Origin of the sequence: Arthrobacter sp. 2MCAF15, from assembly GCF_052115605.1 — a bacterium.
Lineage (GTDB): Bacteria > Actinomycetota > Actinomycetes > Actinomycetales > Micrococcaceae > Arthrobacter.
In genome coordinates this window covers 1-57,671 of record NZ_JBFRGZ010000023.1, presented here as the reverse complement: position 1 = coordinate 57,671, position 57,671 = coordinate 1, and the positions used below count along the sequence as shown (strand labels likewise).

The 57,671-nt window shown below is 66.6% G+C and carries 48 protein-coding genes and 2 tRNA genes (1 of these 50 running past the window's edge); 22 read left to right on the top strand and 28 right to left on the bottom strand.

From position 1 onward, the window contains the following. The 3 genes in view from AB4089_RS20380 to AB4089_RS20370 are tightly spaced (at most 5 nt apart) and all read right to left on the bottom strand, a layout consistent with a single transcriptional unit that may run on beyond the window. On the bottom strand, positions 1-507 hold the beginning of the coding sequence (locus tag AB4089_RS20380) for a 1,4-alpha-glucan branching enzyme (protein WP_441411087.1). 3,216 nt of this gene lie to the left of the window's left edge; the window shows 507 of its 3,723 coding nt (coding positions 1-507); it begins with the start codon at positions 505-507; its stop codon lies off the left edge, out of view. 1 nt (position 508) lies between these two features. Next, the gene (gene treS, locus AB4089_RS20375) at positions 509-2,305 is read right to left on the bottom strand and encodes a maltose alpha-D-glucosyltransferase (protein ID WP_441411086.1); all 1,797 of its coding nucleotides are present in this window, start codon (positions 2,303-2,305) and stop codon (positions 509-511) included. A gap of 5 nt (positions 2,306-2,310) precedes the next feature. Then, on the bottom strand, positions 2,311-4,383 hold the full coding sequence (locus AB4089_RS20370) for an alpha-1,4-glucan--maltose-1-phosphate maltosyltransferase (RefSeq protein ID WP_441411085.1): 2,073 nt from the start codon (positions 4,381-4,383) through the stop codon (positions 2,311-2,313). 151 nt (positions 4,384-4,534) lie between these two features. On the opposite strand from AB4089_RS20370, the gene glgP reads away from it, so the two are divergent. Further along, positions 4,535-7,153, top strand: coding sequence for an alpha-glucan family phosphorylase (gene glgP, locus AB4089_RS20365; RefSeq protein WP_441411084.1), 2,619 nt, complete (start codon positions 4,535-4,537; stop codon positions 7,151-7,153). A 45-nt stretch (positions 7,154-7,198) separates the two neighbouring features. Here the strand turns inward: glgP and AB4089_RS20360 are convergent, their stop codons facing one another. Continuing rightward, on the bottom strand, positions 7,199-7,555 hold the full coding sequence (locus AB4089_RS20360; RefSeq protein WP_441411083.1) for a barstar family protein: 357 nt from the start codon (positions 7,553-7,555) through the stop codon (positions 7,199-7,201). Between the two features lie 21 nt (positions 7,556-7,576). Next, entirely contained in the window at positions 7,577-9,691 is a 2,115-nt protein-coding gene (glgX, locus tag AB4089_RS20355) for a glycogen debranching protein GlgX (protein WP_441411082.1), read from the bottom strand. A 115-nt stretch (positions 9,692-9,806) separates the two neighbouring features. On the opposite strand from glgX, the gene AB4089_RS20350 reads away from it, so the two are divergent. After that, positions 9,807-10,610, top strand: coding sequence for a carbon-nitrogen hydrolase family protein (locus tag AB4089_RS20350; protein ID WP_441411081.1), 804 nt, complete (start codon positions 9,807-9,809; stop codon positions 10,608-10,610). Positions 10,611-11,269: 659 nt separating this feature from the next. On the opposite strand, the gene rlmB is transcribed toward AB4089_RS20350, so the two are convergent. The 6 genes from rlmB to AB4089_RS20320 form a co-directional block, all read right to left on the bottom strand. Then, on the bottom strand, positions 11,270-12,271 hold the full coding sequence (gene rlmB / locus AB4089_RS20345; RefSeq protein ID WP_441411080.1) for a 23S rRNA (guanosine(2251)-2'-O)-methyltransferase RlmB: 1,002 nt from the start codon (positions 12,269-12,271) through the stop codon (positions 11,270-11,272). Positions 12,272-12,406: 135 nt separating this feature from the next. Beyond that, positions 12,407-13,870, bottom strand: a complete 1,464-nt coding sequence (gene cysS, locus AB4089_RS20340) for a cysteine--tRNA ligase (protein WP_441411079.1) — start codon at positions 13,868-13,870, stop codon at positions 12,407-12,409. Positions 13,871-13,967: 97 nt separating this feature from the next. After that, positions 13,968-14,327: a hypothetical protein gene (locus tag AB4089_RS20335; protein ID WP_441411078.1), complete on the bottom strand. Its 360-nt coding sequence runs from the start codon at positions 14,325-14,327 to the stop codon at positions 13,968-13,970. 92 nt (positions 14,328-14,419) lie between these two features. Continuing rightward, positions 14,420-14,920: a 2-C-methyl-D-erythritol 2,4-cyclodiphosphate synthase gene (ispF, locus tag AB4089_RS20330; protein WP_441411077.1), complete on the bottom strand. Its 501-nt coding sequence runs from the start codon at positions 14,918-14,920 to the stop codon at positions 14,420-14,422. 2 nt (positions 14,921-14,922) lie between these two features. Then, the gene (gene ispD, locus AB4089_RS20325) at positions 14,923-15,756 is read right to left on the bottom strand and encodes a 2-C-methyl-D-erythritol 4-phosphate cytidylyltransferase (RefSeq protein WP_441411076.1); all 834 of its coding nucleotides are present in this window, start codon (positions 15,754-15,756) and stop codon (positions 14,923-14,925) included. Between the two features lie 199 nt (positions 15,757-15,955). After that, positions 15,956-16,438 (bottom strand): CarD family transcriptional regulator, encoded by a 483-nt coding sequence (locus AB4089_RS20320; protein ID WP_026266570.1) that lies wholly within the window; start codon positions 16,436-16,438, stop codon positions 15,956-15,958. A 350-nt stretch (positions 16,439-16,788) separates the two neighbouring features. Between AB4089_RS20320 and AB4089_RS20315 the strand changes: the two genes are divergently transcribed. Further along, positions 16,789-17,346, top strand: coding sequence for a hypothetical protein (locus tag AB4089_RS20315; protein WP_441411091.1), 558 nt, complete (start codon positions 16,789-16,791; stop codon positions 17,344-17,346). 97 nt (positions 17,347-17,443) lie between these two features. Here the strand turns inward: AB4089_RS20315 and AB4089_RS20310 are convergent, their stop codons facing one another. Both AB4089_RS20310 and AB4089_RS20305 read right to left on the bottom strand, forming a co-directional pair. Next, positions 17,444-18,124 (bottom strand): response regulator transcription factor, encoded by a 681-nt coding sequence (locus AB4089_RS20310; protein ID WP_090583992.1) that lies wholly within the window; start codon positions 18,122-18,124, stop codon positions 17,444-17,446. Beyond that, positions 18,121-19,353 carry a sensor histidine kinase gene (locus tag AB4089_RS20305; RefSeq protein WP_441411090.1) on the bottom strand — a complete coding sequence of 411 codons (1,233 nt, stop codon included), beginning with the start codon at positions 19,351-19,353 and terminating at the stop codon, positions 18,121-18,123. The genes AB4089_RS20310 and AB4089_RS20305 overlap by 4 nt, the downstream gene beginning before the upstream one ends. 206 nt (positions 19,354-19,559) lie before the next feature. Here AB4089_RS20305 and phoU point away from each other — a divergent pair, with 206 nt between their 5' ends. Continuing rightward, complete coding sequence (gene phoU / locus AB4089_RS20300) at positions 19,560-20,222, top strand: phosphate signaling complex protein PhoU (protein ID WP_441411075.1); 663 nt, start codon at positions 19,560-19,562, stop codon at positions 20,220-20,222. 131 nt (positions 20,223-20,353) lie between these two features. Here phoU and AB4089_RS20295 read toward each other — a convergent pair whose 3' ends face one another. Next, positions 20,354-21,100 (bottom strand): phosphoglyceromutase, encoded by a 747-nt coding sequence (locus tag AB4089_RS20295; RefSeq protein WP_441411074.1) that lies wholly within the window; start codon positions 21,098-21,100, stop codon positions 20,354-20,356. Positions 21,101-21,269: 169 nt separating this feature from the next. On the opposite strand from AB4089_RS20295, the gene AB4089_RS20290 reads away from it, so the two are divergent. Further along, positions 21,270-22,118 carry a class I SAM-dependent methyltransferase gene (locus AB4089_RS20290; protein WP_441411073.1) on the top strand — a complete coding sequence of 283 codons (849 nt, stop codon included), beginning with the start codon at positions 21,270-21,272 and terminating at the stop codon, positions 22,116-22,118. Positions 22,119-22,133: 15 nt separating this feature from the next. Here the strand turns inward: AB4089_RS20290 and AB4089_RS20285 are convergent, their stop codons facing one another. Both AB4089_RS20285 and AB4089_RS20280 read right to left on the bottom strand, forming a co-directional pair. Then, a complete protein-coding gene (locus AB4089_RS20285; RefSeq protein WP_441411072.1) occupies positions 22,134-22,487 on the bottom strand; it encodes a DUF2516 family protein in 354 nt (117 codons plus the stop codon). Positions 22,488-22,496: 9 nt separating this feature from the next. After that, positions 22,497-23,681, bottom strand: a complete 1,185-nt coding sequence (locus AB4089_RS20280) for a trans-sulfuration enzyme family protein (protein ID WP_441411071.1) — start codon at positions 23,679-23,681, stop codon at positions 22,497-22,499. Positions 23,682-23,826: 145 nt separating this feature from the next. Here AB4089_RS20280 and tmk point away from each other — a divergent pair, with 145 nt between their 5' ends. From tmk to AB4089_RS20260, 4 genes are all read left to right on the top strand, one after another. Continuing rightward, positions 23,827-24,483, top strand: coding sequence for a dTMP kinase (gene tmk / locus AB4089_RS20275; protein WP_441411089.1), 657 nt, complete (start codon positions 23,827-23,829; stop codon positions 24,481-24,483). Further along, positions 24,480-25,622 (top strand): DNA polymerase III subunit delta', encoded by a 1,143-nt coding sequence (locus AB4089_RS20270; RefSeq protein ID WP_441411070.1) that lies wholly within the window; start codon positions 24,480-24,482, stop codon positions 25,620-25,622. Before tmk ends, AB4089_RS20270 begins: the two co-directional genes overlap by 4 nt. Before the next feature lie 57 nt (positions 25,623-25,679). Then, positions 25,680-27,266 carry an alpha/beta hydrolase gene (locus AB4089_RS20265; RefSeq protein WP_441411069.1) on the top strand — a complete coding sequence of 529 codons (1,587 nt, stop codon included), beginning with the start codon at positions 25,680-25,682 and terminating at the stop codon, positions 27,264-27,266. Between the two features lie 114 nt (positions 27,267-27,380). Beyond that, positions 27,381-27,453: transfer RNA gene (locus AB4089_RS20260), tRNA-Thr, on the top strand. A 318-nt stretch (positions 27,454-27,771) separates the two neighbouring features. On the opposite strand, the gene AB4089_RS20255 is transcribed toward AB4089_RS20260, so the two are convergent. Together AB4089_RS20255 and AB4089_RS20250 are read right to left on the bottom strand one after the other, a co-directional pair. Then, positions 27,772-28,284, bottom strand: a complete 513-nt coding sequence (locus AB4089_RS20255; RefSeq protein WP_441411068.1) for a hypothetical protein — start codon at positions 28,282-28,284, stop codon at positions 27,772-27,774. 67 nt (positions 28,285-28,351) lie between these two features. After that, positions 28,352-29,071, bottom strand: a complete 720-nt coding sequence (locus tag AB4089_RS20250) for an AAA family ATPase (RefSeq protein WP_441411067.1) — start codon at positions 29,069-29,071, stop codon at positions 28,352-28,354. A 336-nt stretch (positions 29,072-29,407) separates the two neighbouring features. On the opposite strand from AB4089_RS20250, the gene AB4089_RS20245 reads away from it, so the two are divergent. From AB4089_RS20245 to AB4089_RS20225, 5 genes are all read left to right on the top strand, one after another. Continuing rightward, complete coding sequence (locus AB4089_RS20245; RefSeq protein ID WP_441411066.1) at positions 29,408-29,761, top strand: hypothetical protein; 354 nt, start codon at positions 29,408-29,410, stop codon at positions 29,759-29,761. A gap of 10 nt (positions 29,762-29,771) precedes the next feature. Continuing rightward, entirely contained in the window at positions 29,772-30,605 is an 834-nt protein-coding gene (locus tag AB4089_RS20240) for a hypothetical protein (RefSeq protein ID WP_441411065.1), read from the top strand. Between the two features lie 45 nt (positions 30,606-30,650). Continuing rightward, complete coding sequence (locus AB4089_RS20235) at positions 30,651-30,956, top strand: hypothetical protein (RefSeq protein ID WP_441411064.1); 306 nt, start codon at positions 30,651-30,653, stop codon at positions 30,954-30,956. A gap of 166 nt (positions 30,957-31,122) precedes the next feature. Further along, complete coding sequence (locus tag AB4089_RS20230) at positions 31,123-31,707, top strand: DUF2199 domain-containing protein (RefSeq protein ID WP_441411063.1); 585 nt, start codon at positions 31,123-31,125, stop codon at positions 31,705-31,707. Between the two features lie 592 nt (positions 31,708-32,299). After that, complete coding sequence (locus tag AB4089_RS20225; protein ID WP_441411062.1) at positions 32,300-33,181, top strand: biosynthetic peptidoglycan transglycosylase; 882 nt, start codon at positions 32,300-32,302, stop codon at positions 33,179-33,181. A 12-nt stretch (positions 33,182-33,193) separates the two neighbouring features. Here AB4089_RS20225 and AB4089_RS20220 read toward each other — a convergent pair whose 3' ends face one another. Further along, positions 33,194-33,490, bottom strand: a complete 297-nt coding sequence (locus AB4089_RS20220) for a hypothetical protein (RefSeq protein WP_441411061.1) — start codon at positions 33,488-33,490, stop codon at positions 33,194-33,196. A 293-nt stretch (positions 33,491-33,783) separates the two neighbouring features. Beyond that, entirely contained in the window at positions 33,784-35,628 is a 1,845-nt protein-coding gene (locus AB4089_RS20215; protein WP_441411060.1) for a hypothetical protein, read from the bottom strand. Positions 35,629-35,847: 219 nt separating this feature from the next. Here AB4089_RS20215 and AB4089_RS20210 point away from each other — a divergent pair, with 219 nt between their 5' ends. Further along, positions 35,848-36,894 carry a hypothetical protein gene (locus AB4089_RS20210; protein ID WP_441411059.1) on the top strand — a complete coding sequence of 349 codons (1,047 nt, stop codon included), beginning with the start codon at positions 35,848-35,850 and terminating at the stop codon, positions 36,892-36,894. A gap of 36 nt (positions 36,895-36,930) precedes the next feature. Continuing rightward, positions 36,931-37,161: a hypothetical protein gene (locus AB4089_RS20205; RefSeq protein ID WP_441411058.1), complete on the top strand. Its 231-nt coding sequence runs from the start codon at positions 36,931-36,933 to the stop codon at positions 37,159-37,161. Positions 37,162-37,393: 232 nt separating this feature from the next. On the opposite strand, the gene AB4089_RS20200 is transcribed toward AB4089_RS20205, so the two are convergent. From AB4089_RS20200 to AB4089_RS20170, 7 genes are all read right to left on the bottom strand, one after another. Continuing rightward, entirely contained in the window at positions 37,394-38,239 is an 846-nt protein-coding gene (locus AB4089_RS20200; protein ID WP_441411057.1) for an aldo/keto reductase, read from the bottom strand. Between the two features lie 166 nt (positions 38,240-38,405). Next, complete coding sequence (locus tag AB4089_RS20195) at positions 38,406-38,873, bottom strand: hypothetical protein (protein ID WP_441411056.1); 468 nt, start codon at positions 38,871-38,873, stop codon at positions 38,406-38,408. Between the two features lie 7 nt (positions 38,874-38,880). Beyond that, the gene (locus AB4089_RS20190) at positions 38,881-39,555 is read right to left on the bottom strand and encodes a bacterial proteasome activator family protein (protein ID WP_441411055.1); all 675 of its coding nucleotides are present in this window, start codon (positions 39,553-39,555) and stop codon (positions 38,881-38,883) included. A 146-nt stretch (positions 39,556-39,701) separates the two neighbouring features. Next, positions 39,702-39,893 carry a YbdD/YjiX family protein gene (locus tag AB4089_RS20185; RefSeq protein ID WP_441411054.1) on the bottom strand — a complete coding sequence of 64 codons (192 nt, stop codon included), beginning with the start codon at positions 39,891-39,893 and terminating at the stop codon, positions 39,702-39,704. Positions 39,894-39,906: 13 nt separating this feature from the next. After that, entirely contained in the window at positions 39,907-42,186 is a 2,280-nt protein-coding gene (locus tag AB4089_RS20180) for a carbon starvation CstA family protein (protein ID WP_441411088.1), read from the bottom strand. Positions 42,187-42,379: 193 nt separating this feature from the next. Beyond that, complete coding sequence (locus AB4089_RS20175) at positions 42,380-42,916, bottom strand: PadR family transcriptional regulator (protein WP_441411053.1); 537 nt, start codon at positions 42,914-42,916, stop codon at positions 42,380-42,382. A 178-nt stretch (positions 42,917-43,094) separates the two neighbouring features. Beyond that, positions 43,095-44,078 carry an NAD(P)H-quinone oxidoreductase gene (locus tag AB4089_RS20170; protein ID WP_441411052.1) on the bottom strand — a complete coding sequence of 328 codons (984 nt, stop codon included), beginning with the start codon at positions 44,076-44,078 and terminating at the stop codon, positions 43,095-43,097. Positions 44,079-44,231: 153 nt separating this feature from the next. Between AB4089_RS20170 and AB4089_RS20165 the strand changes: the two genes are divergently transcribed. The 5 genes from AB4089_RS20165 to AB4089_RS20145 all read left to right on the top strand — a co-directional run bounded on the left by AB4089_RS20165 (position 44,232) and on the right by AB4089_RS20145 (position 52,655). Further along, positions 44,232-44,319, top strand: a tRNA-Ser gene (locus tag AB4089_RS20165). Between the two features lie 188 nt (positions 44,320-44,507). Then, positions 44,508-45,827: a hypothetical protein gene (locus AB4089_RS20160; RefSeq protein WP_441411051.1), complete on the top strand. Its 1,320-nt coding sequence runs from the start codon at positions 44,508-44,510 to the stop codon at positions 45,825-45,827. A 53-nt stretch (positions 45,828-45,880) separates the two neighbouring features. After that, entirely contained in the window at positions 45,881-46,738 is an 858-nt protein-coding gene (locus tag AB4089_RS20155; RefSeq protein ID WP_441411050.1) for a glycosyl hydrolase, read from the top strand. Positions 46,739-46,916: 178 nt separating this feature from the next. Beyond that, a complete protein-coding gene (locus AB4089_RS20150) occupies positions 46,917-47,720 on the top strand; it encodes a VOC family protein (protein WP_441411049.1) in 804 nt (267 codons plus the stop codon). A 372-nt stretch (positions 47,721-48,092) separates the two neighbouring features. Then, positions 48,093-52,655 carry an ExeM/NucH family extracellular endonuclease gene (locus AB4089_RS20145; RefSeq protein WP_441411048.1) on the top strand — a complete coding sequence of 1,521 codons (4,563 nt, stop codon included), beginning with the start codon at positions 48,093-48,095 and terminating at the stop codon, positions 52,653-52,655. A 193-nt stretch (positions 52,656-52,848) separates the two neighbouring features. On the opposite strand, the gene AB4089_RS20140 is transcribed toward AB4089_RS20145, so the two are convergent. Then, positions 52,849-55,092, bottom strand: coding sequence for an FAD/NAD(P)-binding protein (locus AB4089_RS20140; RefSeq protein WP_441411047.1), 2,244 nt, complete (start codon positions 55,090-55,092; stop codon positions 52,849-52,851). 84 nt (positions 55,093-55,176) lie between these two features. Here AB4089_RS20140 and AB4089_RS20135 point away from each other — a divergent pair, with 84 nt between their 5' ends. After that, the gene (locus AB4089_RS20135; RefSeq protein ID WP_441411046.1) at positions 55,177-57,465 is read left to right on the top strand and encodes a prolyl oligopeptidase family serine peptidase; all 2,289 of its coding nucleotides are present in this window, start codon (positions 55,177-55,179) and stop codon (positions 57,463-57,465) included. Positions 57,466-57,671 lie beyond the last annotated feature (206 nt).

Below are 57,671 nucleotides of genomic sequence, written 5' to 3'. Positions count from 1 at the left end.
GTCGACGATTACCGAACTGTTCGACTGCTCGCCGGAGAGCACCTTGACCTTGCCCGTTGCAAACGGCAGGCGGTAGCCAGAGTCCACCAGGTGGCCGGTGGCGTTCCCCGACGGCGTGCTCCCGCCGTGGCGCATGAGCTCCAGCCAGGCGGCGACGAAGGAGGCGTCATGGACGCCGTCGTAGACCCACCGGTGGGCGGCGTCGGCGCGTGTGCCGGGAAGCTCGCCGATCAGCGCCCGCTCCGCCCCGGGCAGGGGCTCCGGGTGGAAACTGAGCGGCACCTGGACGATGTCGGTCCGGCTGCCGCCGGGGGTGGGGTAGGACACCGCGAGCAGCAGCACCTCAAACTCCGCCGCGCCGGGGGCATCCTCGGCGCCGGCCTCGAGGCGCAGCCCGCCCACCGGTTCGAAGGTGAACTCCGCACTCTTGACCGGGAACCACCGCTGGTGCGGAAGCCAGGCGCCGAGCAATCCGCTCAGGGGCGGGGCAAGGGTCGGTCGCGTCATCTCAGCCTTCGATGGACAGGATGGGCATCGCCTGTGTGAACGGGGATGTCGGGTTGGAGGCTGCCGAACGGATCCGCAACCAGAAGAAATCGTGGCTGCCCAGCGTCAGCGTCAGCGTTCCGTCCTCGCCGATCGCAGGGAACGCCTGGCCGCCGAAAACGTCCCGGAGGCCACGGCCGGCGAAGTTCGGCACCCGCAGCGTGGTCGCCACGGGGTGCTGGGAGAGGTTGAAGGCGCACAGGATGGTCTCCGCGTCCGCGCCGGCGGCGTTGCCTTCCGGGAGCTCCCGCAGGTAGGCGAGGACGACGTCGTGGTCGGCTTCCACATGCTTGAACGCGCCAAGTCCGAACGCGGGGTGGTTCTTGCGGACGCTCAGGATCTGCCGGGTCCAGCGCAGCAGCGAGCCCGAATGGGCGGCCTCGGCCTCCACGTTCGCCATGCTGTAGTTGTAGACCAGCGACTGGATCACCGGCAGGTACAACTTGCCGGGATCGGCACTGGAGAACCCGGCGTTCCGGTCCGGGTTCCATTGCATCGGCGTGCGGACAGCGTCCCGGTCCTCAAGCCAAATGTTGTCCCCCATGCCGATCTCGTCCCCGTAATACAGGAACGGGCTGCCCGGCAGGGACAGCAGGAGGGCATTGATGAGCTCGATTTCGGAGCGGGAGTTATCCAGCAACGGCGCCAGCCGGCGTCGGATGCCGATGTTGGCCCGCATGCGCGGATCCGGCGCGTACCAGCCGAGCATCGCGGCGCGTTCGTCGGACGTGACCATTTCCAGCGTCAGCTCGTCGTGGTTGCGCAGGAACGTGCCCCACTGGGCGCCTTCGGGAATGTCCGGGGTGTCCTTCATCGTCTCGATGATGGGCGACGCCTTCTGGTCCCGCAGCGCGTAGTAGAGGCGCGGCATGATCGGGAAGTGGAACGCCATGTGGCACTCCGGTTCCTCCTCGGTGCCGAAGTACTCGACCACCTCGGCGGGCGGCTGGTTGGCCTCGGCAATGATCACGCGGCCCGGGTAGCTTTCATCGACCATCCGGCGCAGCTGGCGGAGGAATTCGTGGGTCTGCGGCAGGTTCTCGCAGTTGGTGCCCTCCTCCTCGAACAGGTACGGAATGGCGTCGGCCCGGAACCCGTCGATGCCCTGGTCCAGCCAGAACCGCACGACGTCGAAGAGCGCGTCGATGACCTTGGGGTTTTCGAAGTTCAGGTCAGGCTGGTGGCTGAAGAACCGGTGCCAGAAGAACTGGCGGCGGATGGGGTCGAAGGTCCAGTTGGACTCCTCCGTGTCCACGAAGATGATGCGGGCGTCTTCGTACTTCTCGTCCGTGTCGCTCCAGACGTAGAAGTCGCCGAAGGGCCCGTCCGGATCCTTGCGGGACTCCTGGAACCACGGGTGCTGATCGGAGGTGTGGTTCAGCGGCAGGTCGATGATCACCCGGACGCCCCGGGCGTGTGCCTCCGCCACGAGTCGCTTGAAGTCGCTGATGGTGCCGAACTCGTCCAGCACGGAGTTGTAATCCGAGATGTCATAGCCGCCGTCGCGCAGCGGTGACTGGAAGAACGGCGGCAGCCAGAGGCAGTCCACCCCCAGCCACTGCAGATAATCCAGTTTCTCGATCAGGCCGTGGAAGTCGCCCGAGCCGTCCCCGTTCCCGTCGGCGAAGCCCCGGACGAGCACCTCATAGAAGACCGCCTTGCGGTACCAGAGGGGATCGTGCTGAAGCCCGGGAGCGTTCAGTTCAAAGCCTCCCCTCGGGCTGAAGTGCTGGCTCGGGTTCTGCGGGCTGAAACTCACTGGCACTACCTCCGGATGCTAAGAATGTGTGCGGGCTCGACGTGCGGGTCCAAGCGGACGTAGTTGTACTCCCCCCATTCCCAACTTTCGCCGGTCAGCAAGTCATCGACCATGAAGCGGCCGTTGTGCGTGAAGTTCTCCGGGTCCAGGTCCAGCGCCGCCAGATCCAGGGACACGGTGCTCTCCCGTGTGCCGTGCGGGTCCACGTTGACGACGATGATCACGGTGTCCTTGCTGCCGTCCGGAAGTATCTTGTGCTTGGAGTACACCACGGTGGAGGGGTCCGAGCTCTGGTGCACCGTCAGGTTCTGCAGATCCCCCAGGGCCGGGTGTGCGCGCCGGATCGCATTGAGCCGGGTCAGGAACGGGGCCAGGGAACGCCCCGACTCGCTCGCCGCATCCCAGTCGCGGGACTTGTACTCAAACTTCTCGTTGTCGATGTATTCCTCGGCGCCGGGCCGCGCCACGTGTTCGTAAAGCTCAAACCCGGCGTACACACCCCAGATCGGGCTGGCCGTCGCGGCCAGGGCGGCCCGGATCTTGAAGGCCGCCGGGCCGCCGAACTGCAGGTATTCGGTGAGGATGTCCGGGGTGTTGACGAAGAAGTTCGGCCGGAAGTAGGCCGAAGATTCGTGGCTGACCTCCTGGAAGTACTCCTCCAGCTCCTCCTTGGTGTTCCGCCAGGTGAAGTACGTATAGGACTGCTGGAAGCCGGCCCGGCCCAGCGCGTGCATCATGGCCGGGCGGGTGAACGCCTCGGCGAGGAAGACGACGTCGGGGTGTTTCTTATTGACCTTGCCGATCAGCCATTCCCAGAACCACACGGGTTTGGTGTGCGGATTGTCCACCCGGAAGACCTTGACGCCGTGGCTGACCCAGAGCAGCACGATCCGGAGAATTTCGTTGGACAGCCCGGCGGGGTCGTTGTCGAAATTCAGCGGGAAAATGTCCTGGTATTTCTTCGGCGGATTCTCCGCGTAGGCAATAGTGCCGTCAACTCGCGTGGTAAACCATTCCGGGTTGCTTTGCACCCACGGGTGGTCCGGCGCGGCCTGCAGGGCAAGGTCCAGGGCGACCTCCAGCCCGAGTTCGCCGGCGCGTGCCACGAAGGCGTCGAAGTCCTCGAAGGTGCCCAGGTCCGGATGGATGGCGTCGTGGCCGCCCTCGTGGGAGCCAATGGCCCACGGCGAGCCGGGATCGTGCGGGCCGGCAATGAGGGTGTTGTTCGGGCCCTTGCGGTGCTGGAGACCGATTGGGTGGATCGGCGGCATGTAGATGATGTCGAAGCCCATGGCGGCGACGGCGTCGAGGCGCTCCGCCGCGGTGCGGAAGGTGCCCGAGGTCCATTCCCCGGTCTCGTGGTTGCGCACGGCGCCTTCGGAGCGCGGAAAGAATTCGTACCAGGAGCCGGCCCCGGCGAGCGTTCGCTCCACCAGCAGCGGGTAGGGCTCGGAAACCGTCACCAGTTCGCGGATGGGCTGGCGTTCGACGACGGCGGCGACGTCGGCGCTGAAGCCTGCGGCGAGCCGCTCTTCGGGTGTCCGGGACGTATCGGAGAGGACGACGACGGCCATCCGCAGCGTCCGGCGGTCACCGGAGGGTCGCGAGGCTTCCTCGGATGCGTCCGCAAGCAGTGCCGCGCCTTCGGCCAGCATGAGCTCGACGTCGATGCCGGCCTCCACCTTGACCTCGGCGTTGTGGTGCCAGGTGCCGTAGCGGTCATGCCAGGCCTCGATGACGAAGGACCAGTTGCCCGTTGCAGGCGGGGTCAGGAGGCCTTCCCAACGGTCCGTGCCCATCCCGCGGGGTCCGCGAGGCGGGGCCAGCCGGACCCGCTGCCGCTCTTTGCCGCGCGGGTCGAGCAGGACAGCGCTGACGCCGAGCTGGTCGTGTCCCTCCCGGAACGCGGTGGCTCCAACGACAATGGTTTGGCCCTCGACGGCTTTGGCGGGGAATTTTCCGCCGTCCACCGAAGGCTGCACGGCGGTGATCGGAAAGCGGCCAAATCGCAGGCCATCCGTGATCAGGGCCTTGGGCTTTTGCTTGGACACGGCGCTGGTTCGCGAGTTATTCGTCACAGGCTCGACGTTATCTACAAAACGGCCAGAATGCTAAGGCCCGCCATGTTTTCCGGAGGTTTGCGGTTCTGGCCGGACTGATATTCGTCATTTACAGGAAAGAATCTTAAAGCGGTTCCGGGGCACCGACTTGTCCGTTAGTGTTTCGCTCGTGAAGGCAATCCGCAGATTTACCGTCAGAACCGTTCTCCCGGAGTCCATCCGGCCGCTGGCCCGGCTCGCCACCAATCTCCGGTGGTCCTGGCACAGGCCCACCCGGGAGCTTTTCGAGTCGCTCAACCCCGGGATCTGGGCGGAGAGCGCCCACGACCCCGTGACGTTCCTGGGCCTGGTAAGCCGGGAAGAGCTGCAGCGCCTCGCGGCGGACCAGGACGTGGTGCAGCGTGTCCACGCCGCAGCCGACGACCTCGACCGGTACCTGGACCAGCCGCGCTGGTACCAGAGCCTCGGCGACGGCGCCCCCTCCTGCATCGCGTACTTCTCACCCGAGTTCGGCATCACCGAAGTGCTGCCCCAGTACTCGGGCGGCCTCGGCATCCTGGCCGGCGACCACCTGAAGGCGGCCTCGGACCTTGGCGTGCCGCTGATCGGCGTCGGCCTCCTGTACCAGGCCGGCTACTTCAAGCAGTCGCTCTCCCGCGACGCCTGGCAGCAGGAAACCTACCCGGTCCTCGACCCGGACGGGCTGCCCCTGACACTCCTGCGCGAAGCCGCCCCGGACGGCAACGGCAAACCGATCCAGATCTCCCTTCCGCTCCCCCAGGGCCGGCGCCTGCTGGCGCACGTGTGGCGGGCCGACGTCGGACGCGTTCCGCTGCTGCTGCTGGACTCCAACGTTCCGGGCAATGACGAAGCAGCCCGCGGCATCACGGACCGCCTGTACGGCGGCGGCGGTGACCACCGCCTGCAGCAGGAACTCCTGCTGGGCATGGGCGGGGTCAAGGCGCTGCGGGAGTTCCAGCGGCTCACGGGGGTCCCCGCGCCGGAGGTCTTCCACACCAACGAAGGACACGCCGGGTTCCTGGGCGTCGAGCGGATCCAGGAGCTGATGTCCGGCGCGGATCCGCTGAGCTGGGACGAGGCGCTGGCCGCCGGCCGGGCGTCGACCGTGTTCACCACCCACACACCGGTCCCCGCGGGCATCGACCGCTTCGAAATTTCCCAGATTCAGCACTTCTTCGAAGCCGGCCTCGCCCCGGACGTCCCGGTGGCGAAAATCCTGGACCTGGGCCGCGAGGACTTCGCGGACGGCAACCCGTTCGTGTTCAACATGGCCGTCATGGGCCTGCGCCTGGCCCAGCGGGCCAACGGTGTGGCCAAACTGCACGGCGTGGTGTCCCGCGGGATGTTCTCCGCCCTCTGGCCGGGATTCGACCATTCCGAAATCCCGATCACCTCCGTCACGAACGGCGTGCACGTCCCCACCTGGGTGGACCCCAGGATCTCGGCGTTGGCGCGGGACCAGTTCGGTGCCGACGCCGAGGCGCAGGGCCGTTGGGACCTGGCCTACAACGTCACCGATGAGGACCTCTGGGCGCTGCGCCGGGAGATGCGCGTGTCCCTGGTGGAGGATGTCCGGCGCCGGCTCCGGGCCGCCTGGAAGAAACGTGGCGCGGCCGACGCGGAGCTGGCGTGGACGGATTCCGTCCTGGACCCGGACATCCTGACCATTGGCTTTGCCCGGCGCGTGCCGACCTACAAGCGGCTGACCCTGATGCTGCGCGATCCCGACCGGCTCAAGGCGCTGCTGCTGCACAAGACGCACCCCATCCAGCTGGTCATCGCCGGGAAGTCGCATCCGGCAGACGACGCCGGCAAGAAGATGATCCAGGACCTGGTCCGGTTCACCGACGACCCCGCCGTGCGGCACCGGATCGCGTTCCTGCCCAACTACGACATCGCCATGGCCCGGACCTTGTTCCCGGGCTGCGATGTGTGGCTGAACAACCCGCTGCGTCCGCTGGAGGCCTGCGGAACGTCCGGCATGAAGGCCGCCCTGAACGGTTCGCTGAACCTTTCGGTCATGGACGGCTGGTGGGACGAGATGTACGACGGCGAGAACGGCTGGGCGATCCCGACCGCCAACAACGACGCCTCCCCGGAAGAGCGCGACGACATCGAGGCGGCGGCACTGTACGAGCTGCTCGAAACACAGGTGGCCCCGCGGTTCTACGGGCTGACCGTGTCCGATGCGGCCGGAGCCGCCGGGCCGTCCCAGCCGGGCCCGCAGAAGGTCCCCACGCACTGGGTCTCCATGATCAAGCACACCATGTCCCACCTTGGCCCGGCCGTCTCGGCGGAACGGATGCTCCGGGACTACGTCAACGTGCTGTACCGGCCCGCCGCTATCGCGGGACGCCACGCCGTGGCGGATAACTACGCCCAGGCCAAGGCCCTGGCGGCGTGGACCTCACGGATCCGGGCCGCGTGGCCGCAGATCCAGGTGGAGCACGTCGACTCTGTGGGGGTCTCCGAGGACCCGCAGATCGGAGACCTGCTGCAGGTCAACGCGTACGTGGCCCTGCGCGAGCTCTCACCGGAGGATGTTTACGTCGAGGTGGCCTATGGCCGGGCCGAGGACACCGACGAGCTGACGGACATCACGGTCGCGGAATTGAAGGCCGCGGAGGACCTCGGCAAGGGCCGGCACCTTTTCAGCGGCACGCTGGTGATTGACCGGTCGGGCTCCTTCGGCTACACCGTGCGGGTGCTGCCGAAGAATGAGGCGCTGGCGTCCAAGGCGGAACTTGGCCTGATCGTCAACGCCTGATCCCATCCTCACCGGCAGCGCCTGACCGGCAGCGCCCGGCCTCGACTAGAGGCAGACGGCGATGACGTCCAGGCTGTTGCCGGCGTAGCCTTCGGCGTCCTGCAGCGTTTCGCAGATGACGCCGAAGGAGCGGTCCGCGCGGAGGGCGGCAGGCACCTGCCAGATGAAGGTGACCGGGGCCTCGCCGTCGTCTGTCACGGCATCGGCGACGTCGTGGAGGGAATCGTGCAGCGCATCGAGGTCCGTACCGTAGTCCTCGGTGGCCTCCAGGAGCTCGCTGAACGTGTCCAGGACTGCCTGTTTGGTCTCAACGGCGGGAACCACCACGGCGCGGCGGCCGGCGTCGTCGATCTGCTCCTTGAGTTCTTCGATGGTCCAGGTCTCTGCCGAGTAAATCTTCATGGGGTCCTTAATCGCGGATAACTAGGTGCGGTAGATATTTATTGTGTTGGCCTGGACGAGGTCCCGCTCGCCGGAGGCGACGCGGGCGCCCTGGCGCCTGTCATGGAGTTCGGAGGTGGTCACGCGAAGCTCGAAGAGCCGGTGCCCGGTGCCGTCCTCGTTGTTCAGTTCCGGCAAGGTGACCTTGACGTCGTCGGCGCCGCCGTTGACCACCACCAGGCCGTCCACGTGCCCGTCGTCGGACCCGAGCAGGAGCTGGATCACCCGGTGGCCGGGGTCGTTCCACGTGTCCGCTGACATGGGCTTGCCATCGACATCGAACCAGTGGAAATACGACTGGTTGTCGCGCGCCGGGTAATCATGCGGCTGGCTGGCCAGGAACTCCTTGCGCAGCCGGATGACACGCTTGGTGGTCCGCAGCATCGCATGGGATTCCGCGGTGCTGGTCCAGTCAATCCAGGTGAGGGCGTTGTCCTGGCAGTAGGCGTTGTTGTTGCCCTGCTGGGTCCGGCAGATCTCGTCCCCTGCGGTGATCATGGGGACGCCTTGGGAAATCATCAGGCAGGCCATCAGGTTCCGCCGGCTTTGGGCGCGCCGGGCAAGGATATCGCCGTCTTCGGTGGGGCCCTCGAAGCCGTGGTTGTAGCTGCGGTTGTCGCCGTGGCCGTCGCGGTTCTGCTCGCCGTTGGCCTCGTTGTGCTTGCGGTCGTAAGCGGTCAGGTCGGCCAGGGTGAAGCCATCGTGGGCCGTGATGAGGTTCAGCGAGGCGAGCCGGGACCGGCCGGATGACTCGAACAGCTGGGCAGAACCGGAGAGGGCGTCCGCGAGGCGCGCCACCGGGCCGCCGCTGCCGCCGCCGTCGATCGCTGCACGGTCGGCGAGCCAGAAGCTGCGGACGGCGTCGCGGAAGTGATCGTTCCAGTCCACCCACCCGGCCGGGAACCGGCCGGTCTGCCAGCCACCGTAGCCCACGTCCCAGGGTTCGGAAATCAGCTTGACGCCGGACAGGACGGGATCGGCGCCCACCGCGACGAGGAAGGGGTGCCGGGGATCGAATTCGTTGGCACTGTTGCGGCACAGCGTGACGGCGAGGTCGAACCGGAAGCCGTCGATGTGGAACTCGCTCACCCAGTAGCGCAGGGAGTCCAGCACCAGCTGCACCACGCGGGGTTCGGCGAAGTTCAGGCTGTTGCCGCAGCCGGTGGTGTCGACGTACTTGCCGTAGCCGTCGTTGCGGTAATACTGCATCTCGCCCAGGCCACGGAAGCTCAGGGTAGGGCCGTCGGTGCCGCCCTCGGCGGTGTGGTTGTACACGACGTCGAGGATGACCTCGAGCCCGGCGGCGTGGAGCAGCTTGACCATGCCCTTGAACTCATCCTGGACCGCGTGGGGGCCGGCGGCCTGTGCGGCCGCGGTGGCGTAACCGGGGTGCGGGGCGAAGAAGGCGGCCGTGTTGTAGCCCCAGTAATTCGTCAGTCCGAGCTGTTGGAGGTGCGGCTCATCGATGTGGAAATGGACGGGCAGGAGCTGGATCGCCGTGACGCCCAGCGAGATCAGGTGCTCGATCACGGCCGGGTGGGCCATGCCTGCATACGTCCCCTGAAGGTCCTCCGGAATGTCCGGGTGCAGCTTGGTCTGGCCCCTGACATGGGCCTCGTAGACGATAGTGTTGCGCCAGGGCACACGGGGATTGCGGTCAAGTCCCCAGTCAAAGTCGTTGCCGACCCGGACACTGGTGATCAGCCCTTCGCGTTCGTCAACGGCCCGCCCATACGGGTCCATCAGCAGCGGCTGCTCCTCGCCGGCGTCGAAATCCGTGGCGGGCATGGACAACGGGAGGGCCTCATGTTCGGGCGAGGCCCGGAAACCGTAGCGCGAGCCGGCGGGAATCCCCTCCACGATGCCGTGGTGAACGCCGTCGCTGAGGTTGGGCAGTGTCTTCGCCTGCCAGGTGCCCCCTGGCGGCTGATACGCGATTTCCAAGGTGGTCACGCCGGGCGCGTAGACAGCCACGTTGGCGAACGCACCCCGAGGATCGTCCACTGCCGGCGAGCCGGTATGCGGAGTGCTGATCCCCAGCGGAAACGCCCGCGAAGCGTCTACGGTGGAAGCGGTATCTATGTAAGACATAACCATTGCTTAAAGCTTAGCCGGGCCGGACTAATGGCCCCCGTTTTCGATTTCATGACGTTTTGCAGTGTACGGACCACCACACTGCATACTGTAATGAAGCGCCGACATGGAGGTAAATGTGCGCGTAGCACTAGCCCAAATCATTACTGGCCGCGATCTGGCTGCGAATCTCGCCCTCGTGGACGACTATGCCCGCCAGGCCAAGGCCGGCGGCGCGGACCTGGTGGTATTCCCGGAGGCCACCATGCGGGCCTTCGGCAATTCGCTGCTGGATATCGCCGAGCCGCTGGACGGTCCGTGGGCTTCCCGGGTGCGCGCCCTCGCCTCGGAACTCGGCATCACGATCGTCGCGGGGATGTTCACACCGGGAACAACCGGCGACGGCGCCAAGGTGCGCAATACCCTGCTGGCCACAGGCCGGGGAGTCGAGGCCAGCTACGACAAGATCCACCTGTTCGACGCCTTCGGTTTCGCCGAGTCGGACACGGTCGACGCCGGCACTTCCCCGGTCACCTTCGAGCTCGACGGCGTGACGTTCGGCCTAGCCACGTGCTACGACGTCCGCTTCCCGGACCTTTTCACGGAAAACGCCGACCGCGGCGCCGACGTCAACATAGTGTGCGCCTCCTGGGGATCGGGCCCCGGCAAGGCCGAACAGTGGAAGCTCCTTGCCCGCGCCCGCGCCCTGGACTCCACCACCCTGGTCCTCGCCTGCGGCCAGGGCGACCCCGCCAGCTTGGGTCACCCGGTCAAGGGTTCCGCCCCCACCGGCGTGGGCCACTCCGTGGTGGTCTCCCCCATGGGCGACATCATCGAAGAGCTCGACGGCGCTCCGGGCCTGCTGTTCGCCGACCTGGACACCGCAGCGGTCAAGGAAGCACGAACCAAGCTCCCGGTCCTGGCCAACCGGCATAAGTTTTAAGCGGCAGCGTTCGGTTCGGTCTAGTCACCTCCACGCGCAACGGGGGCTTTTCGATTCCATTGTGGTCACCACCCGCGGACACCGGCGCCCTGCCGTCGCTTAGACACCTCCCGCCGCCTACTTCGGCCGCAGGCGGCCTCATCCGGCTCTGGTCGGCGATGCGCTCCTCAGCAAGACACCGCCGCCCGCCCGATATTCAGCCCACCCGCTGTTGGACTACTTCAGTAAGACTGACGAAATACAAAAGGCGCGAAAGGCGCGCTGCCACGAACAACGCGGGGATCCTCGCGCCTATTTTGGGGCCTCGGAGGGCCCATCTGACCACGCGTTGCTTGTACTCGTTCTCGCGTTAACGGAAAACGCTCCCCCACGAGTCGTGAGGGAGCGTTTGGCGCTTATCGCAATGGTGACAGAGCCTCATCGCGGGAACCGGAGTTTTGCTAAGGAGCGCATCGCCGACCAGAGACGTTGGAGGCCGCCCGCGGCCGGAAGCGTCGACGGGAGGAAGGGAAGCCCCGAGGGACCCGAACTGAGCTTGCGAAGTTTGGGAAGGGGCTGACCGCTAAGCGACGGCAAAACTTCGGTTTCGGCGAAACTCAAGCCCGACTCCGGTGACCGTAAAACTTCGGTGCCGGCGGAACCCGGCCCGAAGAAGCGGGCTACTTAGCGGAGCGCTGGCGGGAGATTTCGTACAGGGAGATGCCTACGGCCATGGAGGCGTTCAGGGATTCCATGGCGGAGTCGATCGGGATCGAGACGATCTGGTCGCAGTTTTCGCGGACCAGGCGGCTCAGGCCCTTGCCCTCGGAACCTACGACGAGGCACACGGGTTCGGTGGCCAGGGCGAGATCGGGCAGCGAGACGTCGCCGTCGCCGTCGAGCCCCAGGACAAAGATCCCCATGTTCTTGAACGCCTTGAGCGTGTTGTTCAGGTTGGCCGCGCGGGCAACCGGGACGCGGACGGCAGCGCCGGCGCTGGTCTTCCAGGCCGAGGCGGTGACGCCCACGGAGCGACGCTCGGGGACGACGACGCCGTGGCCGCTGAAGGCCGAGACGGAGCGGATGATCGCGCCGAGGTTGCGGGGGTCGGTGATGCCGTCCAGAGCGACGAAGAGCGGGGCGTTGGCCACGTGGCCCTTCTTCCAGGCCGCGAGGGTCTCTTCGGCGAGCTCGAACGCGTCCTGGTATTCGTACGGCGGGATCTGCAGTACGAGTCCCTGGTGGATGGCGTCGTCGGTCATCCGGTCGAGCTCGGGCTTGCCGGTCTCCATCAGCGGGATGCCGCGTTCGGCAGCGAGCTTCAGGGATTCCTTGACGCGGTCGTCCATTTCGATGCGGACGGCTACGTGCAGTGCCTTGGCCGGGATGCCGGCGCGCAGGGCTTCGACCACCGAGTTGCGGCCGGTGACGACCTCTTCGGTGGCGCGGCCCTTGGGGCCGGAGCGGCCGGTGCGGGCTGCCGCGCTGGTGGTGCGGCTTCCGCTGGCGCGCTTGGCCTCGGAGCGCTCAGAGAGCTGCTTGTTCTTGAACGCCTTGTGGTAGGGGCGGTCCTCCGCCTTCGGCGTGGGGCCCTTGCCCTCGAGTGCTTTGCGCCCGTGACCGCCGGTTCCGACGGTGGGGCCCTTCTTCAATTTGACCGAACGACGACCGTTGTTGGCCATGATTTCCACCCCTGCTTGTTACGTGCTTTGTTAATAAGTCTGACCTCCAGTCTACTGACTCGAGTTAAATCGACTATTTCGGGAGGGCCCGCGGCAGAACTCGGGCCGGAAGCACGGGGGCGCATCAGGGCCTGCTCAGCCGCGCTTGAGGCTCCAGCTCGCCCCGTCCGGACCGTCCTCAACGACGACGCCGGCTGCGGCCAGGGTGTCCCGGATTGCGTCGGACGCCGCCCAGTCCTTGGCGGCCCGGGCATGGGCGCGCGCCTCCAGCTGCGCCTCGACCAGAACCCCGAGGGCGGTGTTGGCCTGGTCGTCGGCCGCGGGCGTCGCGGTGGCGTTGAGGCCCAGCACATCGAGCATGGCGTTGACGCTGGCGAGGGCCTGCCCGGCGGCGTCGAGGTCCCCGTCCGTGAGGGCCGTGTTGCCGGCCCGGACCGTCTCGTGAAGGGATGCCAGTGCCTGCGGGACGTTCAGGTCATCGTCCATCGCCGCGGCGAAAGCCTCCGGGACGGCAACCCCCGGGACGGTAGCCTCAAACGAATCCGGTGCTGCGCCGGGGAGGACCCGGCCGGCGCGGCTGAGGAACCCATCGATCCGTTCGACGGCGGCGGCCGCCTCCGGCAGGGACGTCGGTTGGTAGTCCAGGACCGAACGGTACTGCGCCTGGCCGAGGTAGTACCGGACGACCCGCGGCGGGGCGATTTCGAGCATTTCCGCCGGGCTGACGGTGTTGCCGATGGACTTGGACATCTTCTCGCCGGCGTACGTGACCATGCCGTTGTGCATCCAGAAGTTGGCGAACCCGTGGCCTGCCGCCTGGGACTGCGCCATTTCGTTTTCGTGGTGCGGGAAGCGCAGGTCCAGGCCGCCGCCGTGGATGTCGAACTCGGTGCCGAGGTACTTGGTGACCATCGCGGAGCATTCGAGGTGCCAGCCCGGACGGCCGGGGCCCCACGGCGAAGCCCAGCTCGCCGTCGTCGGCTCCCCGTCCTTGTAGCCCTTCCACAGCGCGAAGTCGCGGGGGTCCTTCTTGCCGCGCGGGTCCGCGTCCGGGGCGCCCTGCATGTCGTCGAGCCGCTGGCGCGTCAGGGAGCCGTACTTGGACCAGGAGCGCACGTCGAAGTAGACGTCGCCGGAGTCGTCCAGGGCCGGGTAGGCGTGGCCGCGGTTGATCAGCTGCTGGATGAGGGCGTGCATTTCCGGGATGTGGCCGGTGGCGCGGGGCTCATAGGTGGGGCGGGAGACGCCCAGGGTGTCGTAGGCCTTGAGGAATTCCTGCTCGTACCGGTAGGCCAGGGCCCACCATTCCTCGTTGCGCTGGGCTCCGGGCTCGTCCTCAAAATCGGGGCCGAAGGACGCGGCGGACTTGGCGAGGATCTTGTCGTCGATGTCGGTGACGTTGCGGACCGCCGTCACGCGGAAGCCCCGGTACTGCAGCCAGCGGGTGAGCTGGTCGAACGCGATGGCCGACCGGATGTGGCCGACGTGGGGCATGCCCTGCACGGTGGCTCCGCAGTAGTACAGGCTCACTTGGCCAGGTACGAGGGGGACGAAGTCGCGGACTTCGGCGGATGCAGTGTCGTAAAAGCGCAGGGTCACCGCTCCAGATTAGCCGATGGCGCTCCGCGGCCTGACCGGCGGCTTTGCGGGCAGCCGTCACTCCGGGAGCGGGGCCCCGGATCATCGATCCGGGACGCTACTTGCAGTACTGCCCGATCTTGTTGATCTGCTCCGTGAGCTGGGCCGTCTGTTCGTCCGTCTTGGTCCCGGTGGAGCTGGCCGCAACCTGCTTCATGATCTCGGCCATCTGCTGGATGGGGGCGCCAACTTCCGGCGCCACTTTGTCCGCAACTTCCTGGTAGTGCTGGCCGATCTGCGCGGCCTGCTCCTTCGCGCTCCCGGAGGGCGCGAACGTATCGCCGTTGAGGAACTTGCAGCTTTCGTCGACGCTCAACTTTGGCGTGGCGCTGGTTGCCTGGGGCGTCGTCGTCGAGCCGGCGCATCCGCTCAGCATGGTCCCTGCCACGAGTACGACGGCGGTCAGCAGCTTCTTCACGGCGGGTCTCCTGGCTGTTCGGAACGGGATGTCACGGTGGGGTCTTGCCCCTCCAGCCTAGGCGACCGGAGCGGGCAGAGTTCAACCGGCGGTTAGCCGGCCGGGTAGACGAGCGCCGTTGCCACCGCCGAGATCCCCTCGCCACGGCCGGTGAACCCGAGTCCGTCGCTCGTGGTGGCCGTGACGCTGACCGGCGCCGCAGCAGCATCGCTGAGGACCCGCTGGGATTCCTCCCGCCGCGGACCGAATTTGGGCCGGTTGGCCACGAACTGCACGGCAATGTTGCCGATTTCAAATCCGTGGGCGCGCACAATCCGGGCGGCCTCGGCCAGGAGGGTGACGCCGGACGCCCCGGCGTATTCGGGCCGGTCAGTGCCGAAGTGGGTGCCGAGGTCCCCGATCCCGCAGGCCGAGAACAGCGCGTCGGCCGCGGCATGCGCCACCGGGTCGCCGTCGGAGTGGCCGGACAGTCCCCGTTCCCCTTCCCAGAAGAGTCCGCCGAGCCACAGCGGCTGCTTCTCGCCTTCGGCCGCGTAGGCATGAACATCGATTCCGATCCCGGTCCTGGGGATCAGAGGCGCGTTGGTGGTCATGCTCATCCCTCCACCCAGCGTGCGCCCAGGGGTCCTTCGAGGAGGCCTTCGGCCAGGATCAGGTCCAGGGGCGTGGTGATCTTCAGGGACTGGCTGGCGCCGCGCACGGCGTGGACGGGGACGCCGAGCAGTTCCACGAGCATCGCGTCGTCCGTGACGAGCGCAGCCTGGTCAGCGTCGAACTCCGCGGCGGCCTCGTGGGCTCGTTTGAGGATCGCGAAGGTGAATCCCTGGGGTGTCTGCACGGCACGGAGCCCCTCACGGGGCGCCGTCCCGGTGACCAGCTCGGGGGCCACCGCGACGCCGTCGCCGGTGGTCGGTTCGACGGTCTTGACGGTGTCCACTACCGGGATCACCGGAATCACGGCGGAGGCACCGGCTCCGAGCGCCGCAGCCACCCGGTGGAAAACGGCCTCCGGGGCAAGGGCACGGGCGGCATCGTGGACCAGGACTGCCTCAGTATGGGGCAGGAGCGCGGCCATCGCGGCGCGGACCGAATCGGCGCGGTTCGCACCGCCGTCGACGACGGTCACGACCGGAATCTGCACGCCGTAAGGGGACTCCGCGGTGCGGGCGAGGCCGTCCGCAAGCTCCCGGGTGAAGGCCGCGCACAGCCCCTGCAGATCGGCGTCTCCCGGGGGAATCGCAATGCAGATCTGCTGTGCGATCCCGGCGGCCGCCACGCCGCGCAGGGCGTGCATGAGGATGGTGTCCCCGCCCAGCGGCACTTTTGCTTTGGCCACGCCGTAGCCCAGGCGCTGGCCGGAGCCGGCGGCCACAACAATGACAGCAGTCACCGGACCGGCCGGGGACGAATTCGTCGGTGCAGTATCCATGCGCACAAGACTACGTCCCCGCGCCTCGGAGCATCCCGTTGCGCTATCAGTTGTGGTGGTTTCGGGGCGCACTCAGAGGGGCCACAGGTGAAAACGCAATCGGGTGGCGGATGAAAAAGGGCAAGAAGAAGCCCCGGCGGCCTGAGGCCACCGGGGTTCGATTCTTATTCTGCGCCGGCCTGCTGGGGCCGGCCCTGTGTTAGGAAGCCAGGACCTCGTCGAGAACGCTTGCAGCCTTCTCTTCATCAGTCTTCTCAGCCAGTGCCAGTTCCGAAATCAGGATCTGGCGGGCCTTGGCCAGCATGCGCTTCTCTCCCGCGGAGAGACCCCGGTCGTGATCGCGGCGCCAAAGGTCGCGGACGACCTCTGCTACCTTGATGACGTCACCGGATGCAAGCTTTTCCAGGTTTGCCTTGTATCGACGCGACCAGTTGGTGGGTTCTTCAGTGAACTCGGCCCGCAGCACATCGAACACGTGCTCCAAGCCTTCCTTGCCCACTACGTCCCGAACCCCAACGAGGTCTACGTTTTCTGCTGGAACTTCAATGGTCAGATCACCCTGAGCCACCTTGAGCTTGAGATACATCTTCTCTTCGCCCTTGACAGTGCGCATCTTGATTTCTTCAATTTTGGCTGCACCGTGGTGAGGGTAAACTACTGTCTCGCCGACCTCAAAAACCATGTGGACATTCCCCTTTCCCGCAGACCAGTTTATCACGATTAAGGCATACAACTGGCATCTAAAGGTGCCGGGAACCGCATGAATCCGGGGAAAATGGCCTCAATCCACCCCCTCAAACCCCTTGACGAATGCGGATAATAGTGCCTGCGGCCCTAACTGCCAAGAGGTTTCCGGTCCCCGGCAAGCGCGCCCTCGCCCGGCGGGGGCTCGTGCGTCCGTGCGCCAACGCGTGCGCGTCCCCGCGTCTATGTGTAGCGGCCGAGTCCTTGTTTGAGGCCGATTGCGGATAGGCTATGGGCTGAATAATGTTCCAAGACTCTCAAGGAGTGCGTGACGTGCGTTTCACTGCGATGAACCGGGGCCAGCGCGGCAAGCTGGCAATGGCTACGGCTGCACTTGGCATTGGCCTGCTGTCCGTGACCGGCTGCGGCTACATCAACCCCCAGCAGACCTCTGAGCAGTACTCGGCATCCGACGGAACCCGGACCGACCTCGGCCCGCTGAAGCTGCGCAACTTCATCATCGTCGCCGATGCCGAGGACAAGCCGGCCCGCGTGATCGGCGCCGTGTACAACTCCTCCTCCAAGGACGTCGTGCTGACCATCAAGGGTGCGGCCGGATCGCAGACCCAGGTTCCGGTCAAGCAGAACTCCTACACCATGCTCAACGACTCCACCGATGCGGTGATCCTGAGCACCGCCGGCGCCAAGCCCGGATCCGTGACCGAGCTCAGCATCTCCGAAGACGGCACCAACAAGAACGCCTCGTTCAAGGTTCCGGTCCTGGACGGAACGATCGTGGATTACAAGCAGTACCTGCCRACGCCGGAGCCCACCACCGGCAGCACGGCCACCTCGACCGAAACGGCCACGCCGACGCCGACGCCGAGCAGCACCGCCGGGCACTAGYCTCCACGGCTGCTGCCACAGCACATGCAAAAGGAGGGGCACCCGCGGGTGCCCCTCCTTTTGCATGTGCCCTGGATCTTTTGCATGTGCCCTGGATTTAGGGTTCGAACTTGTAGCCCAGGCCGCGGACGGTAATCAGGTACCGCGGCGCGGAGGCATCGGGCTCAATCTTGCTGCGCAGCCGCTTGACGTGGACATCGAGGGTCTTGGTGTCCCCCACGTAGTCGGAGCCCCAGACCCTGTCGATCAGCTGGCCTCGGGTCAGGACCCTGCCGGAGTTCCGCAGCAGCATTTCCAGCAGCTCGAACTCCTTGAGCGGCAAGGCTATCTGCTCGCCACCGACGCTCACGACGTGGCGTTCGATGTCCATCCGGACAGGACCGGCCTGCACCGTGCTGGAGACGAGCTCCTCCGGCTCGCTCTGGCGCCTCAGGACGGCCCGGACCCGGGCCACGAGCTCCCGCGAGGAGTAGGGCTTGGTGACGTAGTCGTCGGCGCCCAGTTCGAGCCCCACCACCTTGTCGATTTCCGAGTCCTTGGCCGTCAACATGATCACCGGCACTCCTGAACGCTGCCGGAGCTGGCGGCAGACCTCCGTGCCCGACTGGCCGGGAAGTTGGAGGTCCAGGAGCACGAGGTCGGCGCCGTTGCGGTCGAACTCGGTGATGGCGTCCAGTCCGTTGTCCACCACCTCCACCTCGAACCCCTCTTTGCCCAACAGGTAGGAGAGGGGATCGCTGAAGGACTCCTCGTCCTCGACAATAAGAATCCTGCTCAAGCGGTAGCTCCTTGCTCATGGACGCCGGCGGCGTCACGTCGTTGTGGTTTGGGGTCCCGGGTGGAAGTGTGGGCAGCGGCTTTGCCCGCCTCGGTGGCGTCGCCGTGGTCCTGCCCTTCCATCTCGGGAAGTCGAATGGTGAACGTGGAACCCTGGCCGAGCTGGGACCACAGGGTCACCTCGCCGCCGTGGTTGGAAATGACGTGCTTGACGATGCTCAGGCCAAGCCCCGTGCCTCCGGTCTGCCGCGAACGGGCGGCATCCACCCGGTAGAAGCGCTCGAAGACGCGCTCCTGGTCCTCGGCGCTGAGTCCATCGCCCTGGTCCGTCACAGAGACCGCCACGAGGCCGTCCTTGGCCCGGATGCCCACACCCACCTTGGTGTTCTCCGGCGAGTAGCGGATTGCGTTATCGATCAGGTTGCGTAGGGCGGTGACGAGGAGGTCCTGGTCGCCGTAGACCATGGCGTCGGCGTGCCCGCCCACCACCAGCTGGATGTTCTTGCTCTCGGCCGGCAGCTGCGAGCGGTCCACGGCCTCGTTGACCACGGTGTTGATGTCTACCGGGCGGCCCTGCTGCGCGACGTTGGCCCCCTGCAGCCGGGAGAGTTCGATGATGTCCTGGACGAGGGCCGCGAGCCGCGTCGATTCCTTGTGCATGCGCTTGGCGAACCGCTTGACCGCGTCGGGATCGTCAGCGGAGGACTCGAGGGCCTCCGCCAGGAGGGAGATCGCCCCGACCGGTGTCTTCAGTTCGTGGGAGACGTTGGCGACGAAGTCGTTGCGGACTTCCTCGGTGCGGGTGAATTCCGTGCGGTCATCGGCCAGCAGGAGGATGTAGTCCTCCGTGATGACGGCTGCCCGGACCTGGACCACGATCGTTCCCTGGCCCAGCGGGCCCCGCGGCAGTTCCAGCTGCTTTTCGAGGACCACACCGTCCCGGCGCACCTTGGCGGTCATTTCCAGCAGCGGCTGGTGCACCACGGTGTGCCCGCGGACCAGGCCGTAGGCATAGGCGGCAGGGCTGGCGCGGACCACGCCGTCGATCGCGTCGACCACCACGAACGCGCGGCCGAGGACGGCTAGCACCTCCGCCGCACCTTCGGGCAGCGAGGGGTCCTCGACGTCGACGTCGACGATCTGCCGCTGCTGCTCACTGACCCGGAACGCGAGTACGCCGAACATGCCAAACGATAGGCCGATCAGGCCGGCGATGACGCCGATGAGCATTGGATCCACGGCTCCAGCTTATGCTCTGCCGCGTGACCGAAACTGAAATCTCCTGCGAATCGGGCGCCGGTTCAGCTAACGTTCACCTATTGGGGCGTAACAGTTCACCGGACACTGACAGAGTTGAGGGTTGGAGCGCCGGTAGGTGAACCGAAATAGGCCCGCCATTGAATCGCTGGCAATATTTCCGAGGAAAGGACGCACACGTGCGTAAGGTTTTTCAGGAGGAGCTCGCCCAAGTAAGGGAACAGCTCGTCGAGATCTCAGCGCTGGTCACGGAGGCCATCGACAAGGCCACGACAGCCTTCGAGGGCGCCGATATCGACCTCGCCGAGGACGTGATTGCCGCCGATGCCCGCATCGACTTCCTGCAGAACAGCCTCGACGAGCGCGCCATCGACATCCTCGCCCTCCAGGGCCCGGTGGCGAGCGACCTGCGCATGCTGGTTGGTTCGCTCCGAATGAGCGCCTCGCTGGAGCGCATGGGCGACCTCGCCCGGCACCTGGCCCAGCTGGCTCGGCTGCGCTACCCGGCGTCTGTGGTCCCGGGCCAACTGCAGGAGACCTTCAAGAGCTTCGCGGAACAGGACCTGCTGATCGCCCAGAAGCTCACCGAGCTGCTGGCAACCCGAGACCTCGGCGTGGCCCGCGACATCATGAAGGCCAACGGCACCGTCAACGACCTTCACCTGAGCGTCTTCAAGGCGATCGCGCGCAGCGACTGGCAGGAATCGGCGGCCACCACCGTGGACGTTGCCCTGGCCAGCCGCTACTTCGAGCGCTTCGCGGACCACGGCGTCTCCGTTGCCCAGAAGGTCACGTACCTGGTCACCGGCGCGTGGCAGCCGAGCACGATCGAACACATCTGACGCAGGCCGTCCGACGGATTGCGGTTCTGTTCTGACACAGAAGTACTGAAACAACGACGGCGTCCGGTCACCTTGGGGGTGGCCGGACGCCGTCGTTTGTTCTGTAGTTAGTGCTGCGGTGAGGGAACCGCTTACTTCTTGCCCTGGTTGGCCACTGCCTTGATGGACTCGGCGGCGGCCTCGGGGTCCAGGTACGTCCCGCCCGGGGTCAGCGGCTTGAAGTCCTCGTCCAGTTCGTAGACCAGCGGGATGCCGGTGGGGATGTTCAGGCTGGCGATGTCCTCGTCGCTGATGCCGTCAAGGTGCTTGACCAGGGCCCGGAGCGAGTTGCCGTGGGCCGTGACCAGGACGGTCTTCCCGGCGCGGAGGTCTTCCTTGATGTCCGATTCCCAGTACGGCATGAGCCGGATCAGGACATCCTTGAGGCACTCGGTGCGCGGGACGGCGTCGCCGAGGTCCGCGTAGCGCGGGTCCCCCACCTGGGAGAACTCGGAGTCGTCGGCCAGGGGCGGCGGCGGGGTGTCATAGGACCGGCGCCACAGCATGAACTGCTCCTCGCCGAATTCGGCCAGGGTCTGGGCCTTGTCCTTGCCCTGCAGGGCGCCGTAGTGGCGCTCGTTGAGCCGCCAGTCGCGCTTGACGTCGATCCAGCCGCGGTCGGCCGTGTCCAGTGCCAGGTTCGCCGTGTTGATGGCCCGCTTCAACCGCGAGGTGTAGAGGATGTCGGGGAGGATGTTGTTCTCCACGAGAAGCTCGCCGCCGCGCACCGCCTCGGCACGGCCCTGGTCGTTCAGGTCAACGTCCACCCAGCCGGTGAACAGGTTCTTGGCATTCCAGTCGCTGTGGCCGTGGCGCAGCAGAATCAGCTTGTAAGTCATGGTTTTTATCCTAGCCGAGCAGTCGGCGGCGGTGCCGTGCGTTACACCACATGCGCCGAACCACAACCAACTGCAACGCCAGGTCACCTCGCGCCCATCCGGTGGCCCCATGAGCCGGAAGTGACCCCGCGTTGAAGGGTAGGCGTGCGGTGGAAGATAAGCTTGGGCGGTGGTGCAGAAGGCTGAACGGGTGCTGGCCCCCCGAAACCAGGGCGGGACGAGAAGCGGCATACGTGGCGGCAGGCCCGTGGGAAACGTGACCCGTGGAACCACGAACCCCAACCGGATGCGCCGCGTGGACCGCTGGCTGACCGGGCCGCAGGCCTGGCGGTTGCGCGCCGCGGCCCACCCCCTCGCCGTCGACCTCGGCTACGGCGCCTCGCCGGCCACCGCCGTCGAACTCTTTGAACGCCTCTCCGGGGTTCGCACCGACGTCCAGGTGGTGGGCATCGAAATCGAACCGGAGCGTGTCCGGCAGGCCCAGCCCCTTGAACGGCCCGGCCTGATGTTCCAATTGGGCGGCTTCGAGCTGCCCGTGCGCGGGAACCCCGTGCTGGTCCGGGCCTTCAACGTGCTGCGGCAGTATGAGGAAGCAGACGTGGCCGGCATCTGGCGGCTGGTGCAGGACCGCCTCGCCCCGGGCGGGCTGTTCATCGACGGCACCTGCGATGAAATCGGGCGTCGCGCCACCTGGGTGGCGCTCGACGGCGAACGGCCACTAAGCCTGAGCGTGTCTATGCGGTTCGGTGCCTTCGCGTTGCCCTCCGACGTTGCCGAACGGCTGCCGAAGGCGCTGATCCACCGCAATGTGCCCGGCGAGAAGATTCACGCATACCTGCAGGCGATGGACAAGGCCTGGCTGGATGCGGCGCCGTTGGCGTCGTTCGGAAGCCGGCAGCGCTTCTCAGCTATGTGCCGCGCGCTGCTCGACGCCGGCTGGCCCATTCAGGACGGCCCTTCCCGCTGGCGGTTGGGCGAAGTGACGGTCAGCTGGGACGCAGTGGCGCCGGGCGCCTAGCAAGGTAGAAAATCCTCACCAGGGGCCGTAGGGGCCCATGTTGCGGCCGCGGCCGGCGTCCTTGATGGCGGGGCGGACGTCGGCGAGGTACACGGACGCGGCGGTTACGGCTGCGAGGCCGAAGATGCCGAGCGAACTGGCCCCGCCACCGCTGCCCAGCTGCGAGAGCAGGGAGAACAGGCCCACGGCGAACGCGCCGCCGGTCAGCGCCAGCCAGAAGGTCTTGGTCCGTTTCGAGACGGCCTCGAACGCGTTGGCTTTGTGCCGGAGGCAGTCGAAAAACGCCCACGCCTCCAGGGCAAAGGCCACGACAGCCAGGACCAGGTAAATCCCGGATTCGACAAAGTAAATGAGTATGCGTCCGTCCACTCCCCCAGCCTAGCCGTCCAGCGTGTCCAATGCCTGCTCCAAATCGGCCCAAAGGTCTTCCACGTTCTCAATGCCGACGCTCATCCGCACCAGGTTGTCCGGCACGCTCTCCGGCTCGGCCGCATGCCGGCGCCGGCGTTCGATCAGGGATTCCACCCCGCCAAGGGACGTCGCGGGCAGCCAGAGGCGCAGGGCGCGGATCATCCGGTCCGCCGCCTCCGCGCCGGTGAGCCCGTCCGCGGGCGCCACCTCAATGCACAGGATGGAACCGAACCCGTTCATCTGTTCCTTGGCACGGACGTGGCCGGGGTCCGAGGCGAGCCCGGGGAAACGGATGCTGGCAACCCGCGGGTGACCGTCGAGCCGTTCGGCCAGGACCTGGGCGGAGGCCTGGGAACGCTCGATCCGCAGCGCCAGGGTGCGGAGCCCGCGCAGCGCCAGCCACGCCTCGAACGGCCCGGCGATCCCGCCGTGGATGGTGCGGTGGTGCAGCAGCGCGGCGCGGAGGCCGGCGTCGGAGGTCACCAGCGCGCCGAGCACGACGTCGGAGTGGCCGGAGAGGTATTTAGTCACCGAGTGCAGCACGACGTCGGAGCCCAGGCTGAGGGGCTGCTGCACCAGGGGCGTGGAAAAGGTGTTGTCCGTGACGACGATCGCGCCGGCCTCATGCGCCGCCGCTGTCAGGGCCCGCATGTCCGCGACGCCGAGCATGGGGTTGGTGGGGCTCTCGAGCCACAGCATGCTGGCGGCGCGGCCGCCGGCCGGGGCAAGCGCAGCCACCACGGCGTCGGTGTCCGCGATGTCCACCGTCCGCAGCTCCAGGAACCCCTTGGCCGCCAGTTCGGTGGCCATGGTGACCGATCCGGCGTAGCTGTGGGACGGCATGACGAGCACGCCGTGGGCGGGCACCAGGGACAGGGCCGAGCTGACTGCGGCGAGTCCCGAGGCGTAAAGCAAGCCCGGCAGGTCCGCGCCTTCCAGCTGGCCCAGCGCCTCTTCGAACGGGTCCCAGGTGGGGTTCGAATAGCGGCCGTAGCCGCGGTCGCCGTCGCCCAGGGGTCCCGTGCCGAAGTAGGTGGAGGACAGCACCAGCGGCGGGTTGACCGGTTCGTCGCGGGTGCGCGGCGGGCGCCCTGCCGCCACAACCAGGGAATCCGGGGAAAGCGCGGCTGCCTGCTCATCAGAAAGACTCATGGAGACAGGGTACGTGGGGCCCCGCAGGGCACCGAAGCCGTTACGCCGAAGACCCGAAGCAGACTGCAGTGTCGGTGATTGTCGGTAGTCTAGGACGGTGACTACCCAGAGCCCCGGAGCGTCCCGCCAAGAGTTGCCCAGCCAGTTGCCGAGCCAGCTGGCCGGACTGTTCATTGCGTTCGAAGGCGGAGACGGTGCCGGCAAGTCCACGCAGGCGGCTGCACTCGCCAAGGCCCTGGAATCAAGCGGCTTCACCGTGCGGCGGACCCGGGAACCGGGCGGCACACCGATCGGCGAGAAACTGCGTTCCCTCGTGCTGGACCACGGCCATGGCCACATCGACGCCCACACCGAGGCCCTCATTTTCGCGGCGTCCCGGGCCGCGCACGCGACCCAGGTCATCCGGCCTGCCCTGGACCGCGGCGAGATTGTCCTGACCGACCGGTACATCGACTCCTCGGTGGCGTACCAGGGCGCCGGCCGCGGCCTCGGGACGGACGCGGTCCGGGACATCAACGCGTGGGCGACCTCGGACCTGCGGCCCGACCTGACGGTGCTTCTCGACGTCGACCCCGCCGTCGGCCGGGAGAGGCGCACCGCCGGCGAGGCCGCCGAGGACCGCCTCGAGTCCGAGGCCGACGAATTTCATGCCACCATCCGGGCGGCTTTCCTCGACCTGGCCGCGGCCCGGCCCGAGGCCTATCTGGTGCTGCCTGCCCGCCTGCCTGTCGCCGAACTTGCCGCCCGGATCCTCGAGCGCGTCGAATCCTTGCTGGCCGTGCCCCAAAGCAGCCCGGCATGACCGTCTGGGACGACCTCCAGGGCCAGGACGCCGTCGTGGCCCAGCTGCGCCAGGCGGCCCAGGGCGAGGGCCTGACGCACGCGTGGCTATTCACCGGCCCGCCCGGCTCCGGCCGCTCCAACGCCGCGAAGGCCTTCGCGGCTGCCCTGAACTGTGACCAGGAGGACGTCAGCCTGCGCGGCTGCGGCGAATGCCCGGCCTGCCTGACCATCCTCGGCGAAACCCATTCCGACGTCGCGTTCGTGCGCACGGAGAAGGTCACCATCACCATCGACGAGGCGCGCGAGCTCGTGGCCACCGCCGGGAACCGTCCATCGTCGGGCCGGTGGCGGATCATCGTCGTGGAAGATGCCGACCGGATGGCCGAGCGGACCACCAACGTGCTGCTCAAGGCCATCGAGGAACCCACACCCCGCACCGTCTGGATGCTCTGCGCGCCCTCCCCCGCCGACGTCCTCGTGACTATCCGCTCCCGCTGCCGGGCAGTGGCCTTGCGGCTTCCGCCCGCCGCCGCCGTCGCCGCCTTGCTGGTCAAGCGCGACGGCGTGGATCCGGCGGTCGCCGAGCGTGCCGCCCGCGCGGCGCAAAGCCACGTCGGGATCGCCCGCCGCCTGGCCCGGGACCCGGAGGCCCGGGAGCGCCGGCTCGAGACGGTGCGGTTTCCGCTGTCCCTCCGCGGCGTGACGGCGGCGGTCATGATGGCAGAGAAGCTGGTCAAGATCGCCACCGAGGAAGCAAACAGCTCCAATGACGAGCGCGACGCCGCCGAGAAAGCCGCGTTGCTGGCCACCCTCGGGGCGCCTGAAAGCGGTACTTTGCCGCCTACCATGAGGAGTCAGGTCAAACAGCTCGAGGACGACCAGAAGCGCCGTGCCAAGCGATCCGTCACCGATTCCCTTGACCGCACGTTGACGGACCTGCTGTCCTTTTACCGGGATGTCCTGATCATCCAGATGGGGAACGCCGTGGAACTCGTCAACGTTGAACTCAGAAGCGAACTCGAAGACTTCGCCTCCCGTTCCACCGCTGAAGTGACCCTTGCCCGAATGGACGCCATCAACAAGGCCCGCACGCGCATCACCACCACCAACGTGGCCCCGCTGCTGACGATCGAGTCCATGGCTTCCAGCCTTATTTGACCCCCGGCCGCTCCAAACGCCTCTACGCCTTCGTTTCTATCCTCCAAGGAGAACCGCATGAAGCCTGCTCGACCCAAGTCCGCAAGAGCCCGATCAGTGGCGATCGGCATGCGGGCCGTCGGCGCCCTGGCTCTTGCCCTGACACTGGCCTCGTGCACCATTTTCGGCGGCGGAGGCAACGGCGGGTCGAGCGCCGCGACATCCGGGGCTTCGGCACAGGCGGACCCATCGATTGTCGCTGCGGCCCCTGCGGAGCTGCGCAGCTACTACTCCCAGCAAGTGGACTGGAAGCCGTGTGAGGGCGGGACTTTCCAGTGCGCCACGATCAAGGTTCCGCTGGACTACAGCAAGCCCGACGGCGACCGCATCGAGCTGGCCGCTATCAAGCTCGCCACCAAAGGCGACAAGAAGGGCTCATTGCTGGTCAACCCGGGCGGCCCGGGCGGCTCCGGCTACGACTTCGTGAGGGATGCGGCCAACACCAATATTTCGGAGAAGGTCCGCTCCGCCTACGACATCATCGGTTTCGACCCGCGAGGCGTGAAACGCTCCGCTCCGGTCACGTGCCTCACGGACAAGGAACGCGACGCGTCCCGGGCCAAGACCTACGCCCTGGATACCGACGCCGGCCTGGACGCGGCCCTTGCCGACAACAAGGCCATTGCCGCCAAGTGCGTGGAGAAGACCGGCCCGGTCCTGGCCCACATCGACACCGTCAGCGCCGCGAAGGACCTCGACATCCTGCGCGGCGTGGTCAACGACGCGAAGCTGAACTACCTCGGCTACTCCTACGGGACCCTCCTGGGCTCCACCTACGCCTCGCTGTTCCCGGACAACGTGGGCCGGCTAGTCCTCGACGGCGCCATTGACCCGTCACTGAGCTACGAGGAACTGACCAGCGGCCAGGCCGTAGCCTTCGATAAGGCCCTCCACGCCTACGTCGCCAAGTGCCAGCAGACCAGCGGATGCCCGCTCACGGGAAGCACCGAGGAAGGCGTCCAGCAGATCCACGACGCCATCAGCGCGGCTGAGGCGAATCCGTTGCCGGCGAAGGACGGCCGGAAGGTCTCCGGCTCGACGTTTGTCAGCGGCCTCATCATCCCGCTCTATAACAATGACAACTGGCCGATCCTCACCAGGGCCCTCGCGACAGCCCTCAAAGGCGACGGCACAGGCATGCTGCGGCTGGCCGACTTCGGCGCCGACCGGGACCCCAGCGGCACCTACACGTCGAACAGCACCTTCGCCTTCAACGCCATCAACTGCCTGGACTACCCCATGGTCTCCGATACCGCTTCCATGCGGGCCGAGGACCAGAAGCTGCGCCAGGAGTCGCCCACCCTGGGTTACTACTTCGCTTACGGCGGAAGCAACTGCAAGGACTGGCCGTACAAAAACGTCCGGACACCGGCCGCGGTGGAGTACAAGGGTGCGGCCCCAATTGTTGTTGTTGGAACCACAGGGGATCCGGCCACCCCCGTGGAATGGGCCACCAACCTGCGCAAGCAGCTCGGGAATGCTTCGCTGCTGACGTGGAAGGGCGAGGGCCACACGGCCTACGGCCGCTCCAACAGCTGCATTGGCAACGCCGTCGATGACTACCTGGTGGACGGAAAAGCCCCGGCGGACAACACCGTCTGCTAGGTACCTTGCCGGCCCTGCGGCCGGCTGCAGACGCTCATTTTGACCCGGACGCCGGGACTCTATTACAGTTGTCTCTTGCATGATCCGCCCGGTTCGCCGGGCATTCATGTGGTTGCTTCCTTAGCTCAGTTGGTAGAGCGTCTCACTCGTAATGAGAAGGTCGCCAGTTCGATTCTGGCAGGAAGCTCGAGAAGAACCCCTGGAAATCAACGATTTCCGGGGGTTCTGTCGTTTTCGTTGAAATAAGCAGATGACTGGGTATTCCCTCCAATTTCAGGCGTTTCCCCACATGTCCGTCACTTTTTCGTCACCTCCTCTGGCGCTCTCGAGGCGTCTTACCGGCGGCGAGGGAAGCCACCCCCGGTTAGGCGAATACATACGCTGTGCGCTGGGTCCAGTCGCTTCGTGGGCCGTCCGGACTGATACCCCTGAACAGATCCTGGCGAAGTCAACCGTCCCATAACTTCAGAAGCGCGACATTAGGTCCGAAGGACCCCTACGTGGGCTACTGCATTGCTTCCGGGATGCCGAATCGCCTCCCAGTGAGTCTGCGGACGACGGCTTCTAAGGGCTGATCTTCCAGCTCAACACCCTCGCCCCCGTAACGAATTCCCGTTTCGTCGCCCACCGCTTCGATGTCAAAAAGGTTGAGGACCTCGGCCACGCGAATCTGATACTCGGTAGCGGTCATTTGGCGAGACGCACGAACTGGAATTGTGCTGAGTGTGCGCGCGACCTCAGCATCGATGGATTCAGTCATGGGCGCGCGTCGAGTTGCCTGGTTCTGGTGCCGTCCGTGGGAGAAGATGACTTCCTGGTTCGCATCCAAGTGAAGGTCATCGGCGGTGACGCCGGCCAGTGTCAACATAACGTGCGTCTCGAAGATCCGGACCGCACCGATCTTTCCGTAGATGACCTCGGCACCCTTGGTGAGGCCGAAGTGGGCCCCAATGAAGGATTCGTTCAAATCCCTGGCCGGAACGGCGTAATGGTCAATGCTGCCGCCTGGGTAGATCATGTTTTCCTTTCGTATGGGCGCCGGATAAACTCGCCCGCCTGAGCGGCAACTGGTGAGATCTCGACGATTAGAAGTGGCGAAGGTATCGCTCCGGTGATTCAAGGAACGACCGCATGTTCGTGACCATTTCCAGGTCCTCCCACGCCCGGGGCCGTAGACCCCAAGGTCCGGCTTCCAGAATCTGCGCCCCGGGAAGGGCGGCCAATACAGGTGAGTGCGTGGACATGATGACCTGCGAATGGCCCGCGGCCAGCAGGTCCTTCAAGACGACGAGGAGGGTCAGGCATCCCTGGAAGGACAACGCGGATTCGGGTTCGTCGAGCACCCACAATCCGCCCCCTCGAAAGCGGTCCACGGCCAGCTCCAGGAAAGACTCGCCATGTGACATGTCATGGAATGGGATGTCACCGGTCCTGCTGGGGTTTTCCTCGAGATAGGTGAAAAAGCCGTGCATGGTTTCGGCGCGCAGAAAGTAGCCCCGCCTGGTGGCGCCGGCGTTCCGGACCAGGTGGAGGTGATAGGACAGCTTGGATTCCGTGGACCTGGTGGTGTGCCGCGCTCCAGTTGATCCGCCTTCCGGGGACAGGCCGTAGGCCAAGGCGATGGCCTCCACAAGTGTGGATTTACCGGACCCGTTTTCGCCGACCAGGACGGTAGCGGATGTCAGATCGAGTCCCTGGTCGAGGACCTGGGCGACGGGAGCCAGAGACGCCGGCCAGATCTGGCGGTCCAGAACGTTGTTTGGATCCTCTGTCAGCCGTCGAATCGGATAGTCGTGCAGGGGCATGCGCCTATTCTTACAGGCCGCTTATCCCTTCCCCTCGTCTATTCGCCCGTCTGGAACACTCGCCCACTTGAACCGGGGTCTAGGGCCCATAACAGGAGCCAGGCTCCAGGGCGGATGACTTGCCATTCGGCGACTGGACCGTAGACTCGCCCCATGTCAGGACCTGGGGGAGCGAAAACAGTCCGTCGCGCTGCGGCACTCATTATTGGGGCGCTGCTCGCCAGCGGCATGGCCGCCTGTGCTTATGAGGACGACGGAGATCCACAGCCAACGGCTGCCGGCCAAAGTCACCGGCCTGCGCCCACCGTCCCCACGAAGGACCCTGGTGTTCTGGGCGTGGAAGCCACCAACTACGCAGAACTCCACAAGCGCCTGGCCAATGCCACGGGGTCCGTTCTCCTTGCCGACGCTGGCGCCGCCGACGGGCCGGGGGTTGGCTTCAGCAAAGCCGCGACGGTGATGACCACTGGTCCGTACACTGTCACCGCTACCTGCGTTGGCACTCCCGGCGCCCAGATCTTCCTCGCTCAAGATGGGGTCGAGCCAGTATCGCTAGAGGTCGATTGCTCGGGGGTCCTTTCGAAGGTCGTCCAACTACAGAAAGGGTACGTCGGTGCCCAACTGATCCGCCCAGACCCGACCGGCGCATGGACCGGGGCGGTCGCCGGAATCAAAATCACAGTCCAGTGAGGCTGGGTCCGTGGAACCTATAAGTGCTGACAGCGGAAAGTGGCTGCTGCCGTTGCTGGAAACCCACGGCAGTGATTTGAACGTCGTGCCGCGCGGCTTCCCAGCCTATGCCCGGGTGTTCCACCCGGCGCGACGGGACCGGCCCACGGGCGAGGATGGCGGACCTGTGACGTGGGCTGAGGTGGCGCGCGTCTTCGGAAAGTCCATGCACCCGCTCGCGCAGTATCACCGGCTGGCGGGGCCCGAGGTCGGGGAACGGCAGGAGGTTCTCGATTCGAGCGGGTGGCGTTACTCCGAGCCGGAACAGGGGAACCTCGCAGCCCACATCCTCGAACCGGTGGCAACAATACTGTGCCGGCACACCACCACCCCGGACAGCGGGGTGGCCGCGGTCTGGGAAGGATGGGGCGGGCTCACCGGCTCAGCCAGATACCTCACCGCGGTCCGGGGCCGACTTCCGGGAATCCTTGGGAAGCTCACGGCGGCGCACCGCTCCGGGCCCGGCCCGCTGCCCACAAAGACAATGAAAAACTCCCGGCTGTCGCTCCCGGGGCGCGACCATTTCCTGTTCGCGGCCGCCCCGCGGTCCTTCACCGATGCCGTGTGGATTCAGGACTCCCCCTGGAACCGCGACCCGCACTGGCCGCAATCGCCCAGCCTGCTCTGGCCCGAGGACAGGGCTTGGGTCATGGTCACGGAGATCGACTTCGACTCCACCATCGTCGCCGGCAGCCCCAGCCTCGTCGCCGACCTCATCGCCGATCAGAGCATCGAAGCGCTCCAGATCAACGAGGGCGCCGACCTCACCCAGGACGCCGACAACGTCAACCGGCCGCAGACGTAGACCTCCATCAAGCGCGCCTGCACGATTGCTCCTAGACTGGCGCCCATGGACACCGTCACTCCGGAATACGCCCGGCTCCGCAGCGCCATCTCCGCGCGCCTGACCGCCCACGACCTGCTCGGCGTGATGGACCACGGGGCACCGGAGACCGAGTACGACCCGGAGATGGAGGACTTCGCCGCGCTTATAACCGCCGGCACACCCATCACGCCTGAAGTCGTGGCGACGGTCTGGCACAAATGGTTCGGCGACAGCCAAGGCGAGACCACGGGCGAGCCTGAGCCGCCCACGTCGGGCATGACTGCCCTGGCGGCTGACCTTCAGGCCATCCAGACAGGCTTCGTGCAGTAGTAGCCGGAGAGCAGAGTCGGCTCAAAGCATCGACACGGGAATGGGAACCCGAGGCTTGAGGGATGGCATGTCATCGTGCTTCTGGCGATGACGGTGTTGCTAGCCATCGTCGTTGGTGTTGTGACGCTTATCGTTCTTTGGACTGTGCGCCGAACCCGACGCAACGATGGCGGCGGCCGTTCGGGGGCACCCTCCTATTAGGTATCGGCATAGACTCATCCGAGCGATTATCAGATCCGGGGGATCAATGGGCACTTCGAGAGCACTTGCGTGCGAAATGTGCGGGCGGTCGACGTCGGACCATGACAGGGACGTCCGCTTCAGGCTCCCCGACCCGGTGCTCAACACTGAGGAGCAGCACCACGCCGAAGACAGCTGGCTGAGTAACCCGGACCCGAATCTTGCCACCCTCATGCAGATCCAAGGGATCAGCCCTTTCGTCCGGGCCCTGCTCCCCATCCAGCTGGAGGGAGGGCATACCCTCCGCTACGGCGTCTGGGTCGCGATCCACCCGGATGATCTTCAGCGGGCCGCGTCCGTGTGGAACGAGCCTGAGTACAGCGAGCTCAAGCTCACCGGGTTCCTGGCGAACCGGATCGAACCCTGGGGCGTGTTCGCCGTCCCGGTGGGCCTGGCCGTCCTGGACCCAGACCAGACGCCCTACTGCGTCAGCAGCCCAGACCAGGTCCTCAGCGACGTCCTCACCAAGGAATGGCCCCACAGCATTCTCGCCGCGTTGCCGTCGGCGTAGAGTCAGCGCAGGACTGCAACCGGGCGAGGGATGATCATGACAGTTAGAGGGTGGAACCCGCTGGTGCTCTTGCCTGTCGCGTTCATCGTCGTCTTCGTGGTTTGGGCCGGTCGGCGGGTCCGTTGCCGGAACTCGGGGGGCTAGAGGTCTTCTGGCCGGCTAAAAGCCTGGCGGGTCGAGGGCGTTGAGCCGGGAGCCCGACGAAAACACCGACTGCCGAAGGAACTGCCGACATCTGAAGAAGGCTCAAGAGCGCGAAGGCCAACAGGCTCGAGCAGATGAACGCCACAATCCCGGTGACAAGCGCACGGGCCTTGCCGCGGCAATCCCTTGCACAGTCGACTGAGAGCAATACTCAGGGCGGCCCGGTAGAATTTCGTCCCATCCTTTATCTCTTTCAGAGGTAACCGGGGCGAGCAGCGAAGGCAGACCGATGGACATTCCGACACCACCGACCTCGCAGCGGCGTTTGCCGCCGGACCACCTCCCTCGATCAGGCCGTCCGGACGCGGAACCGCCCAAGGTTGTAAGTTACCCGGTGCCCGAGGCCCTGGCGCCGCGAGTGCCTGCGTTGCCAAGGGTAAGCCCGCCTGTGGTGGAGCCAGATCAAGCCCAGCAGCCTGTCCCCCCGGTCCGTCAGCCAGGCAAGCGTCCTAAGCGAAAGTGGCGCCGCAAGGTCCTGCTTGCTCTGATCGCCCCGCTGGTTCTGGTCCAGATCATTGCCTTCATGTTCAGCATGGGCGTGACCCCGCCGCGCACCGCATACATGCTGGAGGCCGGCGAGCCCAACGCCTACCAGTTCGTCTCGATCAACCACATCAGCCGGCACCTGCTCGCGGCGACCGTCGCCCATGAAGACGAACAGCTCGGCACCCGCAGTGGAGCCTTCGACCTCGGCGACTTCCAGGCCAGGGCACAGGCGTACTTCCAGGGAAAGCCCGATCCCAGTGGCTCCACCATCCCCCAGCAACTCGTGAAGAACATCTTCCTCTGGGACGACCAGAGCGCCCCCCGAAAAGGGATTGAGGCCGTCCTGGCCACCCAATTCAGCTACACGTTGAGCCCCCAGCGGACTTTGGAGCTGTACCTGAACTATGCCCAGTTCGGTCCTCATTTGTATGGTGTCTGCGCCGCCAGCTGGTACTACTTTGGAATACCTCCGTGGAACATGTCGGACTACGAGTCTGCTCAACTGATGGGTGTCTTACCACTGCCGGATCTGGTCAAGCGGGACCCCAACGGGGGTATCTACTTGGGCGCCGGTGTCCACCCCGCCGTGTGGAACCTGGTGAACGGGGCCGCGAACGTCTGGGTTCCGCGGCAGATCGCCGGCCTGGGCGGATGGCAGTCGGCCGTCGCGACGGTCGGCATCACTGACACCGCCGACAGCCACGCTGATCGGCGCTCCGACGACGATGCGTGCTCGACGATGCCTGACAGCGTAAAGGAACGTATCCAGAGCGAAGCCGGCTAGGCCAGGTCCCGGTCAGGCGCCCGCACCCGGGGTGAAGTAATTGTGGACGTCCAGGTACTTCAGGGTAGGCGGCGACGGGATACCGACTTCGGCCGAGTAGGGGCCGATCTGGTCCTTTGCGAAAGCGTCGTAGAGATCCTTCGACTCCCATAGATCGGTGACAAGGATCCCGCCGTCGGTGGCGGCCACCCAGTGTCCCAGGGCGCCCGCCGGGCCGGGACCTCCCGGCGTGAGGCCCATCTTGGCTATGACTTGGTCGTATTGCTCCAGTGTGGCACCGGCAAATTCCATGATGACTGCGACGGCCATTGTCTTCTCCTCACAGGCGGCAGGCCGCAAGGCAACGGCCCGCGATTTGGTTTGATAGGGCACGGTCTACGCCGGAGCCAGGGGATCGTCAATACGCCGCGGATTAGGGCATTCTCAGCTCCGCGGACCGGCGCCGAAAGTGCAAACGATCCCGGCTTATGCGTCGTGGGCCCGGCCGTGCAGCTGTTCTTGCCTTTCGCAGTTTCGCTCCCAAACGAAGGCCCCGGCTGCAGCCGGGACGTACCGGCCAAATGTTCACCGCGCCACGGCATGCCGCCCTAGGAGTCCGTGGGTCAGCGGAGGGAGTACGCCGCGCTGGTCTTGGTAACGGTCGTGTAGCCGAACCGGGAGCCCGTGACGCGGACGGTGAGCTTGGTGCCCTTGTCGGCGGACCGGACCTTGTAGGTCGAATCCGTGGCTCCGGAGATCGGGACGCCGTTGCGCAGCCAGCGGTACGTGAAGGCAGTGCCCCAGGTCCAGGTGCCCCGCTTCACGGTCAGGACGTTCCCGGCCTTGAGGGTGCCGGCAATCGTCGGCGTGGCCGAGACCATGGGCAGACCCGCCACCCTCGCCGAAGCGGTGAGCGTCTGGTACTTGCCGCCCGACATAATCGGGGACACACTGACCGAGAGCTTCGTGCCGGCGTCGGCCCTCGTCAGGACGTAGCTCCAGCCGTAGGCCCCGGCGATCGGGACGCCGTCGCGCAGCCAGTGTACGTCCGCTTCGATCCGGTCATACCAGGGGTCGGGAGTCAGGGTCACCTTCGATCCGACGGTCAGGTTCCCGCGAATGGCCCGGGTCGACTCACGCGCGGTCACGGGCTTGGGTGCGGTGACTTTTATCCAGGCGGTCTTGTAGCCGGGAGCGGAGGCGGTCACGAGGACGGTGAGGATCCTGCCAACTTGGGGCGTGTCCGGGGTGAAAGTCGGGCTGCTGACCGGTTTCTCCCCGTCGGAGGAGAGCCAGTTGTAGGTGAACTTCAGCTTGTCGGAGGCAACGGACCAGGTGCCGGCCGTCACCTTCATCACAGAGCCGGTCACGGCGTCCCCGGTCACGACCGGCTTGGTGACGTTCGTCAACTGCTTCAGCTCCACCCCCGCGGCCGCCGGGACGGTCACCCGGTTGGAGTAGGGGTAGTAGCCGTTGTACGAAAGTTCGTCGGTCATCAGGACCAGGGTGTGGCCCTGATCCTGGGCCGTGATCTTGTATGTCAGCGCGGTGGCTCCGGGAATCGCGACGCCGTCGCGCAGCCACTTGTAGGTGTGCTTGCTCGGGCTGGAAGACCAGGGAACATCATCAGCGCCGGTGAGGACGTCCCCCAGGCCGGTGCCGCCGGTGACCACGGCGCCGGGGGGTTCGCTGTAGGGAGGAATGCTTTCCGGTATAGAAGTGGCGGTGGTCGGATGGAACCCGGGAGCGTGGCCGGTGACCCTGACGCTGAGCAGCGCCGTCGAACCCCAGCCCGTCGTGTCGAACTTTTGCGAGGTGGCACCCGGGATGGGCGTGCCGTTGCGAAACCACTGGTACTGGAGGTGGAGGTCCGGCGCGCCCCTAAAATCCGCCCCGGCGTACACGAGGCGGCCGGGCTCATCCGGGTTGGTGCTCGGTGTATCGAAACCAACGTGCCCCGCATAAACGACAGACGGGACGGCGCCGCCGGCGTTCGTGACAGGGGCGGTTATGACGGACTGCAGGGTCGTCTTTGCATAGCTCGGCGCTGCCGCCGTGGTCTTGACCCGGATGCCCTTGCCGAGGTCCGCCGTGGTGAGCAGGTAGGTGGGGCCGGTGGCGCCCGGGACTGGCACATCGTTGCGCAGCCACTGATGCGTGAGCGTGGCGTCCGCGGGGTCCCAGTCACCGTCAACAACGGTCAGGGTGCTGCCGACATGGAGGGCACCGCCGATGCCGGGGGATGCGTTTTTGCCGGGCACTACGGCCCCGCTGACCGGCACCGGGTACGGATGCCCGTCCGGTGCCGTGCAGAATCTGACGAAGTCGACGACCGGGCCGCAGGGATCGGCCGGTGCCGGCGGGATGGCATGCATTTCCTCATCGGCTTGGGCCGGAACGGCGAGACCCCCAAGCGAGAGCGCGACGAGTGCCCCGGCGATGCCGAGGCGGATGGTCTTGTTTTTCAATTGTTCCCCCAGTCTTTGAGCCGGTTCCCCGGCTCCCCCGCCGCCGAGCATAGTGCCAGACACCGCTGTGGGCAATGTTTGCCAAGGTCAGGGAGCAGTGGTGGGCGTAGCCTCGCCGGAAATAGGAAACGGCATCTGGTGCGATGCCAGGATCCATTGCCTCGCACCCGGCGAGGCGGTCGGTCAGGGGATGACAGGCGGTGCTCCTATGATTCATCCATGGGAACGCGCGAGCTTGCGGGCATTGCCGGTCCCCTGTACGCGTTGCCGTACGGGGACTTCGTGGCTGCACGCACGGCCGCGGCCAAAGACGTCGGCTCCATTGGCGTCAGCGCGGCAGAGCAGCGCGCCCTGGCGGCCGAGGTCCGGGCCCTGCCCAAGCCGTCTGTGGCGGCGTGGGCGGTGAACATGCTGGCGGTGCACAGCCCCGGAACCCTCCAGGAGCTGGCTGGGCTGGGGGCTTCGATGCAGGCCGCGCAGGCCGCCCTGGATGCAGCGGCACTCCGCATCCTCGCCCAGCAGCGGCGCGAGCTTCTCGCCGCCGCGGTAAAGACGGCACACGCCCTGGCCGCCCAGCAGGGACGCGCCATCAGCGTCACCGTGGCGACGGAAGTGGAGCAGACCCTGCGGGCCGCCACGGCCGACCCCGGCGCCGCAGCTGCCGTGCAGAGCGGGTGTCTGCTCCGGGCACTCTCGGCTGACGGGGTCGACGTCGTCGATCTCGCCGGCGCCGTGGCTGTCCCCGGAAGCCACGCCGCCGCGGTAACTCGCACTAGAACTGGCCCTAGAACTGACGCTGGAACAGTGAGAAAACCTGACGACGGCGGGACGGCCGGCCGCAGCGGGGCCGAACCGGCGGACCGGGCCGGACATCGCGGCGAGGCTGCTGGTGGAAAGTCAACGGAACAGCCCCGTCTCCGGGCGGTGGGAAAAACACAGGTGACGCCCACGCCGTCGGTTGTAGAACGGGCGCGGGCCGGCCTGGAAACGGCCGAGGAGGCTGCAGCAGAGGCCGACGACGACGCACGCCGCGCTGCGGCGGAACTGGCGGACGCGGCGGCGGAGTCCATCCGGCTGGCCGATGAAGTGCGCGAACTCAGGCGGCGCCTGGACGCGGCGGAAGCCGGGCTCAAGGGAGCGCGGAAGCGTCACGAGCTAGCGGCCGCCATGGCGCAGCAGGCGGCACGGGCCGCGGACCGGCAACGCCGCAAGGAGGTTCTGGCGCGGGAACGGGTGCTGCGGCTCGGCAACACGCCGGAGGCGTGAAGCATTACTGTCGGAGGTCGGTTGCACACTGGAAATATGGAGAACAACCAGAATTTCCAGAGTTTCGAACCGTATTTCAACGGCGCACAGGATGGCGGACTGTACTTCACGGTCACCTACCTGGACACCGACTGCGGCCGGATCCGCACCGAGAGCTTCGACGACGCCGGCGCCGCAGACCGCTTCGCCAGCCGGTGCATTGCGGACGAAGACGGCTGGGCCGTGATCGATGCCATCCCGGCGAACGAGCGCCGGGCCGCCGCCTGACTCCCTGAACAGCGTCCGGGCGCCTGTTGCGAGGCGGCGTCCGACAGACGCCTCTTTGGGCGTCATGGTCGCCGCGTATGGGGATGGGCCGGACGCACACAGGGCCTCCACCCCGTGCGGGGGTGAAGGCCCTGTGCGAACGCCGGCTGGCTCAGCCGGCCGCTACCGGTGACGCCGAACTGGTCATGAAGGCGGCAATGGAACCGCGCTGCCGGCGTCTTGGAATTGTTGCCTAGGCGAAGTCAGAGACGGCCGGGTCCGGGCCGATCCGTCCGGCATCCTCGGCCGAACGGTCCAGGCCGTTGATGGCCTGGATGTCGGTCTCGTCCAGGGTCACGTCCAGGGCCGCGTAGTTTTCGCGGATCCGGGACTCGGTCACCGACTTCGGGATGACCACGTTGCCGATGGCCAGGTGCCAGGCGATGACAACCTGGGCCGGGGTGGCACCGTGCTTGCTGGCGATCTGGGAAATGACCGGGCTCTCGAGGAGCTCGCCGCCCTGGCCCAGCGGCGACCAGGCCTGGGTGAGGATGCCCTTGGAAGCGTTGAATTCGCGCAGTTCAGCCTGGCTGAAGAACGGGTGCAGCTCGATCTGGTTGATGGCCGGAACCACGCCGGTCTCATCGATCAGGCRCTGCAGACCCTCCTTGGTGAAGTTGGAGACGCCAATGGTCTTGACCCGGCCCTGCTTCTGGAGCTCGACGAGGGCCTTCCAGGTGTCAACGTACTTGTCCTGCTTGGGCTGCATCCAGTGGATCAAGTACAGGTCCAGGGTCTCCAGGCCCAGGCGGTCCATGGATTCTTCGAACGCCTTCAGGGTGGATTCGTAGCCCTGGTCCGCGTTCCACAGCTTGGTGGTGATGAAAATTTCCTCGGGCTTGAGGCCGGAGCGCTCAATGGCGCGGCCCACGCCTGCTTCGTTGCCGTAGATCTTTGCCGTGTCGATGTGGCGGAAGCCGGCCTCAAACGCCTGGACAACCACCTTTTCGGCCACGTCGTCTTCAACCTGCCACACCCCATAGCCGAGCTGGGGGATGGTGTTGCCGTCATTGAAAGTCAGTTCCGGTGAAAAAGTCATATAAGTATCCTGCCAACATCGGCGCCGTCCGGCCAGCGTCCGGGCGAAGCTAAGCTAGGCGCTTAACCGGGAATACCGGGAAGTATCTGGAATGCAGCGCCAATGCCGCCGGCACCTGCAATGCCGGAGCAGCCATCACCGGCGCGGTGATGTGCGGTCCGCCCGCTCAGGTGGGTGTCGGACCGCCGCCGGCAGCCTCCGCAAGCCGCCTCTCGGCGTCGTGGACCTGCTCTACAACGGCCTCAGCGCGCCGCCGCACGGATGCGGCACCGGCCGGGACGGGCCCAACGGCGAGGCGGAGCATCGCGGCCGCCTCGGCGGTCATGGCGAGGGAATTGCCTGCCGTCGACAGGGCCCGGTGGACACCTGCCAGCGGGCCGGGGATGTCCAATCCGTTGCTGGGAAACCGCCGCTGGGCCTCCGCGCAGACCTGCCGCACGCGGGGCGCGAGCGCCGAGAGCTCGTTGGCGATGTCGACGAGCTCTCCGTAAAGCTCCTCGTCCTCGAACCCCTCGAGGACCTGGTGGTAGCGGTCGAGTCCGCGGTTGAACCGGTCATGGGCGCGCCGCCAAAGCCCTTTGCCAAGTTCGACGTCGTCCCTGCGGCCTTGCCGAGCTGCGCTGAAGAAGCCCAAAGTCGCGCTAAAGATACTGGCCCGGACCGTGGTCCGGGTCCGCGGGTTCGGGCGGCTCCGAGGGTCCTGCGCCGCGACGCGGCGCTGCCGCCCGGACCGGTTCGCCGTTTTCCCCGATGATGACGCCGGGTGCGATCACTGTTCCGGGCGGCAGCTGGCGCAGCTGCATCTGGGCGTAGGTATGCTCCCTGGCGGCGTGCTGCGCCGCGATGGCCGTCTGGATGCCGTGGAAGAGTCCCTCGAGCCAGCCGACCAGCTGGGCTTGGGCTATCCTCAGTTCCGCGTCGGAGGGGGTGGCGTTCTCCGGAAAGGGAAGGTTGATCCGTTCGAGCTCCTCAACGAGCTCCGGGGCCAGTCCGTCCTCGAGTTCCTTGATGGAACGGTCGTGGATTTCAGCCAGCCGTACGCGGGCCGCGTCGTCCAGGGGTGCGGACTTCACTTCGTCAAGCAACTGCTTGACCATCGTGCCGATCCGCATGACCTTCGCGGGTTGGTCCACGAGGTCCTGAAGTTCGCTTCCCCGAGGCGGCCTGGGCCGGGAACCGGCTCCACCGGCGGCCACTGCAGCGGGTGATGCCACGGGCTCTCCGGCCAGCGGCAGGGTGTCGTCCACGGGCGTGCCCTCGACGGGCACGTCGTCGGCAGTTTGGGCGCCGGACTGAGTGTCGTGCTGATCGCTCATGGCTTCATACTCTCACGCGCCGGGCGACGCGGACCCGGCGTCCGCCGGAAGCGGAGAGGCCGGCGTCGGGCACCCTTGTGCCCGACGTCGTCCCTCCCGTTGTGCCCGACGTCGTCCCTCCCCCTATGCCCGCCCAACAGCACCGCTCAGCAACACCGCCCTTGCGGGTTGGTGTCCTGCCGGTCGGTCCGGTCACGCCAGAACTCCCGCTCCGTCAGGGTCGGGCTGGTGTGTCCGGAGGCCTCGTGGTGCTGCAGGTATTTCTTGTAGGCATCGGCGCCCAGGACTCCGCTGAGGTACCCGGCAAATCCGCGGAATCCGGCGAGTACCGCGTTCATGTCCGGCCCCGCATCAGTGGTGTCCGGACTTTTCGAGCCGTTCGCGGGCCGGGAGCCTGTTCCACTCGGTCATGAGTTCGCGTTCCGCTGCTGTGGGAACAAACCCTGCCGGGGCGAAGACGCGGGAGGCCCGGGCGGGGTCTTCGTGCTCGGAGTTGGGGAGCCCCGCGGCGGTGTTCTGCAGGGCCTTGATGGTCGCCATGACCGCTGTGATGATGACGATGATGCTCAGCACCACGAAGATGATGGACAGCCACCCCTGGATCATGGTGTTGCGGACCACGGCCTCCATGGCGGCCTGTGTCTTGGCCGTTCCGAAGGAGGTCTTGCCGTCCGCCAGAGCCTTGGCGAAAGCTGCGTTGTTGGCGAAGTAGCCCACCGCCGGAACCGGCGAGAAGATCTTGTAGAAGCTCGCCGTGATGGTCACCACGGCGGCGAACGCCAGGGGCACGGCCGCGATCCACAGGTACTTCCGGGCGGTGCGTTTGGCGGCAATGGCCAGGCAGACCGAGAGGGCGATGGCCGCGAGCAGCTGGTTGGCGATGCCGAACAGCGGGAACAGCGTGTTGATACCGCCCAGCGGGTCGGTGACGCCCATGATCAGGACCGCGCCCCAGGCCGCCACCATGACGGCGGTGCAGAGCCAGGCACCCGGACGCCAGGAATGTTCCTTGAACTTCGGGACGAAGTTGCCGATCGAGTCCTGCAGCATGAAACGGGCAACCCGGGTGCCGGCGTCGACGGCTGTGAGGATGAAGAGAGCCTCGAACATGATGGCGAAGTGGTACCAGAAGGCCATCATCGCGGTGCCGCCGATGAACTGCTGCATGATGTGGGCCAGACCGACCGCGAGGGTGGGCGCGCCGCCCGAGCGGGACACGATACTTTGCTCCCCCACGTCCTTGGCCGTCTGCGCGAGATCTCCGGCGGTGATGTTGACCCCGGACAGGCCCAGGCTGTTGACCCACGCGGCCGCGGTCTCGACGGTCCCGCCGGTCAGCGCCACGGGGGCGTTCATGGCGAAGTAGATGCCGCGGTCAATGGAGATTGCCGCCACGAGGGCCATGATGGCCACGAAGGATTCCATGAGCATGCCACCGTAGCCGATCAGGCGGGTCTGGCGTTCCTTCTCGATCAGTTTCGGCGTGGTGCCGGAGGCGATCAGGGCGTGGAACCCGGACAAGGCGCCGCACGCGATCGTGACAAACAGGAACGGGAACAGGGCGCCGGAGAAGACCGGACCGTTGTCCCGGCCGGCGAACTCGCTGAACGCCGGCACAGTGATCTCGGGGCGGACCACAATGATGGCCAGGGCCAGCATCACGATCACGCCGATCTTCATGAACGTGGAGAGGTAGTCGCGGGGGGCCAGCAACAGCCAGACGGGGAGGATCGCCGCGATAAAGCCGTAGATGATGAGGCCCCACGCGATGGTGACCTTGTCCAGGTGGAAGAACGCGGCACCCCATTCGGTCCCTGCCACGGCACCGCCACCGACGATGGCGGCCATGAGCAGCACGAAGCCGATGAGCGAGACCTCCATGACCTTGCCCGGCCTGATGTAGCGCAGGTACACGCCCATGAAGAGGGCGATCGGGATGGTCATGCCTACCGAGAAGACGCCCCACGGGCTTTCGCCGAGGGCGTTGACCACCACCAGGGCCAGGATGGCGACGATGATCACCATGATGAGCAGCGTCGCGATGAGGGCGGCGGTGCCGCCGATCACGCCGAGTTCCTCGCGGGCCATCTGGCCCAGGGAACGGCCGCCGCGGCGCATGGAGAAGAACAGGACGAGATAGTCCTGGACGGCGCCGGCAAGGACGACGCCGATGATGATCCAGATCGTGCCGGGCAGGTAGCCCATCTGAGCGGCGATGACCGGGCCTACCAGGGGTCCGGCGCCGGCGATGGCGGCGAAGTGGTGGCCGAACAGGACGTTGCGGTCCGTGCGGACATAGTCCTTTCCGTCAGCCTTGTACTCGGCCGGGGTGGCACGGCGGTCGTTGGGTTTGAGCAGGTAGCGCTCAATGACCTTGGAGTAGAAGCGGTAGCCGATCAGGTACGTGCAGACCGAGGCGAACACAAACCAGATGGCGTTGACGGTCTCGCCACGGACGATCGCCAGCATGAACCAGGCGACGCCGCCCAGCAGCGCGATGGCCGCCCACAGCCCGATCTTGGCGGGCGTCCAGGTGCGGTCCTCGGCCTCGCGGACCGACTCGTCCACCGATGTCGGCGGCAGTGACGGGTCCGGCTCGATCCCGTCCTCAAGTTGTGCGGTCGCGTGCATCCCGCTGTGCGTACTGTCGTTGGTGCTGTCGCGTTGTGTGCCATCTGGCATTGTGCCCATGTCTCCTCCTCGAGAAACCCAGCCGGGCAGCCCACCGGTACAGAACTGCCCCACGCACCCTACCAATGCGGCCGCGAGCTGAAGGCGGGTCGTGCGCCAGGCGGCGGGGATGGCGCGACGAGCGGTCGGCCGGCTACCTCTGGAGGTTGCTGAGCTGCATCATGCGGGCCTCGCAGAGGTCCAGCCAGCGCACTTCGGCCTCGGTCTGGAAGATGAGCGAGTCCAGTACCAGGAGCCTGGCGGTGTCGGCGGGGCGCTGGAGCGAGGCCGTGTCGCGGCGCGACTTGGTGTACTCCTGCAGTGCACGGACGGAGACGGCCCGCTGGGCCTGGATGATGGCGCCGACGTCGGTCCCGGGAATCGTGAGGCCGAGGGCGAGCTTGATGGCCAGCTCATTCCGGGGCGGAATCGTGCGGGACACGGGGGCCGCGAACCAGTCGCTGACTTCAGCCTGGCCGGCCGGGGTGATGCTGTAGATGACGTGCCCGTCGCCGTCGCCACCGTCATTGCGGACCAGACCGTCGCGTTCCAGCCGGTCAAGGGTGGTGTAGACCTGCCCGATGTTCAGCGGCCAGGAGGACCCGGTGCGGTCCTCGAATTCGGTCCTGAGCTGATAGCCATAGCGCGGGCGGTCCTGCAGGAGGGCGAGGAGACTGTGGCGGATTGACATGGGGTACTCCCGGAGGTCAGGAAACCACACAGCATACACGCGCCCCAAGACGCGTGTATACCGCGTATAGACCAAACCTACCGTGGTTGCCGCCCCTGCCGCAAAACAGTGCATGCTCCGGACGGAATAAGTCGCCCGTGGCCTGCGGTTTAAGGCATTTTTGGTGCCGGGGCGGCTGCTACATGACCAGCAGAACCTTGCCCACGTGGTCACCGGAATCGAAGTAGGTGTGCGCGGCGGCGACCTGGTCCAGCGGGAAGGTCTTGGCCACGAGGGGCCTAATCCTGCCGTCGGTCAGCATCGGCCACACGGCGTCGCGGACAGCGTTCATGATCACGGTCTTTTCCTCCACCGGGCGCGGACGCAGCGCGGTGGCGATGATGGCGCCCCGTTTCCGCAGCAGCTGTCCCAGGTCCAGTTCCGCCCTGGCGCCGCCCTGCAGCCCAATGACCACAAGGCGCCCGTAGTCGGCGAGCGCATCGATGTTCTGCTCGAGGTACTTGGCCCCCACGACGTCGAGGATGACGTCCGCGCCTTTCCCGCCGTTCTGGGCGCGAAGGCTCGCCGGGAACTCTTCCTCCGTGTAGTTGATGGCGATGTCCGCACCGAGGAAGGCCCGGGCGGTGCCGACCTTCTCCGCGTTGCCGGCGGTGGTGGCCACCCGGGCGCCAACGGCCTTGGCCAGCTGGATGGCCATGGTGCCGATGCCGCCCGTGGCCCCATGGATCAGGACCGTTTCGCCCGGCTGCAGCTGCGCCGTCATGATCAGGTTGGAATAGACGGTCGCCGCAACCTCGGGGAGCGATGCCGCTGTGACCAGGTCCACGCCGTCGGGGATGCGCAGAACCTGCCCCGCGGGCACGGCCACCTGCTGGGCGTAGCCGCCGCCGGCGAGCAACGCCACCACCTTGTCCCCCACGGAGAACGCCTTGGTCACGCCAGGGCCGAAGCCGGCAATCCTGCCAGAGACTTCCAGCCCGGGGATCTCGGAGGCACCCGGGGGCGGCGGGTAGAACCCCCTGCGCTGCTGAACGTCCGCACGGTTGAGGCCCGCGGCCACGACGTCGATCAGCACCTCGCCGGGCCCGGCCACCGGGGCCTGGACCTCCCGGACTTCCAGGACCTCGGGTCCGCCGGGCTCTGAGATGTAGACAGCCTTCATGGAGTACTCCCGATTCCTAACTGGCTCCGCGCACGTTCGCCGCGGTCACCAGGTCCTATCAACACTCCCCAGAATATGGCGGGGAGTTGCACGCGGCCGCAATTGCAGCGTGTTTTTGTGGCAACCGACCGCCTATGAAAGACTACTCGTTAGGGAAGGTTGTCCGAGCGGCCGATGGAGCTGGTCTTGAAAACCAGTGTGCGGTGACCCCGTACCAAGAGTTCGAATCTCTTACCTTCCGCAGACAATGCCCCCGATTCCTGCACCTGGTGCCGGAACCGGGGGCATTTTTGCGCTGCGGCCCGATAATCTGCCTTGCGCCACATTGTTACCGCCGGTCGCCTTGCTTTCCGCAAGATCAGCGCATTCTTAGCGCTCACTTAGCATCCTGGCGCATAAATGGCAAAACGGTCCGGTACGATCAGCCTCGTGAAGAAGACCACCACCAGCATCACCAGCATCTTTGGCCTCAGCCTGGCACTCGCGTTGGGCGCCACGGCGGTGGCTCCGGCGGCCAACGCGGCGACTCAGACGACCGCGCCCCGCCCCGGAGGCATGGGGGCCGCTGCGCTCAGCGTTCCCATGACCAAAGCCACCTACAACGCAGCCCTCATCATCCTCGTGGGCGAGTACCAAGCTGCAGCCCAACGCTTCGTGGACGACCAGGCCAGCGAATACGCCTACCAGCGGAACCTGCGGCCCGCTTTGGACGAAGCCCTCGACGCCAAACGAACGGACCTCAACGCTAAGGACGCGGCCTACGATAAGGCCGTCGCCGCGCTCATCAAAGCCAATAGCATGGAACGGCCTGCTCTCGATAAGGCCCTCGACGCGGAAGCGGCAGCCTACGCCTTGAAGGCCGCAGCGAACTCGAAAGCCCTGAACGACCTCGCCACGGCCCAGGACAAGAAGCGCCCCGCCCTGGACAAGGCCATCGCAGCCGAACAAGCTGCCTTCGATCGTAAGACCACGGCCTACACCAAAGGCGTCGCCGATCTAGCCGCCGCGAACAGCCTCACGAGGCCGGCGCTCGACCACGCCATCGCCAACGAAAATGCCAACTACGCCGCCAAAAGGGCTGCCTACGACGCCGCGGTGGCGAAGGCAAAGGCAGCGCGCGCCGCGAAGCAGATCGCCTATGCCAGGGACTACGCCGCGGCGAAGACCACAGAGGCCAAGGACGCTCTGCGCGCGACGTACACGAAAGCCGTCGCCGCCTATGAAGCCGAACTCGCCGCCCTGAAAACGGCCTACGCGAAAGAAGCCCCCGCCAGGGATGCACGTATCCAAGCGCTCCGGGACGGGTACACCAAGTCCCAGGCCGACTACATCGCAGCCAAAGCCCAGCTGAAGGCAAAATACGACAGTGCGTACCGGGCCAAGAACGACCGCATCGAAGCCCTCAGCCAGGCGTACGACCAGTCCAAGGTCGACTACGAAAAAGCCCGGAGTCGGCTCAAGGCTGCCTACGCGAAAGAAGCACCGGCCCGGGACGCGCGCATTGCGGCGCTCAAGGACGGATACACAAAATCACAGGCGGACTACACCATCAAGCGCGCCCAACTCGCGGACACCCACGCCAAAGCCGTAGCCGACTATAAGAGAAGCACGGCCGAACTGCGTACCGAATACGCCCGGACAGTAGCAGGCAACGAAACCCGGCTCGAAGCCACCCGCATCACTTTCGCAGCAGCAGGCACCAAGTACGCCAACGCCCTGAAGGCGCTGCGCGCAAGCTACCCAGTATAGAGACGCTGAAACCTGATGCGAATGGGCTCCCGAACACGGGGGCCAAGGACAGAATGCCCCACGACCTCATGAAGGAACAGATGGAACGCCGAGAATTTCTCACACTCCCGCTGGCTGCCCTGGCAGTCCCCGGACTGATGGCAGCCGGTGCCGGGTCGGCTCACGCCGCAACCACCCCGGCCCGGGCGCTCAAAGGCGCATCCAACGGCGGTAGTGATGCCCTGTCCTTCCGGCAGATCAAGGGCCTCAATGCGGACTGGTACTACACCTGGCAGTCCACACGGACCTACACCGGCACGCCCTTCGTTCCAATGATCAAAGACGGCAGAAGGCTGCTCGAAATGGATGCGCTCGGCTTTGTGAACCGGGAATTGTCGCAGACGAAAACCAAGAACCTCCTCGGCTTCAACGAACCGGACCACCCGCTGCAGGCCAACATGTCCGTCGATGAGGCCGTTCGGCTCTGGCCGCTGCTGCAGACCACCGGGCTTCGGTTGGGATCTCCGGCCACTGTAGGCCCAACGAGCCCCTGGCTGGAGCAGTTCATGCTTAGGGCCAAGCGGGAGAACCTGCGCGTCGACTTCATGACCATGCACTGCTACGCATGGCCGCATTCAGACAGTTTCCTCAGAAAAGTCACGGCGTTGCATGAGAAGTATCAACGGCCTATCTGGGTTACGGAATACGCGGTGGCGGACTGGAACGCCACCAAGACAAGCCCCAGCATCTACACCCGCCCGATGGTCGAGAAGTTCATGCGTGAAACCATCGTAGGCATGCGCAAGATGCCGTACGTGGAACGGTTCGCGTGGAAGAACCGCCCCATCGACGATCCCATCATGGGCACCTCGGCCATGTTCAACCGGGACGGCTCGATGACCTCAACAGGCAAGCTCTACGCATCGCTCTAAACGCACGCTGTGGCGAGTGGTCCCATTGAAACTGTCCGAGCCCCGTCATAGTCTCTCTGTGTCACCACCCCAGTCTCCAATCAACCACAGTCTCCAATCAAACAAAGTCTCCAATCAAACACAGAGTCCGGCGGCCGCGCCCTACATAGCGGGGCCGCCACAGAGAGCAGGAGCTCCCATGCCTACACCTGACCACTCCAACGGCGCACCGTGCTGGATCGACCTCATGACCTCCGATGCCGAGAAGGCCAAGTCGTTCTACGGTGCACTGTTTGGCTGGACGTACCAGACCGGCGATGAAGAGAAATACGGCGGCTACATCACGGCCTGGAAGGACGGCAAATCTGTGGCCGGCCTGATGCAGAAGCAGGAGGATCAGGGTGCGTGGCCGGACATGTGGTCCACATACCTGCGCTCAGAGGATGCCGCGGCCACCGTCAAGGCCGCGACAGAGCACGGCGGCCAGGTCTACATGGAGCCCATGGATGTCCCGGAACAGGGCAGCATGGCCATGATCGCCGATGCCACTGGCGCGTCGGTCGGCGTGTGGCAGCCGGCCGAAATGAAGGGCTATGAGCTGGCGGCCGAGCCCGGCGCCCCGGCCTGGCACGAGCTCCACACCAAGGATTACGCCACCGCCGTCAAGTTCTACCAGGACGTTTTCGGCTGGGACACCGATGTCATGAGCGACACCCCGGAATTCCGCTACACCACACTGGGTGCCGGGCCGGCCGCCAAGGCCGGGATCATGGACGCTTCGGCCTACCTCCCGGCCGAGGTCCCGTCCAACTGGCAGGTCTACTTCGCCGTTGAGGATGCCGACGCCACGATCGAGAAGGCAGTGTCCCTCGGTGCCAAGGTGATCGACGGCCCTGACGACACTCCGTTCGGCAGGCTCGCCACGCTGGCCGACCCCACGGGCGCGATGTTCAAGATTGTGGCCGACACAGGCCAGGGAGCTCAGCCCGCCGCCGACGCATAACCGGCCAGGGCCACAAGCCCTGCTCCGCTAATTCCAAAAATTGTTGTAGAAAATACCGGCCAGACCCTTCCACAAGGGCTACTGGCCGGTATTCTGCTGTGGAGCGTCCGGTGGAGGCACCCGGACACCACTCACCCGCATCACCAGTCACCGTTGCCCGGGGCTCTCGAGCCGCTCCGGGATGGCTGCGGCACGTCTCGCTGGGGGACGTCCCGCCGAATGCACGTTTAATCCACACGTTGTTCATTCACCCCTGTTTGGATGGGCCCGGCGCGACTTGACCAGGAGTTCAGGCCGGCCACTGTCCGCTGAACCCGCGGACGCACTGCACCCTGCCCTTTACCCGGGGCACCCTAATGAGAGTTAGAGCGGATGAAACCAACACCCTGGATAACAGCACTGGGCACAGCCCTGTCGGCGGCGCTCATAGCGGCTCCGCTGGCGGCCGTGCCGGCCAATGCCACAGACGCCTCGCCGGCCGCGGCCGGAACCTCGCCGGTGGTCATCAACGAGGCCTACATCAGCGGCGGAAGCTCCGGCGCGGCCTTCAAGAACAAGTTCGTCGAGCTCTACAACGGTTCTGACGCACCCGTCTCGCTGGAGGGCTGGTCGCTCCAGTACCGCTCGGCCTCGGGTGCGGGGGCGCCGAGCTCCGTTGCAGCCCTGTCCGGCAGCATCCCCGCTAAGGGCTACTACCTGCTCAAGGGCGGCAGCAACGGCACGGCCGGCGCCGACCTTCCCGCCGCGGACGCCACCGCCGCCGGCTTCAACCCGGCCGGCGCCGGCGGCACAATCGTGCTGGCCAAGCAGGCCGCCGCCCTCAACCCGCTGCAGACAGGCTCGGTCATTGAACCGGCCAACGTCGCGGACCTGCTCGGCTACGGCACGTCCAACACGTTCGAGGCCCAGGCCGCCGCCGCGCCGTCGGGCAACACCGACGTCAGGAGCCTGAACCGCACCAAGGGTGCGGACACCAACAACAACTCCGCAGACCTCACACTCAACGCGGCCATCACCCCGAAGACCGCCAACGGTGCCGCGGATCCCGGCCCTGTGGACCCGCCGGTGGACCCGGGCCCCGGCACGCCCCCGGCCAGCAAGAACATCGCCGAAATCCAGGGCAACGGCGCCGCAAGCCCGCTGGCCGGATCATCGGTGACTACGCGCGGCAGGGTCACGGCGACGTTCCCCACCGGCGGCTTCGCCGGCTACTACATCCAGACTCCCGGCACGGGCGGCGACCTCACCCCGGCCAACCACGCGGCGTCGGACGCTGTGTTCGTCTACTCGCCGTCCACGGTCGACTCCGTCAGGATCGGCGACTACGTCGAACTCACCGGCGCCGTCAGCGAATTCTTCGGCATGACCCAGCTGAACGTCGCTGCGGCCGCCGATCTGAAGAAGCTCACCGAGGCCGCGCCCGAGGTCAAGGCCACCGGCTTCGCCCTCCCCGCCGACGAGGCCTTCCGTGAGTCCCTCGAAGGCATGCTGCTTACCCCGCAGGGCCCGGTCACCGTGGCGGACAACTTCTCGCTGAACCAGTACGGCGAGATCGGCCTGGCCGGCGGCACCACCGCGCTGGAGCAGCCCACCGCCGTCGCACCGTTCGGTTCCGCCGAATACACCGCCACGGCAGCGGCGAACGCCGCCCGCGGCATCAAGCTCGACGACGGCGCCACCACGAACTTCCTCAAGGACTCCGCCACCAAAGCCCAGGTGCTCCCGTACCTGGGCACGGCGGACCCCGTACGGGTCGGCTCACCGGTGACGTTCAAAACGAACGTAGTGCTCAGCTACGCGAACAACGCCTGGAAGTTCCAGCCCCTAACCCAGCTGACCGCCGCCAACGCGGACACCGTGCAGCCGGCAAGGTTCGGTGCCACCCGCGCGGACGCCCCCACCGCCGTGGGCGGCAACCTCAAACTGGCCTCCTTCAACGTGCTCAACTACTTCCCCACCACGGGCGACCAGATTCCGGGCTGCACGTTCTACCCGGACCGGGACGGCAACCCCATCACCGTCAAGGGCGGCTGCGACGTCCGCGGCGCCGCGAACGCGGAAAACCTCAAGCGGCAGCAGGACAAGATCGTCGCCGCCATCTCCAAGTCCGGGGCCGACGTCGTCACACTGATGGAGGTCGAGAACTCGGCCCAGTTCGGAAAGACCCGGGACGACGCCCTCGCCAAGCTGGTGGATGCGCTGAACATCGCCACCCCCGGGATCTGGGACTACGTCCGCACACCGGCCAACGCGCCCCCGCTGGCCGACGAGGACATGATCCGGACCGCTTTCATCTTCAAGAAGGCCGCCGCCGAACCAGTCGGCGAATCCATCATCCACAACGACACGGTCGCCTTCGCCAGCGCCCGCAAGCCGATGGCCCAGGTCTTCAAGCCCGTGGGCGCCTCCGATGACAAGAAGTTCATCGCGATCGCCAACCACTTCAAGTCCAAGGGCTCCGCCGCCACGCCGGATGACACCGACAAGGGCCAGGGCGCCTCGAACCTGGCCCGCACCGCCCAGGCCAAGTCACTGCTGGCGTTCTCGGACGAACTGCAGAAGTCCAAGGGCACGGACAAGGTCTTCCTGATCGGCGACTTCAACTCCTACGCCAAGGAGGACCCGCTCAACGTCCTCACGGGCGCCGGGTACGTCAACCAGGATGAGAAGGCCAAGAACGCGGACGGTTCCGCCAAGCATTCCTACCTCTTCGGCGGCCTTGTGGGCTCGCTGGACCACATCCTCGCCTCGCCGGCGGCCAACGCCGCTGTCACCGGCGCGGACATTTGGAACATCAACTCCGTGGAATCCGTGGCGCTGGAGTACAGCCGCTACAACAACAACGTCACCGACTATTACGCTGCGGACCAGTTCCGGGCGAGCGACCATGATCCGGTGGTGGTGGGCCTGAACTTGCCCGTCACTCCGGCCAGCGTGGAACTGAATTTCCTGGGCATCAACGACTTCCACGGCCGCATCGATTCCAACACCGTGTTCTTCGCGGGGACCATCGAGAAGCTGCGGGCGGCCGCCGCTCCGGGCGCCACGGCGTTTATTTCGGCCGGCGACAACATCGGCGCCTCACTGTTCGCCTCCGCCATGGCCAAGGATCAGCCGACCATCGACGTGCTGAACGCCTTGGAGCTGCGCACCTCCGCGCTGGGCAACCACGAGTTCGACGGCGGCTGGGCTGACCTGCGCGACCGCGTCACGGCGGGCGGGACCAACGCCAAGTTCCCGTACCTGGGCGCCAACGTCTACACGAAGGGCACCACCACACCGGTCCTGCCCGAGTACACGGTCCTGGACATGAACGGTGTGAAGGTGGCCGTGATCGGCACCGTCACGCAGGAAGTGCCCTCCCTGGTCACGCCCTCGGGCATCGCGGACCTTGAGTTCGGTGACCCTGTCGACGCCATCAACCGGGTCGCGGCGAAGATCAAGGCGGACAAGCTCGCCGACGTCATCATTGTGGAGAACCACGACGGCGCCGGATCCGGCGCGCCCGACGGCGCCACGTTGGAGCAGGAGATCGCTGCCGGCGGCCCCTTCGCCAAGATGGTCCAGAAGGTCACCCCTGATGTTGCCGCGATCTTCAACGGCCACACGCACAAGCAGTACTCCTGGGACGCCCCGGTCCTGGATCCGGCAGGCCAGCCCACCGGCAAGACCCGCCCGATCGTCCAGACCGGAAACTACGGCGAGTTCATCGGCCAGATCCAGCTGACCATCGACACCAAGACCATGTCCGTGACCGGCTACAAGGCCGGCAACGTCCAGCGCACCACGAGTGCCGCGCAGCCCGCGGCCGATCTGGTGGCGCAGTACCCCCGGGTCGCGGCCGTCAAGACCATCGTGGACAAGGCCCTGGCCGACGCCGCCGTGGTCGGCAACCAGCCGGTCGGCAAGGTCACGGCGGACATCACGACGGCGTTCGCCGGCTCCCCGTCCGTGCGCGATGACCGGTCCAGCGAGTCCACCCTCGGCAACCTTGTGGCGGACTCCCTGGTGGATGCGCTGAAGGCGCCGGACCTCGGCGCCGCCGAAATCGGCGTCGTCAATCCGGGCGGCCTGCGCAACGAGCTGTACTACGCGCCCGACGGCACCATCACCTACGCCGAGGCCAACGCGGTGCTGCCGTTCGTGAACAATCTGTGGACCACGTCCCTCACGGGTGCGCAGTTCAAGACGCTGCTGGAGCAGCAGTGGCAGACCAACCCGGACGGCACGGTTCCCAGCCGTGCGTACCAGCAGCTGGGCCTGTCCAAGAACGTGAACTACACCTACGACGCCGCCCGCGCCGCCGGTGACCGGATCACCTCGATCCGGGTCAACGGTGCAGTGATCGACCCGGCGAAGTCCTACCGGATCGGGACGTTCAACTTCCTGGCCACCGGTGGTGACAACTTCCGCGTCTTCAAGGAAGGCACAGGCACCAAGGACTCCGGGCTCGTGGACCGCGACGCGTGGATCAAGTACCTGCAGGCCCACAACCCCGTCTCGCCCGATTTCGCACGCCGCTCGGTGGCCGTTGTGAACACGACGGCGACCGAGGTCAAGGGCGGGGAATCCATGAACCTGGCCGTCTCGAAGCTGGACCTGACCTCGCTGGGCAGCCCGGTGAACGCCACCCTGCGCGCCGAGTTCGCCGATGCCGCGGGTAAGGTCACGTCCCTCGGCACGGTTCCGGTGACCGCCGGGGCCGCCACGGTGAGCGTGTTGGTTCCCGCCGGAGCCGCCGCCGGCAATGGCATGCTGGTGCTCACCGCCGTCGAATCCGGCACGGTGGTGAAGGCGGAGGTGAAGGTCGCGGCCAGCACGCCCGTCCCGCCGAAGTGCACGGCTCCGGTTCCGCCGAAGAAGTGGTACGACGTCTTCGGTTGGATCAGGTACTCGATCGCGTGGATCCAGTACCAGAAGTGCCTCAAGGGCTGACGCCGTAGCCCGGACGTTCTAGTCCCCCACCACTGGACATGCCCTCCCCTGGCCCGCAGCATTGGACATAAGCACCACCAGTCCACCGCCCGGCCCCACGGGAGGGCATGTCCATCCTTCCGGGACGCGCGGGCCACGGCACATGCCCATTGTTCAGAGACTAGTGACCAGAGACGGGCGGAGCGGGGGCGGGTTAGCTGGCCAGGATGTCGCGGGCGATCTCGTCGGCGTCGCGCAGGGTCCGCTGGCCGCTGCGGTAGACGGGGCCCGACTTCGGCAGGGCCTCGGCGGCGATTGCTGTGCCCCATTGCGTGGCGGAGAGCTGGAGCCCGAGCACATAAAGTCCCCTGGTCACGGACCCGTTGGCCCCCAGTGGACGATACGGATGGGCGATGACGTCCAGCCCGGAGGTCTGCACCGGGGTCCCCTCCACGGTCATCATGAGGCGCGGCCGCACCAGCCCTTCGGCGAGAAGCTGTTCCAGCAGGGGCGAGGAGTTGACGGCCACACGGTTGGCCGGTGCCAGCGCCTCGATCATCGCTGCCGCGGACACGGCACCCGGCACGGCATTCTCCGTCCGTGCCCTCGCCGGTCCGGCGCCCCGCGCACCGGCGCTAAGGATGCCGGCGCTAAGTATGCCGGCGCCGCCCACGGCCCCGCTCCCAACGGCCCCAGCGGCGCCCGCGGCGCCCGCGGCAACCGCACTCACAGCAGGACTCCCGGAGCCCACACCCACAGCGCCCACGCCAACGGAGTCCCGTCCCGCACCATACGTGCCGGCATCCTCCGACTCTTCGCCGGCGTTTCCCTCGGCTCCGCCGCCCACCCAGGGCGATGCAGCGGTGAACTTCCGGGCCCGGCGATCCACGCCAAACTTGGGGTCCGGGCCCACGAAACGCACGACCCCCGCCCGAGCCAGCGCCGCGAGCTGGGCAGAACGCAGCGCCGGCGGGCCGCTCGCCAGGCCCTCCACGAAGGATTCGAACCAGCCGCGGAGGCCCGCGACCCAGGATTCGTCCGTGATGCCGCTGTCGGCCACAGCGGTCTTGAGCACGGCCCGGCCGTGGTGCAGGGCGCCGATCGCCATCTTCACGGGGTCGTCCTCGCCGAGTGCCGAGCGCCGCGCGTCGTCGAGCAGGTAGTCCACGACGGCGGCGTCCAGTTCAGCACGGGAGCCAAACGAACGCCCGGCCAGGGGCGCCGCGAGGCCGGGCAGGTCCAGGCGGCTGGTGTGCCGGACATGGACGGCGATCACCGAATCCGCGGCGGTTTCCCACTTTCCGGTTGAATGCGCGTGCGGCCGAAGGGACTCTTCCAGGGCGCGCAGGAACTCGGACGGGCCGGTCAGGATGGCATCGGGCTGCGAGTACGCGAGCGTGGAGTAGTAGGCCCAGATCGCGTCCCGGTGCAGGAGCGGCCAGAGGTCGTGGTCGAATGACGGCCTGATTCCGGAGTCGGCGAACTTTGCGATCGCCTGCTCGGTGCAGTACCGCAGCTGGACCGCGCCGGGATAGTAGCCGGTGAGGGTCGCCTTCGCCCGGTAGGGGGTCCCGCGGCGTGAGGCGGCGATGATTAGTGGTTCGCGGCCGGACGGCTCATACGTCAGTTCACCGCTGCTTTCGCCGGCAAGGAACCGGCCGCCGCGCCCCTCCGTCAGTTGTCCCATCACGTCGAAGAAGTTCAGGCCCATGCCGCGCACCAGGACAGGCTTTCCGGCCGGCACCACGGACCAGTCGACGTCGGCCGGCGCCGCCGGCGGCACGTAGAGGAGCCCGAGTTCCTCCGCGGCGGTGCGCAGCTCCCGCTGTTCGGCGTTCAACCGCGCGTCGAGATGGCCCATGGCCAGCACCACGGAGTCGACGGTAAGCACCGTGCGGTCCTCGAGGACGACGTCGAACCGCACCGAACTTTCCCCCGGGACCCCCTGCTCGGCCGCCTGGTCAGCAGGCTCCGCAGCGGAGTGGCGGACGGAAGCCGCCGTCGCCAGGTGGAAGTCCACGGTGACGCCCGCCGGCAGCACGGTGAGCAGCTCTTCGAGCGTGGACCGGAGGTAGCGGCCATACAGGGCCCGGCTGGGGAAGTCTGTCTCGCCGAGCCGGGACACCTCGGTCCGCTCCTCGTCAGTGAGCGAGGGCTGCGGATTGTACTGCTGGACTTCGCGCCACTGGTCGAACGTGCGCCCGGCCAGCGGCGGGGCGAGCTCCSGGCCCTCGGGGATGACCGTGGGATAGAAGGATTGCGTGTTCATCAGGTACAGCCGCGACTGTCCGGGCTGCCAGACATGCCCGGGGCCCGCCGGGTACGGGTCGATCACGTCGATGTGCAGGGTTCCCGCGGAGCCGGCGGAGACCCAGTTGGCGAGCAGCCGTTCCAGCACGCTCGTGCCCCGGGGACCGGCGCCTATCACTGCCGTCCGGATGCTTCGCGATATGCCCACGGCATCCAGAGTATCGGCAACCCGGCCGCCGGTTTGACGCCCGCCTGACTTGCCACTGCCGCACCGATGTTCTTGGATTGAAAAATGACCACCACAGAAGCTGATCACCCGTCCGCGTCCGGCCACGCCACCGGCGCCCTCCCTACTGGAGGGATTTCCCCCGAACCTGTTGACGAGAACATCTGGCTGGAGGACATCTACGGCCAGGAACAGCTGGCATGGGTCCGTGAACAGAATGCCCGCACCGAGGAGCTCCTCGAGGATGCGGAGTACGCCGACCTGGAAGGCCGAATCCTGGAGGTCCTCGACTCCACCGACCGGATCCCCATGGTGGGCAAGCACGGCGAGTGGTATTACAACTTTTGGAAGGACCGCGAGAACCCCAAGGGCCTGTGGCGGCGCACCAGCTGGGACAGCTACCGGGCCGGGACCCCCGCGTGGGATGTGCTGCTCGATGTCGACGCCCTCGCCGCCGCCGAGGGCCACGACTGGGTCTTCCACGGCGCCAACTTCCTCCGCCCGGCCCCGGGCGAACCCCACCGCAGGGCCCTGCTGGCCTTCTCCCCCGACGGCGGTGACGCCAACCGCCACCGGGAGTTCGACGTCGAGGCGCGCAGCTTCGTGGACCCGGCCGACGGCGGCTTCGACCTCCCGACCGGCAAGGGCAACGCCTCCTGGCTGGACGCAGACACCCTGCTGGTCGCCACCACCGCGCAGGACCTGCCGCGGACCACCTCGTCCTATGCCCGGACCGGGGTGAAGCTGCGCCGCGGAGATTCCCTGGCGCAGGCCGAGCAGCTGTTCGACATTCCCGAGGACCACATGATGGCGATCGTGGCGCACGACTCCACTCCGGGCTTCGAACGCACCTTTGCCGTCGACTGGATCAGCTTCTTCGAGAAGAACACTTCCGTACTGCGCGACGGCGAATGGGTGCAGTTGGACGTGCCCGCAGACGTGAACCTGAGCTCGCACCGCGAATGGCTGCTGTTCCGTCCGCAGCGCGACTGGACCGTCAACGGCACCATCCACCCGGCCGGTTCCCTGCTCGCGGCCGGGTTCGATGACTTCCTGGCCGGCTCCCGGGACCTCGCCGTGCTTTTCACCCCCGATCCGCACACTTCCCTGCAGTCCTGGAGCTGGACGCGGGACTTCCTGCTGCTGAACCTGCTCCGGGACGTGTCCTCGGAAATCCACGTTCTGGATCCGCGCCGCCCCGGAAAGGACGCCGCGTGGGGGGCCACGGTGCTGGACGCCTGCCCGCCCCTGCACGACGTCAACGCTTTCGCGGTGGATGACGAGGACGACGCCGAAGGCTCGGACGACGACGGAACCGGCGGCGCCGCCTCGGTGGCCGAGGGCGAGGCGCCGGGCGCGGGGAACGACTTCTGGCTCGTGGCCACCGGCTTCACAACGCCCACCACCCTGACCCGCGGGACACTCGCCCGCACCGCTGACTCCGGGGCTGGCGTGACCAGCACGCACGAGGTGATCCGGACCGCGCCGTCGTTCTTCAACGAGGCCGACTACGAAGTCCAGCAGCACTTCGCGGTGTCCAGCGACGGCACCAAGGTTCCGTACTTCCAGGTGGCCGCCAAGGACCTGGTGCTGGACGGCCAGAACCCGACGCAGCTGTCCGGCTACGGCGGCTTCGAGATTTCCCGGACCCCGGCGTACAGCGGCTCGATCGGCCGGGCGTGGCTGGAGCGTCGCACGGCGGAGTCCGGCGGGGCCGAGGGTGAGACCCCGCACCGCCGCGGCGGCGTCTACGTGGTGGCGAACATCCGCGGCGGCGGCGAGTACGGGCCGGCCTGGCACCGGGCCGCGCTGCAGGGCAACCGCCACCGCGCGTACGAGGACTTCGCCGCCGTGGCGAAGGACCTGATCTCCCGCGGCGTCACATCCCGGGAGCGGCTCGGCTGCGTCGGCGGCTCCAACGGCGGGCTGCTGGTGGGCAACATGCTCACCCAGTACCCGGAACTGTTCGGCGCCGTGTCCTGCGGGGTTCCGCTCCTGGACATGCGCCGGTACACCAAACTCTCCGCGGGCTATTCCTGGATTGGCGAATACGGCGACCCCGATGTCCCCGAGCAGTGGGAGTTCCTGAGGACGTTCTCGCCCTACCACCTGCTCAGGGACGGCGTGGACTACCCGGAGACATTCATCTGGACAGCGACCTCGGATGACCGGGTGGGCCCGGTCCAGGCCCGGAAGATGGCAGCCCGCATGCAGGCCATGGGGATCCCCAACGTCTGGTTCCACGAGGCCCTCGAGGGCGGCCACGCCGGCGCCTCGGACAACCGGCAGGCGGCGGCCCTGCAGAGCCGCAGCCAGCACTTCCTGTGGCGTGCCCTGGCCGGCCGGGAGGACTGATCCCAAACTCCTGACGGCGCCCGGCAACACGGGGTCACTTCCGGTCCATGGAGGTCCCGCAGAATCATACGGTCGTTGCAACATCTGATTTTTGGAGGTTGCCATGCCGAGTGGTTATCGGGCGCCCGATGCGCTGAAGGATGAGTTCTTTTCACTTCTGCGGCAGGGGATGGCGGTCACGCAAGCCTCTGCCCGGATTGGGGTGT

Bases quoted from the DNA above. Each gene is read 5' to 3' on its own strand.
- AB4089_RS20360 (WP_441411083.1), bottom strand. From the start codon at position 7,555: ATGAAGATTTACTCGGCAGAGACCTGGACCATCGAAGAACTCAAGGAG.
- glgX (WP_441411082.1), bottom strand. From the start codon at position 9,691: ATGGTTATGTCTTACATAGATACCGCTTCCACCGTAGACGCTTCGCGG.
- rlmB (WP_441411080.1), bottom strand. From the start codon at position 12,271: ATGGCCAACAACGGTCGTCGTTCGGTCAAATTGAAGAAGGGCCCCACC.
- ispF (WP_441411077.1), bottom strand. From the start codon at position 14,920: ATGACCACCAACGCGCCTCTGATCCCCAGGACCGGGATCGGAATCGAT.
- ispD (WP_441411076.1), bottom strand. From the start codon at position 15,756: ATGGATACTGCACCGACGAATTCGTCCCCGGCCGGTCCGGTGACTGCT.
- AB4089_RS20320 (WP_026266570.1), bottom strand. From the start codon at position 16,438: ATGGTTTTTGAGGTCGGCGAGACAGTAGTTTACCCTCACCACGGTGCA.
- AB4089_RS20305 (WP_441411090.1), bottom strand. From the start codon at position 19,353: ATGCTCATCGGCGTCATCGCCGGCCTGATCGGCCTATCGTTTGGCATG.
- AB4089_RS20295 (WP_441411074.1), bottom strand. From the start codon at position 21,100: ATGACTTACAAGCTGATTCTGCTGCGCCACGGCCACAGCGACTGGAAT.
- AB4089_RS20280 (WP_441411071.1), bottom strand. From the start codon at position 23,681: ATGAGTCTTTCTGATGAGCAGGCAGCCGCGCTTTCCCCGGATTCCCTG.
- AB4089_RS20270 (WP_441411070.1), top strand. From the start codon at position 24,480: ATGACCGTCTGGGACGACCTCCAGGGCCAGGACGCCGTCGTGGCCCAG.
- AB4089_RS20265 (WP_441411069.1), top strand. From the start codon at position 25,680: ATGAAGCCTGCTCGACCCAAGTCCGCAAGAGCCCGATCAGTGGCGATC.
- AB4089_RS20255 (WP_441411068.1), bottom strand. From the start codon at position 28,284: ATGATCTACCCAGGCGGCAGCATTGACCATTACGCCGTTCCGGCCAGG.
- AB4089_RS20250 (WP_441411067.1), bottom strand. From the start codon at position 29,071: ATGCCCCTGCACGACTATCCGATTCGACGGCTGACAGAGGATCCAAAC.
- AB4089_RS20235 (WP_441411064.1), top strand. From the start codon at position 30,651: ATGGACACCGTCACTCCGGAATACGCCCGGCTCCGCAGCGCCATCTCC.
- AB4089_RS20230 (WP_441411063.1), top strand. From the start codon at position 31,123: ATGGCGGCGGCCGTTCGGGGGCACCCTCCTATTAGGTATCGGCATAGA.
- AB4089_RS20220 (WP_441411061.1), bottom strand. From the start codon at position 33,490: ATGGCCGTCGCAGTCATCATGGAATTTGCCGGTGCCACACTGGAGCAA.
- AB4089_RS20210 (WP_441411059.1), top strand. From the start codon at position 35,848: ATGGGAACGCGCGAGCTTGCGGGCATTGCCGGTCCCCTGTACGCGTTG.
- AB4089_RS20205 (WP_441411058.1), top strand. From the start codon at position 36,931: ATGGAGAACAACCAGAATTTCCAGAGTTTCGAACCGTATTTCAACGGC.
- AB4089_RS20190 (WP_441411055.1), bottom strand. From the start codon at position 39,555: ATGAGCGATCAGCACGACACTCAGTCCGGCGCCCAAACTGCCGACGAC.
- AB4089_RS20185 (WP_441411054.1), bottom strand. From the start codon at position 39,893: ATGAACGCGGTACTCGCCGGATTCCGCGGATTTGCCGGGTACCTCAGC.
- AB4089_RS20180 (WP_441411088.1), bottom strand. From the start codon at position 42,186: ATGCACGCGACCGCACAACTTGAGGACGGGATCGAGCCGGACCCGTCA.
- AB4089_RS20175 (WP_441411053.1), bottom strand. From the start codon at position 42,916: ATGTCAATCCGCCACAGTCTCCTCGCCCTCCTGCAGGACCGCCCGCGC.
- AB4089_RS20170 (WP_441411052.1), bottom strand. From the start codon at position 44,078: ATGAAGGCTGTCTACATCTCAGAGCCCGGCGGACCCGAGGTCCTGGAA.
- AB4089_RS20155 (WP_441411050.1), top strand. From the start codon at position 45,881: ATGCCCCACGACCTCATGAAGGAACAGATGGAACGCCGAGAATTTCTC.
- AB4089_RS20150 (WP_441411049.1), top strand. From the start codon at position 46,917: ATGCCTACACCTGACCACTCCAACGGCGCACCGTGCTGGATCGACCTC.
- AB4089_RS20145 (WP_441411048.1), top strand. From the start codon at position 48,093: ATGAAACCAACACCCTGGATAACAGCACTGGGCACAGCCCTGTCGGCG.
- AB4089_RS20135 (WP_441411046.1), top strand. From the start codon at position 55,177: ATGACCACCACAGAAGCTGATCACCCGTCCGCGTCCGGCCACGCCACC.